This window comes from Conexibacter stalactiti (genome assembly GCF_033542075.1).
Taxonomy (GTDB): Bacteria; Actinomycetota; Thermoleophilia; order Solirubrobacterales; family Solirubrobacteraceae; genus Conexibacter; species Conexibacter stalactiti.
This window is the reverse complement of sequence record NZ_JAWSTH010000047.1, coordinates 1-45,391: the sequence shown is the minus strand read 5'-3', so window position 1 is coordinate 45,391 and position 45,391 is coordinate 1. Positions and strand designations below refer to the sequence as shown.

45 protein-coding genes are annotated in these 45,391 nt (G+C 73.8%); 27 read left to right on the top strand and 18 right to left on the bottom strand.

The window, feature by feature from the left end; translation table 11 throughout:
* Positions 1–88: 88 nt before the first annotated feature.
* The 4 genes from R7226_RS17430 to R7226_RS17415 all read right to left on the bottom strand — a co-directional run bounded on the left by R7226_RS17430 (position 89) and on the right by R7226_RS17415 (position 4,393).
* Entirely contained in the window at positions 89–1,051 is a 963-nt protein-coding gene (locus R7226_RS17430; RefSeq protein WP_318598509.1) for an ABC transporter permease, read from the bottom strand.
* 3 nt (positions 1,052–1,054) lie between these two features.
* Positions 1,055–2,635 (bottom strand): ABC transporter substrate-binding protein, encoded by a 1,581-nt coding sequence (locus tag R7226_RS17425; protein ID WP_318598508.1) that lies wholly within the window; start codon positions 2,633–2,635, stop codon positions 1,055–1,057.
* A gap of 131 nt (positions 2,636–2,766) precedes the next feature.
* On the bottom strand, positions 2,767–3,453 hold the full coding sequence (locus tag R7226_RS17420; RefSeq protein WP_318598507.1) for an MSMEG_1061 family FMN-dependent PPOX-type flavoprotein: 687 nt from the start codon (positions 3,451–3,453) through the stop codon (positions 2,767–2,769).
* The gene (locus tag R7226_RS17415) at positions 3,446–4,393 is read right to left on the bottom strand and encodes a PDR/VanB family oxidoreductase (protein WP_318598506.1); all 948 of its coding nucleotides are present in this window, start codon (positions 4,391–4,393) and stop codon (positions 3,446–3,448) included. Before R7226_RS17415 ends, R7226_RS17420 begins: the two co-directional genes overlap by 8 nt.
* A gap of 208 nt (positions 4,394–4,601) precedes the next feature.
* Here R7226_RS17415 and R7226_RS17410 point away from each other — a divergent pair, with 208 nt between their 5' ends.
* Both R7226_RS17410 and R7226_RS17405 read left to right on the top strand, forming a co-directional pair.
* A complete protein-coding gene (locus R7226_RS17410) occupies positions 4,602–5,237 on the top strand; it encodes a TetR/AcrR family transcriptional regulator (RefSeq protein WP_318598505.1) in 636 nt (211 codons plus the stop codon).
* 9 nt (positions 5,238–5,246) lie between these two features.
* Positions 5,247–6,314, top strand: coding sequence for a C45 family peptidase (locus R7226_RS17405; RefSeq protein WP_318598504.1), 1,068 nt, complete (start codon positions 5,247–5,249; stop codon positions 6,312–6,314).
* A 3-nt stretch (positions 6,315–6,317) separates the two neighbouring features.
* Here R7226_RS17405 and R7226_RS17400 read toward each other — a convergent pair whose 3' ends face one another.
* A complete protein-coding gene (locus R7226_RS17400; RefSeq protein ID WP_318598502.1) occupies positions 6,318–6,710 on the bottom strand; it encodes a Rid family detoxifying hydrolase in 393 nt (130 codons plus the stop codon).
* Between the two features lie 85 nt (positions 6,711–6,795).
* On the opposite strand from R7226_RS17400, the gene R7226_RS17395 reads away from it, so the two are divergent.
* The 12 genes from R7226_RS17395 to R7226_RS17340 are packed head-to-tail and all read left to right on the top strand — an operon-like array spanning position 6,796 to position 19,460.
* The gene (locus R7226_RS17395; RefSeq protein WP_318598501.1) at positions 6,796–7,017 is read left to right on the top strand and encodes a hypothetical protein; all 222 of its coding nucleotides are present in this window, start codon (positions 6,796–6,798) and stop codon (positions 7,015–7,017) included.
* On the top strand, positions 7,011–8,468 hold the full coding sequence (locus R7226_RS17390) for an amidase (protein ID WP_318598500.1): 1,458 nt from the start codon (positions 7,011–7,013) through the stop codon (positions 8,466–8,468). The genes R7226_RS17395 and R7226_RS17390 overlap by 7 nt, the downstream gene beginning before the upstream one ends.
* Positions 8,469–8,496: 28 nt before the next feature.
* The gene (locus tag R7226_RS17385; protein WP_318598499.1) at positions 8,497–9,516 is read left to right on the top strand and encodes a phosphotriesterase family protein; all 1,020 of its coding nucleotides are present in this window, start codon (positions 8,497–8,499) and stop codon (positions 9,514–9,516) included.
* Complete coding sequence (locus R7226_RS17380) at positions 9,513–10,700, top strand: M24 family metallopeptidase (RefSeq protein WP_318598498.1); 1,188 nt, start codon at positions 9,513–9,515, stop codon at positions 10,698–10,700. Before R7226_RS17385 ends, R7226_RS17380 begins: the two co-directional genes overlap by 4 nt.
* The gene (locus R7226_RS17375; RefSeq protein ID WP_318598497.1) at positions 10,700–12,265 is read left to right on the top strand and encodes a GMC family oxidoreductase; all 1,566 of its coding nucleotides are present in this window, start codon (positions 10,700–10,702) and stop codon (positions 12,263–12,265) included. Before R7226_RS17380 ends, R7226_RS17375 begins: the two co-directional genes overlap by 1 nt.
* Complete coding sequence (locus tag R7226_RS17370; RefSeq protein ID WP_318598510.1) at positions 12,262–13,524, top strand: MFS transporter; 1,263 nt, start codon at positions 12,262–12,264, stop codon at positions 13,522–13,524. The genes R7226_RS17375 and R7226_RS17370 overlap by 4 nt, the downstream gene beginning before the upstream one ends.
* Before the next feature lie 18 nt (positions 13,525–13,542).
* A complete protein-coding gene (locus R7226_RS17365; RefSeq protein WP_318598496.1) occupies positions 13,543–14,979 on the top strand; it encodes an amidase in 1,437 nt (478 codons plus the stop codon).
* Complete coding sequence (locus R7226_RS17360) at positions 14,976–15,380, top strand: sulfite exporter TauE/SafE family protein (RefSeq protein ID WP_318598495.1); 405 nt, start codon at positions 14,976–14,978, stop codon at positions 15,378–15,380. The genes R7226_RS17365 and R7226_RS17360 overlap by 4 nt, the downstream gene beginning before the upstream one ends.
* Positions 15,377–15,781: a TSUP family transporter gene (locus R7226_RS17355; protein ID WP_318598494.1), complete on the top strand. Its 405-nt coding sequence runs from the start codon at positions 15,377–15,379 to the stop codon at positions 15,779–15,781. The genes R7226_RS17360 and R7226_RS17355 overlap by 4 nt, the downstream gene beginning before the upstream one ends.
* Positions 15,774–17,084 carry an MFS transporter gene (locus R7226_RS17350; RefSeq protein ID WP_318598493.1) on the top strand — a complete coding sequence of 437 codons (1,311 nt, stop codon included), beginning with the start codon at positions 15,774–15,776 and terminating at the stop codon, positions 17,082–17,084. The genes R7226_RS17355 and R7226_RS17350 overlap by 8 nt, the downstream gene beginning before the upstream one ends.
* Complete coding sequence (locus R7226_RS17345) at positions 17,081–18,688, top strand: amidohydrolase (protein WP_318598492.1); 1,608 nt, start codon at positions 17,081–17,083, stop codon at positions 18,686–18,688. Before R7226_RS17350 ends, R7226_RS17345 begins: the two co-directional genes overlap by 4 nt.
* Before the next feature lie 13 nt (positions 18,689–18,701).
* The gene (locus R7226_RS17340) at positions 18,702–19,460 is read left to right on the top strand and encodes an amidohydrolase family protein (RefSeq protein ID WP_318598491.1); all 759 of its coding nucleotides are present in this window, start codon (positions 18,702–18,704) and stop codon (positions 19,458–19,460) included.
* 10 nt (positions 19,461–19,470) lie between these two features.
* Here R7226_RS17340 and R7226_RS17335 read toward each other — a convergent pair whose 3' ends face one another.
* On the bottom strand, positions 19,471–19,887 hold the full coding sequence (locus R7226_RS17335) for a cytidine/deoxycytidylate deaminase family protein (RefSeq protein ID WP_318598490.1): 417 nt from the start codon (positions 19,885–19,887) through the stop codon (positions 19,471–19,473).
* A 244-nt stretch (positions 19,888–20,131) separates the two neighbouring features.
* On the opposite strand from R7226_RS17335, the gene R7226_RS17330 reads away from it, so the two are divergent.
* From R7226_RS17330 to R7226_RS17290, 9 genes are read left to right on the top strand one after another with little or no spacing between them, the layout of a single operon-like run.
* Complete coding sequence (locus R7226_RS17330; protein WP_318598489.1) at positions 20,132–21,280, top strand: extracellular solute-binding protein; 1,149 nt, start codon at positions 20,132–20,134, stop codon at positions 21,278–21,280.
* A gap of 15 nt (positions 21,281–21,295) precedes the next feature.
* Entirely contained in the window at positions 21,296–22,183 is an 888-nt protein-coding gene (locus R7226_RS17325) for an ABC transporter permease (RefSeq protein WP_318598488.1), read from the top strand.
* Positions 22,183–23,013 (top strand): ABC transporter permease, encoded by an 831-nt coding sequence (locus R7226_RS17320; protein WP_318598487.1) that lies wholly within the window; start codon positions 22,183–22,185, stop codon positions 23,011–23,013. Before R7226_RS17325 ends, R7226_RS17320 begins: the two co-directional genes overlap by 1 nt.
* Positions 23,010–24,095, top strand: a complete 1,086-nt coding sequence (locus tag R7226_RS17315) for an ABC transporter ATP-binding protein (RefSeq protein ID WP_318598486.1) — start codon at positions 23,010–23,012, stop codon at positions 24,093–24,095. The genes R7226_RS17320 and R7226_RS17315 overlap by 4 nt, the downstream gene beginning before the upstream one ends.
* Positions 24,092–25,096: a phosphotriesterase family protein gene (locus R7226_RS17310; protein WP_318598485.1), complete on the top strand. Its 1,005-nt coding sequence runs from the start codon at positions 24,092–24,094 to the stop codon at positions 25,094–25,096. The genes R7226_RS17315 and R7226_RS17310 overlap by 4 nt, the downstream gene beginning before the upstream one ends.
* The gene (locus R7226_RS17305) at positions 25,093–26,412 is read left to right on the top strand and encodes a cyclase family protein (RefSeq protein WP_318598484.1); all 1,320 of its coding nucleotides are present in this window, start codon (positions 25,093–25,095) and stop codon (positions 26,410–26,412) included. The genes R7226_RS17310 and R7226_RS17305 overlap by 4 nt, the downstream gene beginning before the upstream one ends.
* A complete protein-coding gene (locus tag R7226_RS17300) occupies positions 26,409–27,197 on the top strand; it encodes an N-acyl homoserine lactonase family protein (protein ID WP_318598482.1) in 789 nt (262 codons plus the stop codon). Before R7226_RS17305 ends, R7226_RS17300 begins: the two co-directional genes overlap by 4 nt.
* Positions 27,194–28,396, top strand: coding sequence for a M24 family metallopeptidase (locus R7226_RS17295; RefSeq protein WP_318598481.1), 1,203 nt, complete (start codon positions 27,194–27,196; stop codon positions 28,394–28,396). Before R7226_RS17300 ends, R7226_RS17295 begins: the two co-directional genes overlap by 4 nt.
* The gene (locus tag R7226_RS17290; protein WP_318598480.1) at positions 28,393–28,866 is read left to right on the top strand and encodes a cupin domain-containing protein; all 474 of its coding nucleotides are present in this window, start codon (positions 28,393–28,395) and stop codon (positions 28,864–28,866) included. The genes R7226_RS17295 and R7226_RS17290 overlap by 4 nt, the downstream gene beginning before the upstream one ends.
* A gap of 35 nt (positions 28,867–28,901) precedes the next feature.
* Here R7226_RS17290 and R7226_RS17285 read toward each other — a convergent pair whose 3' ends face one another.
* The 3 genes from R7226_RS17285 to R7226_RS17275 all read right to left on the bottom strand — a co-directional run bounded on the left by R7226_RS17285 (position 28,902) and on the right by R7226_RS17275 (position 29,812).
* Complete coding sequence (locus R7226_RS17285; protein WP_318598479.1) at positions 28,902–29,174, bottom strand: hypothetical protein; 273 nt, start codon at positions 29,172–29,174, stop codon at positions 28,902–28,904.
* A gap of 138 nt (positions 29,175–29,312) precedes the next feature.
* The gene (locus tag R7226_RS17280; RefSeq protein ID WP_318598478.1) at positions 29,313–29,522 is read right to left on the bottom strand and encodes a hypothetical protein; all 210 of its coding nucleotides are present in this window, start codon (positions 29,520–29,522) and stop codon (positions 29,313–29,315) included.
* On the bottom strand, positions 29,519–29,812 hold the full coding sequence (locus R7226_RS17275) for a BrnT family toxin (RefSeq protein WP_318598477.1): 294 nt from the start codon (positions 29,810–29,812) through the stop codon (positions 29,519–29,521). The genes R7226_RS17280 and R7226_RS17275 overlap by 4 nt, the downstream gene beginning before the upstream one ends.
* 109 nt (positions 29,813–29,921) lie before the next feature.
* Here R7226_RS17275 and R7226_RS17270 point away from each other — a divergent pair, with 109 nt between their 5' ends.
* From R7226_RS17270 to R7226_RS17260, 3 genes are all read left to right on the top strand, one after another.
* Positions 29,922–30,392, top strand: a complete 471-nt coding sequence (locus R7226_RS17270) for a hypothetical protein (protein ID WP_318598476.1) — start codon at positions 29,922–29,924, stop codon at positions 30,390–30,392.
* 98 nt (positions 30,393–30,490) lie between these two features.
* Positions 30,491–32,173, top strand: coding sequence for a serine protease (locus tag R7226_RS17265; RefSeq protein ID WP_318598475.1), 1,683 nt, complete (start codon positions 30,491–30,493; stop codon positions 32,171–32,173).
* Positions 32,174–32,202: 29 nt separating this feature from the next.
* Positions 32,203–32,415, top strand: coding sequence for a DUF4287 domain-containing protein (locus tag R7226_RS17260; RefSeq protein WP_318598474.1), 213 nt, complete (start codon positions 32,203–32,205; stop codon positions 32,413–32,415).
* A 40-nt stretch (positions 32,416–32,455) separates the two neighbouring features.
* Here R7226_RS17260 and R7226_RS17255 read toward each other — a convergent pair whose 3' ends face one another.
* From R7226_RS17255 to R7226_RS17235, 5 genes are read right to left on the bottom strand one after another with little or no spacing between them, the layout of a single operon-like run.
* On the bottom strand, positions 32,456–33,388 hold the full coding sequence (locus R7226_RS17255) for an amidohydrolase family protein (protein WP_318598473.1): 933 nt from the start codon (positions 33,386–33,388) through the stop codon (positions 32,456–32,458).
* Entirely contained in the window at positions 33,388–34,500 is a 1,113-nt protein-coding gene (locus tag R7226_RS17250; RefSeq protein ID WP_318598472.1) for an LLM class flavin-dependent oxidoreductase, read from the bottom strand. The genes R7226_RS17255 and R7226_RS17250 overlap by 1 nt, the downstream gene beginning before the upstream one ends.
* A 12-nt stretch (positions 34,501–34,512) precedes the next feature.
* Positions 34,513–36,111, bottom strand: coding sequence for a creatininase (locus tag R7226_RS17245; RefSeq protein WP_318598471.1), 1,599 nt, complete (start codon positions 36,109–36,111; stop codon positions 34,513–34,515).
* Positions 36,108–37,205 (bottom strand): serine hydrolase domain-containing protein, encoded by a 1,098-nt coding sequence (locus tag R7226_RS17240; protein ID WP_318598470.1) that lies wholly within the window; start codon positions 37,203–37,205, stop codon positions 36,108–36,110. The genes R7226_RS17245 and R7226_RS17240 overlap by 4 nt, the downstream gene beginning before the upstream one ends.
* 12 nt (positions 37,206–37,217) lie before the next feature.
* On the bottom strand, positions 37,218–37,865 hold the full coding sequence (locus R7226_RS17235) for a cysteine hydrolase family protein (protein WP_318598469.1): 648 nt from the start codon (positions 37,863–37,865) through the stop codon (positions 37,218–37,220).
* A gap of 153 nt (positions 37,866–38,018) precedes the next feature.
* On the opposite strand from R7226_RS17235, the gene R7226_RS17230 reads away from it, so the two are divergent.
* A complete protein-coding gene (locus tag R7226_RS17230) occupies positions 38,019–38,753 on the top strand; it encodes a GntR family transcriptional regulator (RefSeq protein ID WP_318598468.1) in 735 nt (244 codons plus the stop codon).
* A gap of 58 nt (positions 38,754–38,811) precedes the next feature.
* Here the strand turns inward: R7226_RS17230 and solA are convergent, their stop codons facing one another.
* The 4 genes from solA to R7226_RS17210 form a co-directional block, all read right to left on the bottom strand.
* On the bottom strand, positions 38,812–41,253 hold the full coding sequence (solA, locus tag R7226_RS17225; protein WP_318598467.1) for an N-methyl-L-tryptophan oxidase: 2,442 nt from the start codon (positions 41,251–41,253) through the stop codon (positions 38,812–38,814).
* Complete coding sequence (locus tag R7226_RS17220) at positions 41,250–42,710, bottom strand: aldehyde dehydrogenase family protein (RefSeq protein ID WP_318598466.1); 1,461 nt, start codon at positions 42,708–42,710, stop codon at positions 41,250–41,252. Before R7226_RS17220 ends, solA begins: the two co-directional genes overlap by 4 nt.
* On the bottom strand, positions 42,710–44,638 hold the full coding sequence (locus R7226_RS17215; RefSeq protein WP_318598465.1) for a primary-amine oxidase: 1,929 nt from the start codon (positions 44,636–44,638) through the stop codon (positions 42,710–42,712). The genes R7226_RS17220 and R7226_RS17215 overlap by 1 nt, the downstream gene beginning before the upstream one ends.
* Positions 44,635–45,391: gamma-glutamyltransferase (locus R7226_RS17210; RefSeq protein WP_318598464.1), on the bottom strand; the 757-nt coding region annotated here is incomplete at its 5' end. The genes R7226_RS17215 and R7226_RS17210, both read right to left, overlap by 4 nt.

Here is a 45,391-nt window from a genome sequence, read left to right as displayed (position 1 = left end):
ACACGGCGGCGGCGCGCGCTCGCGGCGGACGGCGGCGCGGCGGGGCCGGGCGCCGGCGCCGAGGCGGGGCCGGTCGGCGTCAGCGCGCTCATGACGCGCTCCGCGCGCCGATGCGCGGGTCGAGCACGCCGTAGAGCAGGTCGACGACCATCGAGATCAGCACGAACGCGGCGGCGGCGACCAGCACCGCGCCCTGCACGACCGGGTAGTCGCGGTGGCCGGTCGCGTCGATCACGTAGCGGCCGATCCCGTCGAGCGAGAACAGCACCTCGGCGATCACGGTGCCGCCGAGCAGGTAGGCGAGGTAGACGGCGAAGACGGTCAGCACCGGCACCGACGAGTTGCGCAGCACGTGGCGGCGCACGATCTCGCCGCGCGTGGCGCCACGCGCCCGCGCCGCCTGCACGTACGGCTCCGAGGCGATCTGCGCGACGGCGCCGCGCGTCGTCGTCATCACGAAGCCCATTCCCAGCACCGAGATCGTCAGCGCCGCCGGCAGCGCCGCCTGCAGGTTGGCGACCGGGTCGTCGAACAGCGGCTCCCAGCCGCCGACGGTGAACGGCACCTCGTACGTCGAGATCACCCACACCAGCAGCGCGCCGACGAGGATGTCGGGCAGGCTCAGCAGGACCGAGTTGCCGACGCGGATCAGCCCCGTCTTGCGGCGGCTTCTGGAGATCCCGCCGATCAGGCCGAGCGGGACGCCGACCAGCAGCGCCAGCAGGCCGCCGAGGAACGCCAGCTCGACCGTCACCAGCGCGCGCGAGCCCAGCTCGGAGAGGACCGGCTCGCCGCTGGTCAGCGACGTGCCGAGGTCGCCGGTGACGGCGTTGCCGGCCCACGTCATGAACTGGGCCGGCAGCGGGTCGTCGAGGCCGTACTGGTCGATCAGGGCAGCGCGCGCCTCGGCTCTGGCGTTGGCCGGCAGCATCACGTCGGCGTAGCTGCCGGGCACCATCCGCATCGCCCAGAAGACGGCGACGGCGATGATCGCCAGCGTGACGAGCGCGACCGTCAGACGGCCCACCCCGAAGCGCGCGAACTGCCCCATTGGTCAGGCCGCCTTCAGCAGCGCGTACTCGGGCGAGTGGCGCAGCGGGTGGATGTTGCCGTCCCTGTCGTCGACCGCGACCTTGATCAGGTCGGTACGCCACGCGATCGTCGCGTTCTTGGTCACGAGCGGGATCGTCGAGGCCTGCACGTCGATCGCCTCCGAAGCGGCGCGCAGCGCCTCCTCGGCCTCGCCCTCGGGCGCCTGCTGCGCCCGCTCGATGAGCGACTGCGTTCTCGCGTCTCTGACCTGGAAGGCGAACGGGCTGATGTCGACGTTCCAGAGGTTGAGCGCCTGCGCCGGGCCGACGTAGGCGGCGTACCAGCTGACGGTCGCGTCGAACTTCGGCGGTCTCTGCGTGTAGACGCGGTCGACCCAGACGCCCTCTTCGAGCGAGCCCAGCTCGACCTTGACGCCGATCGCGGAGAGGTTCTGCTGCAGCACCTGGGCGATCCGCCCGAACGCCTCGCCGGGGTAGACGATCTCGAAGCTGAGGTCGCTCTCGCCGGCCTCGGCCAGCAGCGCTCTCGCCTTCTCGGGGTCGTGCGCGAGCGTCGGCGCCGGCGCGACGTCGCCGAAGGCGGCCGAGACGGCGCCGGTCGGCAGGCCGGTTCCGGCGAGCGCGATCTCGCGGATCTGCTCGCGGTCGATCGCGTAGGAGATCGCCTGCCGCACGCGCTGGTCGGTGAACGGCGAGCTTCTGCCGGTCGCGTTCAGCACGAGCGCGTAGAAGTCGGTGCGGTCCTGCACCTTGACCTCGGTGTCCGGCACGTCGGCGAGCAGCCGCTCGGCGTCGGGCACGTCGAAGTAGGTGAGGTCGATCGAGCCGTCGCGCAGCGCCGCGATGCGGGCGTTGTCGTCGGGCATGATTCTGATCACCAGCTCGTCGGCGATCGGCTCCTGCCACGCGTGCGGGTTGCGCACGAGCACCCAGCCGCTGCCCGACTTGTGGCTCTTGACCATGAACGGGCCGGTGCCGAGCAGCTGCTTGGAGAGGTCGATTCTGCCGGCGGCGACCTCGCTCATCGGCAGGATCACCGCGTAGGCGGAGGCCATCGCCGAGAGGAAGGTCGAGCTGGGGCTCGGCAGCGTGAACCTGATCGTTCTCGCGTCGACCTTCGCGACTCTCGTCTCGGTGCTGATGAAGCTCGCCAGCGCCGAGGCCATTCTCGGGTCGAGGTAGCGCTCGAAGGTGGCGACGACGTCGTCGGCGGTGAGCGGGCGGCCGTTGGAGAATCTGACCCCGTCGCGCAGCGTGAAGAGGAACTCCGTCTCGCTCGTGCTCTCCCATCTCTGCGCCAGCCCCGGGATCAGCTCCAGCTCGCCGTCGACCGCGATCAGCGGGTCGTAGACGATCTGGAACAGCTCCATCGAGCTGCCGACGCCGCCGGTCGTCGGATCGAGCAGCGTCGCCTCCGCCGGCTTGCCCCACGTGATCGTGCCGCCTCTCTGGATCGCGGCGTCCGCGACGGTCGAGGCGGTCGTGCCCGACTCCTCGCGCTTGCCGCAGGCGGCGAGCACGCCGGAACCGCTGATGGCGGCGCTGCCGACCAGCATGCCCCGCAGCACGCTGCGGCGCGACACCCGAGCGGGCGTATCGAACAGATCCTGCAACACGGTGACTCTCTCTCTTGCGATGGGGACGGGGACTGCAATCGGTCGCGCACGGGGTCGGTGCGCGCGGCGCTCGTGACGGTCGAGCCGGGTGCGGCGGTTCACAGCTCCTTGACGTACGCCTCTTCGATCCACTCCTCGATCTCGGTCGAGGTGCCGTGCGGCGCGCCCTTCTCGATCTCGTTGAGCGAGAAGACGCTGATCCCGCGCGACATGTCGTGCGCGAGCGTCTGCCATCTGGGGTCCCACAGGCCGGAGCGGATCAGCGCTTTGCCGCAGTGCAGGTAGACCTCGGTCACGTCGACCACGAGCGCGAGCTTGGCGCGGCGCCCGTCGGCGGTGAAGCGCTCCAGCAGCTGCGCGTCGTCGGTGACGTAGCCGGTGCCGTTGACGCGCAGCGTCTCGCGCAGCCCCGGCACGAAGAAGAGCGTGCCGACGGCCGGGTTCTCCAGCAGGTTCTCGAACGACTGCACCAGTCTGTTGCCGGTGCGGTCGGGCAGCGCGATCGTGCGCTCGTCGAGCACCTTCACGAAGCCGGGGCCGTCGCCGCGCGGGCTGCAGTCGGCGCGGCCGTGCGCGTCGCAGGTCGCGAGCGTCATGAAGGGGGCGTGCGCGATGAAGCGGCGCGCCGTCTCGCCGATCGTCGGCACGACCTTCGCCTCGGTGCTCTCGTGCGGGAAGCCGAGCACGTCGCGGATGCCGCCGAGGTCGAGTCTGCGGAAGGAGGGCCGCGCCGGCCGCTGGGGACGGGCGGCCGGCGCGACGTGGACGACGGTCGGCTCAGACATCGAGCACCAGCCGGTCGCCGCGGGCGCGCGAGACGCACGGCATCATCGTGTCGCCGGCGTCGCGCTGCGCTGCCGAGAGGATGTCGTCGCGGTGGTCGGGCTCGCCCTCCAGCACGGTCGTCTGGCAGGCGCCGCAGATGCCGGAGCGGCAGCTGGAGCCGATCCCGACGCCGGCGCGCAGCAGCCCGTCGAGCACGCTCTCGTCCTCCTGCACCAGCAGCTCCACGCCGCTGCGCCGCGCGAGGACGGTGACCGGCAGGTCGGGGCCGTGCTCGTGGACGGTCGGCGCGAAGCGCTCGAAGCGGACGTCCTGCTGCGGCCAGCCGTTACGGGCGGCCGCCTCGGCGACGGCGGCGAGCATCGCCTCCGGGCCGCAGCAGTAGAGCAAGGCGCCGTCGGCGCGTTCGCGCAGCAGCTCGTCGAGCGGCAGCGGGCCGGTCGTCTCGCCGGGCCACAGCGTGAGCGCGTCGCCATGGGCGGCGCGCAGCTCGTCGCGATAGGCCATCGAGCGCAGGCTGCGCCCGCCGTAGTGGAGCGCGTAGTCGCGGCCGCGCTCGCTCGCGGCACGCGCCATCGACAGCAGCGGCGTGATGCCGATGCCGCCGCCGAGGAAGAGGTATGCCGGCGCGTCGTCGAGCGCGAAGTGGTTGCGCGGGGCGCCGACGGCGACGCGCTGGCCCGGGCGCAGGAAGACGTGGACGTACTCCGAGCCGCCGCGGCTGTTGCGCTGCTGCAGCACGGCGACCTTGTAGGAGGAGAAGTCCGGCGGCGACTCGATCAGCGAGTACTGCCGCGTGATCCCGACCGGCAGGACGAGGTCGACGTGCGCGCCGGGCTCCCACGCCGGCAGCGGCGCGCCGTCCGGGCGCTCCAGGCGCACCGAGACGACGCCGTCGGCCTCGTAGGTGAGTTGGGTGGTGACGACTTCGAAGTCGCTCAATTGACAGTCACTCTCATGGGTTGCCCTCGACAGAGCGCACGGTGCGGGAGCGACCCTCCCGGCACCGCGTTTTTCGTACGAATCAGCAAAACAGTTGCCCCCGAAGATGTCAAGGCAATCGTGAAAATCGGCGCCACAACAGGGATCTTGGTGGAAATGGCGGAGTTCCACTTGCGATTTTCGTACGGCTGTCTAAGATTTGCCGCCCATGGCGCGCTCACGAATTCAGACGCTTCGGCGGCAGCAGATCATCGAGGCCGCGCGCAGGTCGATCGTCGAGCACGGTCTCGAGGAGGTCGGTGTGCGCGACATAGCGGAGGCGGCCGGCATGTCGCCCGGCTCGATCACGTACTACTACCCGGCGCTCGACGACCTGCTGCAGCAGGTGCAGGACGAGGCGACCTCGCGCTTCTCGACCGTGCGCTGGAGAACGATCGAGGCGCTCGACGATCCACGCGCGCAGCTGGTCGCGCTGTGCGAGGGCGGGATCGCGACCGGCCCCGACGACGAGCTGTACGCGCTGCTGTACGAGTTCACCGGCCTCGCTCGCCGCGAGCCGACGTACAGGATGCTGTGGAAGACGCAGTACGACCGCCAGGTCCCGCTCTACCAGTCGGTGCTGGCGACCGGCGCCGGCGTCGGCCTCTTCAGACTGGTCGCGCCGGCCGCGACGATCGCCCACCACCTCGTCGCGCTCGAGGACTCGCTCGCCTTCCACGTGCTCACCGGCGTCAGCTTCGACCGTGACGCGGCGATCGGGATGATGCTCTCCTACGCCAACGTCGCGACCGGCTGCGAGCTGAGACGTTCGACCGCCGCCGGCGCGCTGCCGGCGGCGCCCTGAGGTGCCGCGATGACGATCCCCCGCTTCGAGCTGACCGCGTCCGACCCGCTGGTGCGCGGTCGCGAGCTGGGCTCTGCCGCCCGCACGCAGGTGCAGGCGACGTGGGAGGGCTACGAACGGCTCTTCGCCGCTGCCGGCGCCGACGTCGCGCTGCGGCGCTCGGTCGCTGAGCGCGGGTTGGAGCAGACGCACGCGTGGGCGCCGGAGCTGGCCGGCGAGATCGCCGGGATCGCGCTCGGCGCGGGGCTCGAGACGTGGCAGGTGGCGGCGCTCAACGCGCGCACCGAGCTGCTGGCCGCTGCCCGCGCGCGGACCGCGGGCGAGTGCTCGACCTTCGTCGTCGTCCCGCGTGAGGGCGGGCCGCCGCGCACGATCCAGACGTGGGACTGGTACGACCACCTGCGCCACGGCATCGTCGCGCTGCGGCTGGAGCCGCGCCCCGGCCACGTCGTCGAGCTGTTCAGCGAGTTCGGCGTCGTCGGCAAGATAGGCGTCAACAGCGCCGGGCTCGGGCTGCACTTCAACATCCTCGGTCACGATCGCGACGGTGGTGAGACGGGGGTGCCGGTTCACGTGATCGCGCGGCGGATCCTCGACCTCGCGACGACGGTGGAGGAGGCGACGACGATCGCGCGCTCGGCGCGTGTCTCGGCCTCGACGGTCCTGACCGTCGTCGCCTGGGACGGCGAGCGGGCGGGCGCGCGCGGGCTGGAGCTGAGCCCTGCCGGCGTCGCCGAGCTGGAGCCCGACGGCGACGGCGTGCTGCTGCACACCAACCACTTCCTCGACGCGCGGCTGGCGGCCGGCGAGCGGATGGGGCGGGTCGACTCGACGACCTACCCGCGGCTGGCGGAGCTGCGCGGACGTTCGGCGCGCCTGGTCGCCGCCGCCGACGAGGGCGAGCGCGCCGCGGCGCTGCTCGACCACGACGGCGGCCCCGGTCTCTGCTGTCACCCCGCCGCCGACGCGCCCTTCGACGAGCGCTGGGAGACGCTCGCGACGATCTCGCTCGACCTCGCGGGCGGGCGGCTGCGGCTGCACGAGGGCGGGCCGTGCGCAGTCGCGGCCTGGGCGTAGGGCTCAGTCGACAGGCACTATGGCGTCGATCTCGACGCGGGCGCCCTTCGGCAGCGCCGCGACGCCGATCGTGACGCGCGCCGGTGGGGCGGCGGGGAAGAACTCGGCGTAGGCGGCGTTGATCTCGGCGAACTGGTCGAGCGTCGTCGTGTAGACGGTCAGCTTGACCGCCTCCGCGAGTGTCGTGCCCTGCGCGCGGCAGATCGCGTCGAGGTTGCGCAGGCAGCGGGCCGTCTCGGCGGCGGGGGAGGCGTCGTCCAGCTCGCCGCTCTCCGGCACCAGCGGCAGCGCGCCGGAGCAGAACAGCAGGCCGCCGTGGCGGACCGCCTGCGAGTAGGGGCCGATCGCGGCGGGCGCGTCGGGGGTCGAGACGATCTCGCGCGCGGTCGCGCTCATGGGCTGGCTCCTGGGGGTCGGGAAGGTGGCTTGGCGGTGGTGCAAAGTGTATCCATGTACTTGACAGTTGGATACACTGCCCGCGATGTCGTTGCTTGAAGTCGCCGTCCTGGCCCACATCGGAGGGCTGCCCGTCGAGGAGACGGTCGCCTATGCGCTGCCGGTGCTTCTGCTCGGTGCGCCGGCGCTGCTGGCGGGAGCCGCGCGCGTGAAGGAGCGGATGCTGCGGCGCGAGAGCGGGCGGGGCGAAGCGGCGCGCGGCGGCCTCGGCGCGCGGGGCGCGGCGGGCGGAGGCGAGGCATGCTGAGCGCCCGTGAACAGGCGCGGGCGGTCCGCGCCGGCGAGATCTCGGCCGTCGAGCTGATGGACGACCACTACGACCGGATCGACGCGGCCGAGCCGCAGCTCGGTGCGATCGTCAACGCGCTGCCGCGCGAGCGGGCGCTGGAGCTGGCGCGGGAGGCTGATCGCACGACGGCGGCGGCGCGCGCGGCGGGCGGCGGCGCGGCGGGACGCGCGGCGGGCGCCGCCGGCGAGCCGCTCGGCCTCCTCCACGGCCTCCCGATCGCGGTCAAGGACGTGATGGACGTCGCCGGCTTCCCGACGACCGCCGGCTCGCTCGTCCACGCCGATCGCATCGCCACGCGCGACAGCCTGCTCGCCGAGCGCCTGCGGGCGGCCGGGGCGCTGATCATCGGCAAGACGAACACGCCCGAGCACGGCCTCGGCACGCTCACCTTCAACAAGCTCTTCCCGCCGACGCGCAACCCGTACGACCTCACCCGCCACGCCGGCGGCTCCAGCGGCGGCGCCGCCGCCGCCGTCGCCGCCGGGCTGCTGCCGCTTGCCGACGGCTCCGACTCGGGCGGCTCGCTGCGCTACCCGGCCGCCTTCTGCAACGTCGTCGGCCTGCGCCCGTCGCCCGGCCGGATCCCCTCCAGCCGCCCCGACGACGGCTGGAGCCCGCACGGCGTGCTCGGCCCGATCGCGCGCGACGTCGGCGACGCCGGGCTGCTGCTGGCCGCGCTCGCCGGCCGCGACGACCGCACCCCGATCGCGCTCGACGACGATCCGCTCGCGTTCGCCGCGCTCGCGCCGAGTGATCTGCGCGGCGTCAAGGTCGCCTGGAGCCGCACGGTCGACGGCCTCCCGATCGACCCCGAGGTGACCGCCGCCCTGGAGCAGTCGCGCGCGCTGCTGGTCGAGGCCGGCGCGCTCGTCGAAGAGGTCGAGCCCGATCTCAGCGGCGCCGACGAGGCTTGGGAGACGATCGAGATGCTCGGCTTCCTCGCCTTCTGCGGCGCCGACGTCGACGCCCACCGCGAGCTGATGCGCGACGACATCGTCCGCAACGTCGAGCAGGGCCGCGCGCTGAGCGCGCAGCAGATCGTCGACGCCCAGGCCGCCCGCACCGCCGTTTACCGCCGCACGACGAGACTGCTGGAGCGCTACGACCTGCTCGCGACGCCGACGGCGCCGGTCGTCGCCCCTCCGATCGAGGTCGAGTGGGTCAGCGAGATCGCCGGCGAGCGCTTCGACCGCTACTTCCTCTGGCAGCGCTGCGCCTCACGGATCGTCGCGACCGCCCACCCGGCGCTGTCGCTGCCCGGCGGCTTCACGCCCGCGGGGCTGCCGGTCGGGCTGCAGCTCGTCGGCCGCCATCGCGGCGAGCTCGACCTGCTGCGCCACGCCGCGGCGCTCGAGGCGGCGAGCGGCTTCGCGCAGCGGCGGCCGCCAATGCTCGCCGCAGGGCGTTGAGCGTGGCGGGCGTGCTGGCGGCGAGCAGATGATCGAGACCGTCCTCGGCCCGATCGAGCCGGCCGCGCTGGGGCCGACCTCGATGCACGAGCACCTGCTGTTCGACGCGCGCGCGCTCAGATCCCCGGCGCGCGAGCCGCTGCCGGCGCAGCGGCGCGTGACGATCGAGACGCTCGGCTTCCTGCGCTACAACCAGCTCGCGCTCGACGACAACCTCCACCTCGACGAGCCGGCGCTCGCCGCCGCCGAGCTGGACGACGCGCGCGCCGCCGGGCTCTCCGCCGTCGTCGACCTGACCGTGTGGGGCTTCGGCGGACCGGCCGCCGCGCTGCCGCAGGTCGCGCGCGAGGCCGGCGTGCACGTGATCGCCGGCGTCGGCGCCTACCTCGGCCGCACCCAGCCCGACTGGCTCAGAACGCTCGACGCCGACCAGCTCGCGGCGCTGTTCGTGCGCGCGCTGACCGAGCGGCTGCCCGGCTGCGAGCACCGCGCCGGGATCGTCGGCCTCGTCGGCGCCGGGATCCCGCCGGCGCCGGAGGAGGAGCGCGCCGTCCGCGCCGCCGGCGCGGCCGCGGCGCAGACCGGCAGCGCCGTCGTCGCGCGCGTCGACCCGCGCGGCAGAGCGGCGCCGCGGCTGCTGGAGCTGCTCGCGCACGAGGGCCTGCCGGCCGACCGCGTCGTGCTCTCCAACGTCGACGGCTACGCGACCGACCACGCCTACGTCGCCGAGCTGGCCGCGACCGGCGCGACGCTGAAGTGGTGCTTCGGCTACGAGGCGCCGCCGCGCGTCGGGCTGACGGCGGCGACCGACGCGCAGCGGATCGACGCGATCGCCGCGCTGCTGGAGCGCGGTCACGGGCGCCAGGTGCTGGCGTGCGGCGCCTGGACGAAGACGGCGTTGCGCCGCCGCGGCGGCCCCGGCCTCGACCACGTGCTGCGGCGCGTCGTGCCGGCGCTGCGCGAGCGCGGCGTCAGCGATGACCAGCTCGACCGCATGTTGACCGGCGAGCCACGCCGGCTGCTCGACCGCCCGGGAGGCGCCAGATGACCGTCGCGAACGTGCCCGACTCGCTCCGCTTCGCGCCGCGGGAGTACCGCGACCGGCAGGCGCGCGTGCGCGCGGAGCTGGCCAGGCGCGGCCTCGACGCGCTCTACGTCACCTCGCCCGCCAACCTGCTGTACCTGACCGGCTACGAGGCGTCGTGGTACCCGCCGCGGCTGCCGGTCGGCGTCGCGATCCATCGCGAGGATCCGGAGCTGCTGTTCCTCGACTGGAGTCGCCACGTCGACTACGTGCGACTCAACGCCCTGTACGACGACCTGGCGCTCTTCGAATACGGCGGCGCGCCGGCGGTCGTCAGCGAGGCGTTCGGCAAGCGCGGCTGGCTCGGCGGCACCGTCGCGCTGGAACGCAGCGCGCCCAACCCGGTCGCCGCGATCCTCGACGACGTCGCCGCCGAGCTGCGCACGGCAGGTGCCGAGCTGGCCGACGGCAGTTGGCTCGTCGACACCGTGCGGCTGTGGAAGTCCCCGGCCGAGCTGGAGCGCGTGCGGCGCGCGGGGGAGATCGCCGACGACGCCTTCGAGGCGCTGCGACCGCGGCTGCGCGCTGGGATGACGGAGCTGGAGGTGTCGGCGCTGATCACCTCCCTGCTGGCCGAGCGCGGCAGCGAGATCGCCGCGCAGCCGGCGCTCGTCTCCTCCGGGCCGGGCGCCTGGTGCGACACCCACGCCTTCCCGTCGAGCCGCCAGCTCTCCGACCCCGACGTCGTCTGCGTCGACGCCTGCGCGGTGGTCGACCGCTACCACGTCAACCTCTGCCGCACCTACGCGATCGGCAGTCCGAACGCGCTCGCCGGCGAGCTGCTCGGACTGGCCGCCGGCTCGCTCGCCGAGCTGTGCGACGCGGCCCGCGCGGGGGAGGGGCCGGAGGCGGCGATGGCGCTGTCGGAGGCGTACGTGCGCGACCGCATCGCGGGCGAGCGGATCTGGTGGCTGGGCGGCTACGCGCTCGGGCTCGCGCTGCCGCCGAGCTGGGTCGGTCACGCCTATCTCGCCAACGACGGACCGGAGCGGATCGTCTTGCGCGACGGCTGGGTCTCCAACTTCGAGACGATCCTCTACGACCGCGACGAGGGCTTCGAGGCGGCCGCGATCGACACGGTCGTGATGGACGGGGGCGTGCTCACGCCGCTGTCGCGGCTGCCGCGCGGACTGCTGCAGGCCGGCTGATGGGCGCCACGGGACTGCCGCACGAAGCCGAGGTCGTGATCGTCGGCGGCGGCACCGCCGGCGCGGTCGTCGCGGCGCGGCTGGCGCAGGCCGGCGTCGAGGTGCTGGTGCTGGAGGCCGGCCCCGATCCCGGCCCGTTCGGCGACCCGCGCTGGCCGGCCGACCTCGTCGACGCGAGACGGCTCGGCCACTCGTGCGACTGGGGCTTCGACTCCGGCGACACGCTCCCGCAGCCGATGCGGTTCGAGCGCTCGCGCGTGCTCGGCGGCTGCTCGACGCACAACGGCGCGGTGCAGACGTGGGGCCACGCGCGCGACTACGACGGCTGGGCCGCCGCCGGCAACCCCGGCTGGAGCGCGGCCGAGCTGCTGCCGCTGTTCGAGCGCGCGTCGCAGCAGCTGCGCGTGCGGACGTACGCCGTCGAGGAGCTGACCCCGTGGCAGCGCGCCTGGCACGACGCCGGGCCGGCCGTCGGGCTGCCGCAACTGCGCGACGTCAACGACCTCGCCGAGGGGGTCGGGATCGCGCCGGAGTCGGTCAACGTCGTCGGCGACGGCGTCCGCTTCAACAACGCCTTCGCCTACCTCGACCCGGTCCGCGCGCTGCCGAACCTGACGATCGCAGGCGACGCGCTCGTCGACCGCGTGCTGATCGGACCCGACGGCGCGGCGCGCGGGGTCGCGGTCGTGCGCGGCGGCGCGGTGCACGAGGTGGCGGCGCCGCTGGTGGTGCTGTGCGGCGGCGCCTTCTGCACGCCAACGGTGCTGCTGCGCTCCGGCGTCGGCCCGGCGGCGCAGCTGCGCGCGCTCGGGATCGAGGTCGCGCTCGACCTGCCCGGCGTCGGCGAGAACCTGCACGACCAGCCGTTCGCGATGCTGCGCTGGGAGGGATCGCCGCAGCTGGTCGCCGCGATGGACGCGGCCGTCGCGCGTGGCTGGGCGCCGGACGAGCAGGTGCTGGCGAAGGCCGCCTCGCGCTTCGAGCCCGACGCCTTCGACCTGCACCTGTTCGCGTACAGCCCGACGCACATCCACGGCGGCTGGAGCTGGCATGCCGGCGCGAGCGCCCTGCGGCCGCGCTCGCGCGGGCACGTGCGGCTGACCGGGCGCGATCCCGAGGCCAAGCCGCTGATCGACCACCGCTTCCTCAGCGACCCGGCCGGCGACGACGTAGCGATGCTGATCGACGGGATCGCGCAGGTGCGCGAGCTGGCGGCGACCGGGCCGCTGGCGGCGCTGCTCGGGCGCGAGCTGACGCCGGGCGCGGACGCCGCGCAGCCGGCGGCGCTGGAGGCATGGCTGCGCGCCCATCCCGACAGCTACTGGCATCCCGTCGGGACGGCGAAGATGGGACCGGCGAGCGACTCCGCCGCGGTCTGCGACGCGCGCGGCGAGGTGCACGGGCTGCCCGGCTGCCGCGTCGCCGACGCGGCGCTGATGCCGTCGGTGCCGCGCGCGGCGACCGCGATGCCGGTGACGGTGATCGGCGAGCGGATCGCGGCGAGCATCCTCGACGAGCGCGCCGGGCGCGGCGACGCGGGCGGCGCGCGCGGGGCCCACCCCTGACTGGATCGGCCGTCGCCGCGCCCTCCAGCGCGCGGCTCGGCCGCGCCTTCTGGGCGCTGTTCGGCGTCAACGTCCTGTGCGTGCTCGCGTCGGGCGTGACGACGGCGATGCTGCCGCTGTACGTGCAGGGACCGCTCGGCGGCGGGCCGGCCGAGGTCGGTCTCGTCGTCGGCGTCGCGTCGCTGCTGGCGATGGCGCTGCGGCCGCCGCTCGGCGAGCTGGCCGACCGGATCGGGCCGCGGCCGGTCGCGATCGCCGGCGCGCTGCTCGCGATCGCGGGCGAGCTGCTGCTGCTCGTCGCGGGGGTGCTGCTGCTCGGCGGGCTGGGGCGGACGCTGACCGGCTTCGGCGGCGCGACGCTCAACACGATGATCACGATCTGGGTGATCGAGTCGGCGGTGCCGGGCGCGCGCGGGCGGGCGCTCAGCATCTTCGGCGTCAGCGTCTGGCTCGGGCTCGGCCTCGGGCCGCCGCTCGGCGAGCGGCTGCTGCACGAGTTCGGCTTCGTCGCCGTCTGGGCCACGACCGCCGCGCTCTCGAGCGCCGCGCTCTGCCTGCTGCTGACGCTGCGCAGCGCGCCGCCGCCGGCGCGCGGACGGATCCCGCGCGAAGTCGAGGAGGCCGGCGTCGCGATCGCGTGCGGGCCGCGCGCCCGCCGCGGTGTCGCGGCCAGCTTCGCCGTCTGGTTCACCCCGCTGCGCGCGGTCGCGCGGGCCGGCGTCGGAGGGACGATCTCGTGGGCCGGGCAGGGGGTCGTGCTGACCTTCCTGATCCTCCACCTGCAGGACCGTCACATCGGCGACGGCGGCGGGCTGCTCGGCCCCGGCACCGTCTTCACGATCTTCGCCGCGAGCGTGATCTCCGCGCGGCTGCTGCTGCGGACGCTGCCCGACCGCGTCGGCGGCGCGCGCGCCGCCGCCGTCTCGCTGGTCGCGGTCAGCGCCGGGCTGGCGCTGCTGGCGCTGGCGCAGTCGTTCGCGCTGGCCGCCGTCGGCGCGCTCGTGCTCGGCGGCGGCTACGCCGTCCTCTACCCGTCGCTGATGCTGATCGCGATCGCGAGCGTGCCGCCGGAGCGGCGCGGCTCGGCGACCGGCGCGGTGCTCGCCTACATGGACCTCGGGATGGCCGTCGGCGCGACGCTCGGCGGCGTGCTGGCGGCGTGGCAGGGGGAGGCGGCCGCCTTCTGGGTCGCCGCCGCCGCGCAGCTCTGCGGGGTCGCGGCGGTGTGGGGCGCGCATGACAAAGTGGATCCATCTTGAACGCGATAGGATCCCGCCGTGGCTGGTGACGAACTGCACTGGAGGACGGCCCGCGAGCTGGCCGGCGCGCTCGCGCGCCGCGAGCTGTCGAGCGTCGAGCTGACGCGTCACACGCTCGCGCGGATCGCGGCCGTCGACGGCGCCGTCAACGCGATCCCGACGGTCGTCCCCGAGCAGGCGCTCGCCGCCGCCCAGGCCGCCGACGCGCGCGCCGCCGCGGCCGCCAGAGCCGGCGAGCCGCTGCCGCCCCTCCACGGCCTGCCGATCGCGATCAAGGACCTGATGGACACGGCGGGGATCCGTACGACGTACGGCTCGCCGATCCACGCCGACCACGTCCCGACGAGAGACAGCCTGCTCGCCGAGCGGCTGCGCGCCGCGGGCGCGATCATCGTCGGCAAGACCAACACGCCCGAGTTCGGCGCCGGCTCGCAGACCTTCAACCCCGTCTTCGGCCCGACCCGCAACCCGCACGACCTGACGCGCACCGTCGGCGGCTCCAGCGGCGGCGCGGCGGCCGCGCTCGCGGCCGGGCTGCTGCCGCTTGCCGACGGCTCCGACCTCGGCGGCAGCGTCCGCAACCCCGCCTCCTTCTGCAACGTCGTCGGGCTGCGGCCCTCGCCCGGCCGGATCCCCAGCGGCCGGCCCGGCAACGCCTGGGACCCGATGTCGCTGCTCGGCCCGATGGCGCGCGACGTGCGCGACGCCGGTCTGCTACTGGCGGCGCTCGCCGGCCGCGACGACCGCGCGCCGATCGCGCTCGACGACGACCCCGCGCCGTTCGCCGCGATCGAGGCGGCCGACTTGCGCGGCGTGCGGATCGGCTGGAGCCGCACGGTCGACGGGCTGCCGGTCGACCCGGCCGTCACGGCGGTGCTGGAGACCGCGCGCGCCGTGCTCGTCGCGCTCGGCGCCGAGGTCGTCGACCACGAGCCCGACCTCGCCGGCGCCGACGAGGCGTTCGAGACCTTCCGCGCCTTCGAACTGTTCGCGGCGCACGTTGGCGACTACGAGGCGGCGCCGCACCTGATCAAGCCGGTGCTGGCGCAGAACATCCGCGACGGCGCGGCGCTCAGCGCCGCCCAGCTCGCGCGCGGCGCCGAGCTGCGGACGGAGGTCTACCGCCGCACCCAGCACCTGCTGGAGACGCGCTTCGACCTGCTCGCGCTGCCGACGGTGCAGGTGCCGCCGTTCCCGGTCGAGCAGGAGTGGGTCACCGAGATCGAGGGGATCGCGATGGAGCAGTACTTCACCTGGATGCGCTCGTGCACGCGGATCTCCGCGACGACGTTGCCGGCGCTGTCGGTCCCGGCCGGCTTCACGCCGCAGGGGCTGCCGGTCGGCCTCCAGCTCGTCGGCCGCCACCGCGACGAGCTGACGCTGCTGCGCCGCGCCGCCGCCTTCGAGGACGCGACGCAGCACTGGCGCAGACGGCCGGCGCAGGTGCCGGCATGAGCACCCCGGCCGCGGCCGGCACGCTGCGCGCTCCCGGCGCCCGCGCGATCACCGGCAGAGCGGTGCTCGTCGGCGTGATCGGCGGCCTGCTGTCGGGCCTGCTCGGCGTCGGCGGCGGCGTGATCATGATCCCGCTGCTGGTGCTGTGGTTCGGTCTCGACCAGCGCAGCGCCCACGCCGTCTCGCTCGCCGCGATCATCCCGATCTCGATCGGCGGGATCGTCACCTACGGCGCCGCCGGCGAGGTCGACGTCGTGCAGGCGATCATGCTCGCGCTCGGCTCGATCGTCGGCGCCCGCTACGGCGCGAAGATGCTCGCCGACATCGAGCCGGCGAGACTGCAGTTCGTCTTCGGGATCTTCCTCGTCGGCGCCGCGATCGTGATGGCGGTGACGACATGAGCGTCGGGCTCGCGCTCGGGCTGATCGCCTTCGGGCTCGCCGTCGGCGCGGCCGCCGGGCTGCTCGGCGTCGGCGGCGGGATCCTGATGGTGCCGTTCCTGACGCTGGCGATCGGCGTCGAACAGCACGCCGCGCAGGCGACCTCGCTGCTCGTCGTGCTGCCGACCGCCGTCGTCGCGACGATCACGTTGCAGCGGCGCGGCGTCGGCGACCTGTGGGGTGCGCTCCAGCTCGGCGCGCTGGGGGCGGTCGGCGCCGTCGGCGGCGGCCTGCTGGCGCTCGCGCTGCCGGCGACGACGCTGCGGATCTGCTTCGCCGTCTTCCTCGGCGGCATCGGCGTGCGGCTGGCCCGCTCCGGATGGGCGGCGATGCACGCCGCCGCGCCGGGGTCGCATGGCTGAGGGGCTCGCCCCGGCCGCACGAGCACCAGCGCCCGGCGGCCCCGGCGCACCCGGCCCCGCGCCGCCGCGCAGACGCGCGCTCGACGGCGTCTTCTGGCTGCTGTTCGGCTCCTCCGCGCTCTCCTTCCTCTCGATCGGCGCGACGACGCCGGTGCTGCCGCTGTTCGTCCACGACGAGCTGGGCGGCAACGCCTTGGAGGTCGGGATCGTCACCGGCATCACCGCGCTGGTGGCGATCGTGCTGCGGCCGTCCGCCGGCGCCTTCGGGGACCGCCGTGGCCGCCGCGTCGCCGCGCTGCTCGGCTCGCTCGTGATGGGCGCCGGCGCCGCCTTGCTGCTGGCGCCGGAGCTGCTGCCGCTGGTGATCGTCGCGCGGCTGGCGGTCGGGCTCGGCGAGGCGCTGCTGTCGATCGCCTCGATGGCGTGGGTGATCGACCGCGCGCCGCCGGAGCACCGCGGCCGCGCGCTCGGCGCCTTCGGCATGTCGATCTGGCTCGGGCTCGGCCTCGGCCCGCTGATCGGCGAGTCGCTGCGCGTCGACCACGGCTACAGCGCCGTCTGGATCTTCTGCGCCCTGGCCGGCCTGGGAGCCGGCGCCCTGCTGATCTTCGCGCCGGCCCCGCGCAGAGCCGATGCGCCGCCCTCGGACGCTCTCGGCGAGGACGGCTGGCGTCGCTTCCTGCCGCAGATCCCGCGCGCCGCGCTGCGGCCCGGCGCCGTGATCGCCCTGGCGCTCTACGGCGAGGGGATCATGGGCGCCTTCGGCGTCATCCACCTCGTCGACCGGGGCGTCCCCGAGGGGGCCCATCTCGGCGGCGCGGCGTCGATCTTCACCATCTTCGCCGCCGTCACGTTCGCCGCGCGGCTCGGCGCCGTATGGCTGGTCGACCGCGTCGGGCCCTACCTCTGCGCCCTGCTGGCGACCGCCTTCGTCGGCGCCGGCTGGGTGCTGTTCGCCGTGGCCGACGGCTTCCCGGCGGCGGCCGGCGGGGCGGCCCTGGTCGGCTGCGGCTACGCATTGCTCTATCCCGCGCTCGGACTGCTGGTCACGACGCGCGTCGCGGCCGCCGACCGCGGCGTCGGGCTCGGCACGTTCATGGCGTTCATGGACATGGGCTTCGGTGCCGGCGCGGTGATCGGCGGCGTGCTCGTCGGGCTCAGCTCGACAGGACTGACCTTCTGGTCGGCGGCGGCCGCGGCGCTGATCGGCGCCGTGCTGCTGCTGACCCCCGGCGCGCGCCCGCTGCGCGCCGTCAGATCGGACTCGCAACTCGAACCACTGGGAGCTGAACCACACCCATGAGCGGACCGCAGCTGCTGACCGGCGAGATCGTGACGATGGACCCGCGCCGGCCGCGCGTCGAGGCGCTGGCGCTCGACGGCGGCCGCGTCGTCGGCTGGGGGAGTCGCGCCGAGGCGGCCGCGGCGCTGCCGGCCGGCACACCGGCGCAGGCGTTGCCGGGGACGGTCGTGCCGGGGCTGATCGACTCGCACGTGCACATGCTGTGGGGCGGGCGCGACCGCGACCGCGTCGAGCTGGCCGGCTCCGCCTCGGTCGCAGAGCTGCTGGAGCGGATCCGCCGCTTCGCCGCCGAGCGGCCCGACGACCCGTGGATCGTCGGCAGCGCCGGCGTCGACGCCGAACGGCTGGCGGAGAGACGGTTCCCGACGCGCGCCGAGCTGGACGAGGCGGCCGGCGGGCGGCCGCTGTTCCTCGACCGCCGCGCCCACGACGCGCTCGTCAACAGCGCCGCATTGGCCGCCGCCGGGATCGGTCGCGACACGCCCGACCCGCCCGGCGGCGTGATCGAGCGCGACGGCGACGGCGAGGCGACCGGCCTGCTGGTCGAGCGGCCGGCCGCCGAGCTGGTCGAACGGATGCTGCCGGAGGCGACCGTCGCCGACCGCATGCGCTGGCTGCGCGCGATCCAGCCGACCTTCCACGCCGTCGGGATCACGTCGATCTGCGATCCGGCGCTGCTGCCGGAGGAGATGCTCGCCTACGAGGCGTCGCTGGCAGCCGGCGAGCTGAAGGTGCGCACGACGATGATGCCGCTCGGCGACGGCGAGGTCGATCCCGCCGAGCGGATCGCCGCCTTCCAAGCCGCCGGCGTCGACCTCGACCGCGAGCAGCCGCTGCTGCGCGTCGGGCCGCTGAAGCTGTTCGGCGACGGCGGCGGGTCGCTGGCGACCGCGCTGCTGCACGAGCCGTGGCCCGGCACCGACGGCTACCACGGCAACCTCACGACCTCGCGCGAAGGGCTGCACGCCTACGCGCAGTGGTGCGCGGCGAACGGCCGCGGCCTCGGCGTCCACTGCGTCGGCGACGCCGCGATCGACATGGTGCTCGACGCCTTCGCCGCCGCCGACGCCGCGCACGGCCCGATCGCGCCGCTCGGCTTCACGCTGATCCACGCCTACCTGTGGCCGTCGGCGGCCGCGATCAGACGCACGCGCGAGCTGGGGGTGCTGGTCGCGACGCAGGCGCCGCTGCAGTGGTCGTTCGGGCGCGGGCTGATCGAGCGCTTCGGCGCCGAGGCGATCGGCCGCGCGCACCCGTTCCGCAGCTGGCTGGAGGCCGGCGTGACGGTCGGCGGCGGCTCCGACGGACCGGGGGAGAAGCTGGCGCCGTTGTTCTCGCTGTGGCAGCTGCAGGCGCGCACGGTCGACGGCTTCGACGAGCCGGTCGGCCTCGACGAGGCCGCCAGCGCCGAGCAGGCGCTGGCGCTCTACACGACCGGCGCCGCCGCGATCACCGGCATGCCGCGCACCGGCCGCCTCGCGCCCGGCTGCGAGGCCGATCTCGCCGTGCTCGACGTCGACCCGCTGCGCGCGCCGCCTGCGGCGTGCCGCGACGGGCGCGTGCTGAAGACGATCGTGGGCGGCGAGGTCGTCCACGAGGACTGAAGGGAACCGTCAGATGATCATCGACGCCTACAACACCGCGCAGAACGTGCGCGGCCGCTCCGACTACCTGACCGGCGCCAAGCCGGGCGAGCCGCCGCCCCCGCACAGACCGTTCGACCCCTCGCGGCTGATCGAGCGGATGGACGCCGCCGACGTCGACATGGCGATGGTCTGCTCGCTCGCGCAGCGGATCGAGAACGACTTCATCGCCAGCCTCGTCGCCGACCACCCGGACCGCCTCTTCGGCTTCGGCCAGGTGCTGCCGCAGGACGACGACGCCTTGGAGACGATCGACAGGATCGCCGAGGCCGGCCTCTCAGGGCTGAAGCTGCACCCGTCGATGCACGGCTACCACGTCGCCGACCACGGCCTGCTCGACCCCGTCTTCGCGCGCTGCCGCGAGCACGGGCTGGCGGTCCTGATCAACGCGCTCGACGACTCCTTCTGCGCTCCGTTCGCGATCGAGGAGATCGCGAAGGGCTTCCCCGAGGTGCCGACGATCATCGCCCACATGGGCGCCGTCTGGAACGTGCCGGAGGCGATCATCGTCGCCGAGCGCCACGACCACATCCTGCTCGAGACCTCGGCGACGCTGCTCGCCGACGTGCGGCGCGCCTACGCGCGCGTGGGACCGCGGAAGATCGTGATGGGGACCGAATGGCCCGGCCACGACTTCGACCTCGAGCGGATGAAGATCGGCAAGGCGATCGAGGACCCGGCCGACCGCGCGCTGATCGAGGGCGGCAACATGGCGCGGATCCTGAGGCTGTAGACGCGCCCGCTTACCAGCGCCGGATCGTCTTGGCGGGCAGCAGCTCGCGGACGGTCGCGCGCCCGACGACGCCGTCGTCGTAGACGAGCACGGTGGCGTCCGGGCAGTAGTCGGCCAGCAGCTCGCGGCAGATGCCACAGGGGCTGATCACGCGCAGCACGCCGGCCGGCTTGAAGTGGACCGCGACGACGGTCTCGACGTCGAGGTCGCCGGCCGCCGCGGCGGCGCCGAGCGCCATCCCCTCGGCGCAGATGCCGCTGCGGCGCGCTGAGCCGTCGACGTGCAGGCCGACGTGCACGGCGCCCGCGCGCGTGCGCAGCGCGGCCGCGACCTCGTGGCGACCCGGCTCGTGACGGGCGCCGAGCAGTTCCTCCGCGCGCGTGAGCAGCTCCTGCTCGGCGGCGGTCAGGTCAGGGGGAAGCTCCATCGAGCGAGGATACAAAATCCCCGTAAGAGGATCCATTTGTGCATGATGTCCATATACGGCGGGGCTGAGAATCGTGTCGAAGCCTTGACGCTCGCCGTGGCTCCCGTTACGGTTCTCCCAACTTGGATCCACGGACACACCAAATGGATCCCAGACGTCACATCGAACGTCGCGAGAGTCACGCGGTCGCCCTCGCCCCCCCAGCGGACCTGGCGGACTCGCTTTGCCAACAGGAGGCAGGTACATGGACGATCAGACGCAGCGGTGGAACGGCGAGCTCTCTCGTCGCACGTTGCTCAAGCGCGGAAGCGCGACCCTTGGAGTGCTTGCGCTCCCGGGCGTGCTCGCCGCCTGCGGAAGCAGTGACGACGGTGGATCGACCACGGCCGCGACGTCGGCGGCCAGAGCATCGACCGAGCCCCCTGAGCTGACCAGACTGATCGAGGCGATCAGATCGGACGAGGTCATCATCGGCTCGTTCGGCGGCACGACCGAGGAGGCTCGCAAGGCCGCCTTCTGGGACTCCTTCACCGAGCGCACCGGCGTCAAGATCCGGACCGTCGACATCCCGGGCTCGCTCGGCGACGACATGCTGCTCGGCAAGGCGCCGACGAGATGGGACGCGGTCCACTCCAGCGGCTACATGGTGATCCTCGCTGACGGCGGCAGAAAGCCGCTGCCGACGCTCGAGATGACCGAGGACCTGGTGCCGCCCGAGGTCGCGAAGTCCTCGTTCCAGTCGTTCTTCATGGGCTACGTGCCCGGTTACATCACCGGCACGTGGGACGAGGAGATGGCCGGCTGGGCCGACTTCTTCGACACGAGAAAGTTCCCCGGGAAGCGCGCCTGGCCGAACAGATACTACTTCGAGGGCACCCGCGAAGCGGCCCTGCTGGCCGACGGCGTCACGCCCGAGGACCTCTACCCGCTCGACGTCGAGCGCGCCAACGCGAAGATCAAGTCGATCTGGGACGACATGGTCTTCTACGAGGCCTATCCGCAGATCCAGCAGTTTCTCTCCTCCGGCACCGTCGCGGTCGCATTCGCGCCGAACGGCATCTTCGCTGGCGCCAGAAAGCAGGGCCTCGACGTCACGATCGACTGGACGCTCCCGCTCCTCTCGCTCAACAACATGGCCGTCATGCCCGATGCACCTAACCTCGATGCGGTGCAGGCGCTCGCCGGCTGGTGCGCGCAGCCGGAGCGCGCGGCCGAGTTCGCGCGCCTCACCAACTACGGCCCGCCCGTCAGAGCGGCCTTCGACGAGATGACGCCGGAGGAGGTCAGAAACCTCCCGAACGCCCCCGGCCGCGACACCGTCATGCCGACCGACAAGTACCTGTCGGAGGTCTTCGAGATGCTCGCCGCCGACAACCAGAAGCTGTTCTCGTAGGTAGCCGCTCGCACCATGTCTGTCCGTTCACACCCCGTGCAGCCGCTGCCGGCGCCCGCGCGCCGTGCGTCCTCGCGGCTGCGCGGGGCGTTCGGCGGCAGCGGCGTCGTGTGGCTGCTCGCGCCGCCGCTCGTCTTCCTCTTCCTGCTGCTGTTCGTCCCGGTGATCTACCTGATCTTCGAGGCGTCGAAGGAGTCCGGCTTCTCGCGCGCCTTCGAGGACACCGTCTTCACCGACTCGATCCCGCGCACCTTCGTGCTCGCCGCGATCGTGACCGCCTTCGCGATGCTGCTGGGCACGATCTACGCGCTCGCGATGGCCGTCGCGCCGCGCTGGATCGCGGTCGTGATGCTGGTCGCGCTGATCACGCTCTTCTGGACCTCGCTGCTGGTCCGCACCTACGGCTGGATGATCCTCTACTTCCCGAGAGGCCCGCTGTTCGACGCGCTCAACGCCGTCGGCCTGCGCGACAGACCGCTCGACATCTACCAGACCAACTTCGCCTCCTATCCGGCGATGGTCCACGTGATGCTGCCGTTCGTCGTGCTGCCGGTCTACGCCTCGCTGCTGCAGCTCGACCCGCTCCAGGTGCGCGCCGCGCGCGTGCTCGGCGCCAAGCCTTTCCTGATCCTGCGCAGCGTCGTGCTGCCGCAGCTGCGCGCCGGCATGCTCGCCGCCGGGGTGCTCGTCTTCATCATGTCGCTTGGCTTCTACGTCACGCCCGAGATGCTCGGAAGCCCCACCGGCTCGATGGTCGCCGGCGTGATCGGCGGCAAGTTCAACCTGCCCGGCCAGACCTCGGTCGCGGCCGCGATGTCGGTGCTGCTGGTGCTGGTGATCGTGATCTTCTACGCGATCGCCGACCGCGTCTTCGGCGTCAGCAAGCACTGGGGGAGAAGCTGATGCGCAGTGAGCTGCGGGCCGGACTCGGGTTCGGCCGCCTTCCCTTCCTCGCGATCGGCGCGCTGCTGGTCATATTCCTGCTGTTGCCGCTGCTGGTGATCGTGCCGACCTCGTGGACCTCCGGAATGCTGCTCGAGTTCCCGCCGAGAGGGTTCTCGCTGCAGTGGTACGACAGAATGCTCGCCGACCCGACGTGGACCGATCCGCTGAAGGTGTCGCTGAAGATCAGCTTCTTCGCGGCGCTGCTGGCGACGACGGTCGGCACCGCGGCGGCGCTCGGCATGCGGCGCCTGACGCTCGGTCGTGGCGGCGCGCTCGTGCGCAGCCTCTTCATCCTGCCCATGGCGATCCCGTACGTCTCCTACGCGCTCGGGATGTACAACGTCTTCCTCGACCTGCCCGCCGGGCTGAGCGAGACGATCGTGCCGCTGATCCTCGCGCAGTCGCTGATCACCTTCCCGCTCGTCTACATCGTCGTCTCGGGCGCGCTCTCGGGCGTCGATCCGCGGCTGGCGAGCGCCGCCTCGACGCTCGGCGCGCGCTGGCCGACGGTCGTCTGGCGGATCGAGCTGCCGCTCGTGCGCCCCGCGATCCTCGCCGGCGGCCTGTTCGCCTTCGCGACCTGCTTCGACGAGGCGGTGCTGGCGATCTTCCTGGCGCCGATCGACCAGGTCACGATCGCGCAGCAGCTGTACCGCTCCGCCAACGAGGCGATCGCCCCGACCCTGTCGGCCGTCTCCACCTCGATCACGCTGCTCGCGATCGTGGTGCTCGGCCTCGCAACACTGATCGGCCGACGTGCCGGAACCCGAAACGGAGGAACGGCATGAGCGTCCGGCTGACTTTGGAGGACGTGCGCGTCGAGCTCGGCGGCAACGAGATCCTGCACGGCATCTCGCTCGACGTCGCGCCCGGCGAGTTCGTCACGCTGCTGGGCCCGTCGGGCTCGGGCAAGACGACGACGCTGAACGTGATCGCCGGCCTGATCAGAACGAGCGGCGGCCACGTCCGCTTCGACGGCGAGCCGGTCGAGAAGCGGCCGCCGCACGACCGCGACATCGGCCTCGTCTTCCAGTCGTACGCGCTCTTCCCGCACATGACCGTCGGCGACAACGTCGGCTTCCCGCTGCGCACGCGCGGCATCTCGAAGGGCAGACGGCGCGAGATCGCCGAGCGGATGCTCGACCTCGTCCACCTGCCCGGGATGATCGACCGCGGCGTGCGCTCGCTCTCGGGCGGTCAGCAGCAGCGTGTCGCGCTCGCCCGCGCGCTCGCGCCGGAGCCGAGCGTGCTGCTGCTCGACGAGCCGATGGCCGCGCTCGACAAGCAGCTGCGCGAGACGATGCAGATCGAGATCAAGCGGATCCAGGCGTCGGTCGGCGTCACGACGGTCGCGGTCACGCACGACCAGACCGAGGCGCTGACGATGTCGGACCGCGTCGCGATCATGCGCGACGGCCACGTCGAGCAGCTCGACGCGCCGGAGGTGCTCTACCGCAGACCGGCGACGCTGTTCGCCGCCCGCTTCCTCGGCGAGGCGAACCTGCTGCCGGTCGACGCGGGGCGCCTGCTCGGCTTCGACGCGGAGGTCGGCGCGCGCGCCGGCACCGCGATCGTGCGGCCGGAGGAGCTGACGCTCGGCGAGCGCGCGCACGAGCAGGCGCCGCGCATCAGAGCATCGGTGCGGACGACCTCGTTCCAGGGCACGCGCTACCGCGTCGAGTGCGTCCATCCGCAGCTCGGCGAGCTGGTCGCGTCGATCCCGCCGGACGTCGCGCCGGCCGCGGTCGCGCCCGGCAGCGAGATCGAGATCGCCTGCGCGATCCCGGCCGCGATCCACGTGCTCGCCGACGTCGTGCCGCCGGCCGAGGGGGCCGGCGCGCCGTCGGCGTCAAAGCTCGCCGCGGCGTGATCGAGACAGTCCTCGGCCCGATCGAGGCGGCGTCGCTCGGCGTCGCCTCGATGCACGACCACCTGCTGATCGACGCGCGGATCCTGCACGCGCCGGCGCGTGAGCCGTTGCCGGAGCCGCCGCTGGTGACGCTGGAGAACCTCGGCTTCGTGCGCTGGAACCTGCTCGCGCTGGAGGACAACCTCGTGCTCGACGACGCCGAGCTGGCGGCGAGCGAGCTGGCGCGCGCGTACGCCGAGGGTCAGCGGGCGGTCGTCGACGTGACCTGCTGGGGGCTCGGCGCCGACCCGGCGCGGCTGCCGGCGATCGCGCGCGCGAGCGGCATGCACGTGATCGCGGGGGTCGGGGTCTACCTCGACCGGCCGCATCCCGAGCGCGTCTCGGAGCTGTCGGAGAGCGAGCTGGCGGAGGAGTTCGAGCGGGCGCTGACGGTCTCCTACGACGGCTGCGACTTCCGCGCCGGGCTGCTCGGCCTCGTCGGCACGAGCGAGCCGGTGACGGCCGGCGAGCTGACCGCCCTGCGCGCCGCCGGGCGCGCCGCCGCCGCGACCGGCGCCGCCGTCACCGTGCGGCTCGACCCGGCCGCGCGCCGCGGGCCGTGGGTGCTCGACGAGCTGGCAGCGGTCGGCTGCCCGCCGGGGCAGGTGATCTTCGGCAACGTCGACGAGTTCCTCGAGCTGGACTACCTGCAGGGGCTCGCCGCCGAGGGCGCGAACCTGGAGCTCTGCTTCGGCAACGAGGCCTATTACCGCGACGGCTACGGCGACCCGACCGACGGCGAGCGCCTCGCCGGCACGCTGGCGCTGCTGGAGGCGGGGCTGGCGGGGCAGATCGTGCTCGGCTGCTCGGTCTGGACCAAGAGCCAGCTGCGCGCCTACGGCGGGATGGGCTACGAGCACCTGCTGCGGCGGATCGTGCCGACGCTGCGCAAGCGCGGCGTCCCCGACTCCCAGCTCGACGAGATGCTGATTCACAACCCCGCCCGGCTGCTCGACCGATGATCGACGCGAGCCTGACGATCCACCCCGAGATGCTCCACGGCGGCCGCCGGCCGACCGTCGAGCACCCGTTCTCGCTCGCCGCCGGCGACGACTACAACGTCACGCGCTGGACGATCAGCGCGCACGCCGGCACGCACGTCGAGGCGCCGCTGCACACCGTCGCCGACGGTCTTGCCATCAATGCGCTGCCGTTGGAGCTGTTCGTCGGGCCGGCGCGCGTGCTCGATCTGACCTTCGTGGACGGCGAGGAGGTGAGCGCCGCGGATCTCGTGCGCGCCGGCCTCGGCGACGACGCGCGCGTGCTGCTGCGCACGCGCAACTCGGCGACCGTCCTGCGCGAGCGCGAGAAGGCCGAGGCGTGGGTCGGCGTCGCGCCCGATGCCGCGGCGCTGCTGGTGGAGCGCGGCGTGCGGCTGCTCGGCGTCGACTACCTGACGGTCGAGGCGCCGGCGCGCGAGGCGACCTTCGACGCCCACCGGATCCTCAACGGCGCCGGCGTCGCGCTGATCGAGTCGGTCGACCTGAGCGCGGTCGAGGCCGGGCTCGTGGAGCTGATCTGCCCGCCGCTGCGGCTGGCCGCGGAGGCGGCGCCGGCGCGCGTCGTGATCGTGCCGGGGCGTGCCGCGGGCGGCGCGGGCGCTGCCGCGGGCGCGCTGATCGACATCTCGATCCCGCTCGGCGAGGCGACGCTGACGTGGGGGATGGCGCCGCAGCGGATCGACGTCGAGACGCTCGCGGGCGGCGACCACTGCAACGTCACGCGCTGGTACCTGGGGTCGCACAGCGGCACCCACGTCGACGCGCCGATCCACTACAGCGACGGCGCGCGCACGATCGACGACGTGCCATTGGAGACGCTCGCCGGCCGCTGCCAGGTGCTCGACGTGACGGCGGCGAGCGCGGACATCACCGCCGCCGACCTGCTCGCCGCCGGGCTCGGCGACGCGCCGCGGGTGCTGCTGAAGACGCGCAACTCGGATGAGCGGCTGCTGCACGGCGACGCGCGCCCGGAGCAGTGGATCGGGCTCAGCGGCGACGGCGCGAAGCTGCTCGTCGAGCGCGGCGTGAGGCTGGTCGGGATCGACTTCCTCAACCTGGAGGGGAAGGAGCAGAGCGCCGGCGGCTGGGCCGCCCACCACGTCCTCTGCGATGCCGACGTGGCGATCCTCGAGGCGATCGACCTCGCGGCGGTGGAGGCCGGCGACTACGAGCTGTGGGCGCTGCCGCTGCCGCTGCGCGGCGCCGAGGCGGCGCCGGCGCGCGCCTTCCTGCGGCCGCTCGTGGCGGGCGATGCTGGCGCGGCGGTCTCGCCGTGACCGCCGCCGTCTGCGACCGGCTCTTCTGCCTCACCGTCGGCTGGGAGCTGGTGCCGGAGGGAGTCTCGCTCGAGGGCGGCTCGCGCGAGATCCTGCGCGAGCCGGTGATCGCGATCGTCGCGCGCTCGCCGATCGGCTGGGTGCTGCTGGAGACGGGGATCGACGCGCGCCGCTTCCGCGGCGTCACCGAGCATCCGATCTACCCCGTCGGCCTGCCCGAGTTCCCGACCGGCGGCGACCCGCTGCTCGACGCGCTCGCCGAAGTCGGCCTCGCGCCCGGCGACCTCGCGCTGGCGGCCGTCTCGCACCTGCACGTCGACCATGCCGGCGGGCTGCGCCACCTCGCCGCGGCGGGCGTCGAGGTCGTGGTGCAGCGGCGCGAGCTGGAGTTCGCGCTGGAGCGCGCCGGCGCGCCCGAGTTCTACGCGCGCGACGACTACGAGCGACCGGAGCTGCGCTGGCGTGTGCTCGACGACGGCGACGGCGAGATCGCGCCGGGGATCGACGCGATCTGGACGCCCGGCCACGCACCAGGACACATGTCCTACCGCGTGCGGATGGCCGAGTCGGGCACATGGCTGTTCGCGATCGACGCGATCGACCTGCAGCGCGGGATCGACGAGGACCGCTGCGTCGGCTGGTCGGCCGATCCCGCCGACGGCCCGCTGCGGCGGCGCTCGCACGACCGCCTGCTTGCGCTCGCCGCCGCCGAGGGCGCGCGGCTGGTGCCCGGCCACTGTCCCGTCACGTGGCCGACGCTTTCGCACACGGAAGGATTTCGATGACTGTCACGACCCTGCCGGCGCCGCCGCCGGCGATCTCCCACGACGAGTTCGCCGCGCGCCGCGGGCGGGCGGTCGAGCTGGCGCGCGACGCCGGCCTCGACGGGCTGCTCGTGTGGGGCAGCCGCAACTGGCCGTGGGCGGTCAGATACCTCGCCGACCACCAGTCGGGCTTCATGCAGCAGGGCGCGAACGCGACGACGTTCGGCGACAAGGGCTTCTCGGTGCTGGTGCTGCCGGTCGAGGGCGAGCCGATCCTCGTGCTCGACCAGCGCGTCAGACCGGGCGAGGTCGCGATCGCCGACGCGCGCACCGGCACGACGATCACGCCGGCCGTCGCCGAGGCGCTGCGCGAGACCGGCCTCGCGGGCGGCCGCATCGGCGTCGTGGGCGAGGGCGCGCTGCTGGCGCGCCAGCAGCGCGAGGTCGAGCAGGCGCTCGGCGCGCCGCTGTCGCTGACGCCGGCCGACCGCCTGATCGAGCCGCTCGCGCGCGTCAAGTCGCCGGCCGAGCAGGAGCTGCTGCGCTACGCCTCGCTCGTCGGGGCGACCTGGATGGAGACGATGATGGCGGCGGCCGCGCCGGGGCTGACGGAGGGCGATCTCGTCAGCATCGGGCTGCCGGTGCTGATCGGTGCCGGCGGCTGGCCGATGGACGTGGTCGCCGGCTCCGGCAACCCCGCGCGCCCGCAGGCCGAGCGCGGGATCCCGTCGTTCAACGCCCGTCGTCCGTTCGCGGTCGGCGACCTGCTGCGCGTCGACGGCTTCGGCCCTGTCGCCGGCGGCTACCAGTGCGACCTCGCGCGCTCGACCTGCGTCGGCGCCGAGCCGACGGCGGCGCAGCGCGAGGTGCTGGAGCAGGCGGTCGAGCTGATCGACACGCTGATCGCGGCGTTGCGGCCGGGCACGACGCTCGGCGCCGTCCACGACATCGGCGTCGAGTTCCTGACCGAGCGCGGCCACCCGCCGCACGGCTACTTCGAGGGCTTCTGGCCGGCCTTCGGCCACCAGATCGGCCTGTCGACCGAGGGTCCGTTCGTCTCCGAGGGCGAGACCGCGGTCGTCGAGCCGGGGATGACGATGGCGCTGGAGATCGTCGTCGGGACGCCGGAGACCGGCGGCATCAGCCACGAGGAGTGCGTGATCGTGCACGCCGACCGCGTCGAGGTGATCACGGCCGGCTGCAGACAGCGGTGGTGGTGAGCGGCGGCGCCGCCGACGCGGGCGGCTCGGCCGATGTCGACCCCGCCGTCTGGTGGCTCGACGGCGTGCGGTCGCGGATCGCGCTCCACGGCGACGTGACCGGCGGCCGCGTCGCCGTGCTGGAGGAGGTCGCCCCGCGCGGGACTTGCTCGCCGCTGCACTCGCATCCCGAGGACGAGACCTGGCAGCTGCTGGAGGGGAGCGCGACGTTCTGGATCGGCGCGGAGGCCGCGCCGCGCCGCTGCGGCCCCGGCGACGCCGTCTTCGCCGCCGGCGGCACCCCGCACGCGCTGCGCGTCGAGTCAGAGCGCGCCCGCATGGTCGTGATCTCAACGCCGGCCGGGTTGGAGCGCTGGGTCGAGCAGCTCGGCACCCGCGCCCCCGACGACCCGCCCCCGCCGCGCGAGCGGATCAGCGCCGTGGCGCGTGCGCTCGGCGTCGTCGTGCACGGGCGGCCGCCGGAGGGGTGAGCGGCCGGATGCGAGGGGCAGCGTGCGCGGGATCGCTACGGGACCACGAGGTTGTGCACCTCGAACATCGTGGGCTCGCCCGGAGAGATGCCCATCGCGGCCAGCACCGGCATCAGCCGCTCGCCGAACGCGTCGAACTGCTCACGCGTGCTCCAGATCTCGCTGACGAGCAGGCTGCCGTCCTCGCCGAAGCAGACGTGCATCTCGAGCCCCTCGGGCGGAAAGCCTCTATCGCTCAGTCGGCGGATGGTCTCGTCGTACTGCTCGGCAGTGAGCGACTGGGGGTTGAAGCGGACAACGAAGCTCATGACGGCCCCTTTCTGGGATGCGACCGACGATAGCCAAAAGCAGGTGCATCGAACGGTCGCAGCGCTTCCGTCATCCGACTTCCATACCGGAGCGGAGGTCGTTGGCACACGGCCCGAGCCGGGCAGACCGGCGGGCCGTCAGGGGCGGCGGGCAGGCGGATCGACGCGACGAGCGCGCGCTCTGAGCGCGCGACGGCGAGCGACCTCGCGCTCGACGTCGGTGACGACCGTCACCGTGGCGCTCGGGTCACCGGGGTAGTGGTCGACCTCGTCCGCGGCGAGCGATTCCAGGATGGAGTCGAAGTCGCCGGGCTGCGGGTCGGGGTCTGTCCAAGGATCGCGCGTCATGACCTCCGCCAATTCAGTCTACGCTCACGAATCGTCGATCTCCACCCCGTCACGATCATCCAGGCGTCGTCGTTGAGCGTGCGTTCGATCACCAGCGTCAGTGCGCGACCACCATCTGTACGCCCGACAAGCAGCCGCCGCTCGGTCACGTTGCTGCCGGTCGGATTGCGGACGACCACATACGCGTTGCGTGGGAGCTGCCGCGCTTCTGCGAGCGAGATCCCGCGCGCACCGAGCTTCGCGATCGCCACCGGGTTCGCGAGCAGTTCGACGATCGACGGCGGTCCCATGAGTGGGCTGGACGCTACGTCGGCCGCCTGTGACGACTCCAGACGTGTTCGCAACGGATCTGCGGAGGAACTGTGGGAGAAGCGTCGCTGCGAGGGGCAGACTGGCCGCATGGAGAACGACCGACGTGACGCGCGGCTCGCGCGGCTGGAGCCGTTCGTGGGGGAGTGGCGGATCGAGGCGCCGGCCTTCGCGGCGGAGGTCGATCCCGACCTCGCCGGCGCCGCGCGCGTGACCTTCGCGTGGACGCTCGGCGGCGCCTTCCTGCTGCAGCGCTCGGCGATCCCGGTGCCGGGCGCGCCGGACGGGCTGTCGGTGATCGCGCCCGACCACGACGGCGACGGCTACACGCAGCACTACTTCGACTCGCGCGGCGTCGTGCGGATCTACGCGATGACGTTCGACGGCCGCGACTGGACGCTCGAACGGCACAGACCGGACTTCACGCCGCTGCCGTTCCACCAGCGCTGGATCGGCTCCTTCAGCCGCGACGCGAGCACGATCGAGGGACGCTGGGAGACCTCGCCCGACGGCGAGTCGTGGGAGCTCGACTTCGAGCTGACCTACGTGCGGCTGACCTGAAGCTCGGGGAACGTCCAGGGGTTCCCCCGGTTGGCGGCGCGGCCCGGCGGCGGAAGGATCCGCCGTCCACCACGTCACCGAACCGTCCAGGAGCCGTCATGTCGATCGAGAACCCGAGGGAGGCCCCGCGCGGCGTCATCGCCCGCGCGATCGGCAGCGCCCGCGCCGCGCGGGTCGCGCGCCGGCTGCTGTCGGTGATCGCGCTCGTGGGCGCGCTCGCCGCCGCCCTCGCCCTCGCCGCGCCGAACGCCGGCGCGGCCGCGACGCCGGGCGGCGGCGCGCGGATCGTCAACCCCAGAGGCGCAGCCAGAATCCCGTGGCAGGCGGCGCTGGTGCGGCTGAACGAGAACGGGCAGATCACGCTGCCGTTCGGCGTCTTCTGCGGCGCGACCGTGCGCGACGCGACGCACGTGATCACCGCCGCGCACTGCGTCGACGACTCCGACGCCGGGGAGCTGGCGGTCGTCGCGGGCTTCGTCTCGCGCGAGACCCCGGAGGCCGGGGCGGAGGCGGCCGGCGTGACGGCGATCACGTCGCATCCCGGCTTCGACGCCGCCTACCGCAACGACCTCGCGATCCTGACGCTCGACCACGCGCTGACGCTCGACGGTCCGACGATCACGGGCCTGCCGGTCGTGCCGGCCGGCACCGACGTGATCGGCGACGGCGCCTTCATCTCCGGCTGGGGCGACATGGATCCCTTCACCGAAGGCGGCCAGCAGCCCGACCTGCTCCAGCTCGCCGAGATCGGCGTCCACCCCGACGCGCAGTGCGGCGGCTACGGCGACGGCTTCGTGCCGGCGCTGATGATCTGCGCCGGCGGCAGCGACGCCGGCGGACCGATCGACACCTGCCAGGGCGACTCGGGCGGGCCGCTGGCGCGGATGTCGGGGCCGCTGAGCGCCGATCTGCTGATCGGCGTCGTCTCCTTCGGCCGCGGCTGCGCCGACCCCGACTTCCCCGGCATCTACACGAAGCTCTCGAGCGCCGACCTCAACGCGCGCGCGACCGACCCGAACCCGCCGGCGCGGCTGGAGCCTGTGGCGCCGCCGGCGATCGCCGGCACGCCGGCCGTTCGCGAGACGCTCACCTGCGACGGCGCGCGGTGGACGCTGCCGGCGCAGCAGCAGAGCGTCACCTGGCTGAGCGCGTTCGTCGACGGCGCCGGGGAGATCTCCGACGTCCGCGTCGAGGGGACGGCGCCGACGCTCGCGCTCGCCGACGCGCTCAGAGGCCGGATCGTCACGTGCATCGTGCGCGGCGTCAACGCCGGCGGCGCGCGCGAGCTGCAGGCGAGAGCGATCGGGCCGGTGCAGGGGCCGCAGACGCCCCCGCCCGGCGGCGGCGGTGGTGGTGGTGGCGGCGGTGGCGGCGGTGTGAACCCGCCCGGCGGCGGTGGCAGCAGGCTGCCGAGCGTCGGCACGCCGCCGAGAAGCGGCACGCCGAACCCGCCGGCTGACATCGTCCCGCCGACCGCCGACGTGACCCGCCGCGCCTGCGCCAGACGGCGCTGCACGCTGACGATCAGCGCGAGCGACCTCGCCGGCCCGGTGAAGCGCGCGACCGTCAGCTACCAGCGGCTCAGCGGCTGCCCGAAGGGCGCCCGCGGCAAGCGCTGCCGCGGGGCCAGACGGGCCGCCGCGAGACGAACCGCCGACGGCGTCTTCCGCCTCGTCACCCCGCGCCTGGCCCCGGCCCGCTGGCGCTTCACCGTCACCGCCGCCGACGCCGCCGGCAACACGAGCGCGCCGAAGAGCGTGGTGCTGACGGTCAAGCGATGAGTTCCGCGGCGCCGGGCAGTCTTCGCGACATGACCACGAGAACAGTGAAGGGCCCGGCGTCGTACTTCCCCTCGATCGAGCAGAGATACGGCCGCCCGATCGAGGAGTGGAAGGCGCTGATCCGCGCCTCCGACCTCCGCAGACACATGGAGCTGGTGAACTGGCTGAAGGCAGAGCACGGGCTCGGCCACGGCCACGCCAACGCGCTCGTCGCGCACACGCTGGCGGAGGAGAGAGGCTAGGCGGCGACGGGGACGCGGGCTGCGGCGGCGCCGCGCGCCGCTACCCCGCGACGCCGAACAGCTCGGCCGCCGTCAGGCCGAGGATCGCGTCGCGCTCGCTGCGTGACAACGCCGGCATCGCCTCGACCGCGTCGATCACCCACGCCGGCTCGTACCAGGGGAAGTCGGAGCCGGCCATCACGCGCTCGGGCCCGATCTCGCGCACCAGCGCCGACAGCGCGGCGAGGTCGGCGGGGGCGTTGGTGCCGCCGACCCACGAGACGATCTCGGAGAGGTCGAAGCGCAGCTGCGGGTAGCGGGCGGCGAGCGCGGCGATCCGCTCGAAGTCGCCGCCGCCGAGGTGGGCGAGCACGAGCGGCAGGCGCGGGTGGCGCTCGATCAGGGGCGCGAATGCCTCCGGCGTCGCCCAGCCCGTGTTCAGCCTGTCGGGGCCGCAGTGCGCGATCACCGGCAGCCTCTCGTCGCTGCACAGCTCCCACAGCGCGTCGAGCCCCGGGTCGTACGGCATGAACCGCTGCGCGACCGTGTGCAGCTTGATCCCGCGCGCGCGGCCGGCGCCGGAGCCGGTCCCGCGCGCCGCCAGCGCGCGCACGTGGTCGGCCGTCTCGGCCGCCGTCATCACGCCGGGGTGGACGGTCAGGAACGGCAGCAGCACCGGATGCTCGGCGGCGAGGTCGCAGAGCCACGCGTTGAGGTCGGCGAGGTCGGCCGCGCGGTCCGCATGCGGGGGCTCGGCCGGCCACAGCAGCCCCTCGGCCGGCTGCGGCATCGCGTGCATCAGGAAGACGTTCAGGACCGCCGCGTACGCGACGCCGGCCTCGGCGATCGCGGCGAGCGCGTCGGCCGCGTCGCCACCGCGTTCGCTGTAGGTGACGTCTGCCTTGGAGCCGTACTCGACGATCGGGTAGTCGGCCTTCGCGCGCACGCCGATCTCGCGCTCGCGGTAGATGTGCAGGTGGGAGTCGATCAGCATCAGGCGGCCTTCGTCGCGGGGGTGAAACCGATCCGCGCGTGCACGCGCGGCAGCACCTCGGTCGCCAGCAGCTCGAGCGAGCGCAGGTAGGGCGCCGGGTCGTCGGCGTAGTCGTAGACGCTCGCCAGCAGCGTGCCGAAGCCGCCGGTCTCCTCGTACAGCGAGACGATCCCGTCGGCGACGGTCTCGGGCGAGCCGATCAGCCATCTCTTCTCGGCCAGCAGCTCGGTCGTGATCGGCTGGCCGGAGGCGGCGAGCGCGGGGGCGAAGTGGACGAGGCGGCCGTTCGCCTCGGCGTAGGGCAGGATCCACTCGCGGTAGGTGTCACCCATCGCGCCGCCGACGCTCGCGTCCCACGCCGCCGCGTCGCTGTCGGCGACGAACAGCGGGTGCGAGAGGCGCCAGACGTCGCGGCTGGGCGCGAGGCCCGCCGAGCGGGCGCCATCTTCGTAGACGTCCCAGTGGGCGGCGGCGTAGTCGCGGCTGTGGACGACCGTCATCGGGATGAAGCCCTGCGCGCCGGCGCGCCGCAGCGACTCCGATCTGGGGCTCGCGCCGACGACGGCGATCTCTGGGCGCGTGCCGCTGAACGGTCTCGCGTGCGGGCCGTGGAAGACATCCGAGAAGGCCGGCGAGTCGACGCTCCAGTGCGCGCCTTCGTACCTGAACGGCTCGCCACGAGACCACGCCTCCCACAGCCCGAGCATGATCTCCTGCGACTCGCGCGCCATCGCGCCGTTGGCGGCCGCGCCGCCGGTCGCGAACAGCTGCTGGTCGGGCGCGAAGCTGCCGGCGCCGAACGCGACCATGTAGCGCCCCTGCGCGACCTGGTCGAGCCAGGCGATCCGCTGCGCGAGGTTGACGGGGTGGTGGTAGGGCAGCAGGTGGGCGGCCGGGCCGAGCTTGATCGTTCTCGTCTCGCGCAGCGCCATCGCGATCAGCAGGTCGGGCGTCGACAGCGGCTCCCAGCCGAGCGTGTAGTGCTCGCCGAACCACGCCTCCGCGAAGCCGAGCGCGTCGGCCCGTCGCAGCACCTCCAGATCCCATTCGAGCGCGTCCGGGACCGGGCGCGACGGCGGGTGGAAGGTCGTGAGGAAGAGGCCGAGCTGCATCTGCGCGCGCCGCTAGCGGAAGCCGGCCGGATCGGCTGCGAGCGCGGGCCAGGTGTCGGGACAGTGGCCGGGCACCAGGCGCGCGCCCTCGGCGCCCGACAGCGTCACCAGCCGCTCGTGCGAGAGCCGCCGCAGCGGCGCGTCGATCGGCGCGACCGAGCTGCCGATCGGGCGGCCCTCGTCGATCCCCTGCTGCAGGTCGATCGCGTCGACGGCGAAGATCCACGTGCCCGATTCGGCCATCCGCACGCGGTAGGACATGTGTCCTGGCGCGTGGCCGGGGGTCGAGATCGCCTCGACGCCGGGGAGGATCTCGCCGTCGCCGTCGAGCAGCCGCCAGTCGAGGCCGTTCAGCTCCGTCTCGTAGAAGGCGCGGCCGGCCTCCTCGCCCGGCGCCGCGGCACGCCGCGCGAACGCCAGCTCGCGCCGCTGGATCCAGACCGGGATCCCGCGCTCGCGGAAGTGGTGCAGGCCGCCGGTGTGGTCGAGGTGGAGGTGCGAGAGCGCGACCCCGGCCAGCTCGTCGAGCCCGACGCCGACGCGCTCCAGCTGCGCCAGCAGCGGGTCGCCGCTGTCGCCGTCGTAGGGCTGCTCGGGCAGCCCGGCGCGCCAGATCGGATGCGGCGTGTCGAGCGGCAGGCCGGCGAACGGCGCCAGCTCGACGCCCGATTCGAGCAGCAGCCAGCCGGCCGGCGTGTGGGCGAGGATCCCGATGATCGGCAGTCTCACGATCGTTCTGGAGCCGCCCTCCAGCGAGACCCACTCCGGCGCCGACTCCCAGCCGAGCAGCAGGCAGTGAAGGCGGTCGCAGGTGGCCTGCGAGGCGGGCGCGACGAGCGGCACGCCGAGGCCTTCGACCAGCCCCGCGGCGAGGTTGTCGACCAGCATGCCCGCCAATCTCTCGCCCTTCGCGACTGACGCCTTCGTCGCCGGCGCCAGCACGCCGCTGAGCGCGATGTGGCTCGGCGGCGCCGGCAGCAGCTCGTAGAAGGGGCGCTCGGCCGACTGGTCGTCAGCGATCAGCTCGTGGCGCACGAGATCGGGCCGCAGCGCCTGCATCAGGCTCGTCTCGACGATCGCGGCGTGCTCGGCCGCCCAGCCGGGGAAGCCCTCGGCGTCGGCGAAGAGGTAGTCCAGCTCGCCCTCGCCGAACGACGCCCAGACGCGGTCGATCACCATCACCGTCACGTCGTCCATCCCGCCCAGCTCGCGTGCCAGCTCGACGCCCTCGTAGAGCAGGTTGACGTTCTCGGCATGCCAGTTGATCAGCGCGATCCGCGTGAAGCCGGTGCGCGCCAGCTCGGCGACGACGTCGCGGATCACCTGGATCAGGGTCCCGGCGCGCAGGGAGGTCGTGCCGGGGAAGCCCTGGCCGCCGCCGGAGAGCGGGTGGCTGCGGTTGCCGAACGGCTGCGGCGGCGGGATCACGCAGTGGACGCGCTGCGCGATCCGCTTCGACAGCTCGACCGGCAGCAGATGGTCGACCGAGACCGGCAGGTGCGGGCCGTGCTGCTCGGTCGAGCCGACCGACCACAGCGCGACCGCGCCGGCGCGCGCGGCGGCGTCGATCTCCGGCCAAGTCATCTCGGCCATCAGCGGGGCGCCGGTCATGTCGGATCAGACTCCTGGGGGATTGCGGGGACCGCCTCGGTCAGCGCCGCGAGGATCGGCAGCGGCTCGCGCGCCCAGCGGATAACGGCGACGAGGTCGCGCTCCGGATCGCACCAGACGAGCTGCTCGCCGGTGCCGTGGGCGGCGAAGCCGCGCAGCCCGGCGCCGGGGTACTCGTCCAGCTCGTTGAGCCACCACATCAGGCCGTAGGCGGGGCGCAGCGCGCTCGGCTCGCGCTGCAGCCGGCACCACTCGGCGGGCAGCACGCGCGTGCCCTCCCAGTCGCCGTCGCGCAGGTGCAGCAGGCCGTAGCGGGCGAGGTCGCGCGCCGAGCACCACCAGCCGCCGCCCCAGTGGCTGCCGCCGGTCACGACCGGCACCTCGCGCCCGCCGGGGAGCGTGTCGCGCATCTGCCGCAGGCCGCGCCAGCTCCAGTCGGAGCCGACGCCGATCGGGTCGAAGACGCGCGTGCGGAAGACCTGCTCGACCGACTCGCCGAGCAGGTGCGTCAGCGCCAGCGAGCAGAGGTTGGTGCGGATGTCGTTGTACGAGAAGCGCGCGCCGGGGCCGAGCACGGGCGCGTCCGGGCGCTGTCTGCCCTGCGGGTCGGCCCACCACGGCACGCCGAACAGCTCGCCGCGCCAGTCGCTGGACTGCGTCAGCAGGTGACGCCACGTGATCGCGCGCGCGGCGTAGGGGTCGTTGCCGGTGCCGGAGCGGACGAGCGGCTCGAGCTGCGGGACGGCGTCGAGGAAGGGCGCGTCGAGGTCGGTCAGGAGACCGTCGGCCCAGGCGATCCCGGCGACGGTCGAGAGCGCCGACTTCGCCAGCGAGAAGCACATCTCGACGCGGTCGGCGTCGCCCCAGGAGGCGATCTCGCGACCGCCCACGAGCACGACCCCGCTCGGCGCGCCGCGCTCGATCACGTCGCCCATGATCTGCGGCCACGGCTCGTCGGCGAGCGTCGTCGTCAGCCACGCGCGCATGTCGCGCGGCAGCGCCGGCTCGCCGCTGATCGCGAGTGCGAACGCCCGCTCCAGCGCGACGGCGTCGATCTCGACGTCGGCCCGCTCGATCGCGGTGATGTCAGGCACGGTCGGCGCGGCTCATCGCGCGGCCTCGGCGGCCGCCGGGTGGACGAATGCGCCTCTGCCCTCGCCGACGCCGGCGGCGAACGCCTCGCTGAGCGCGGCGGCGGTCGTCAGCGCGTCGCGCTGGAGGTAGTGGATCGCTCTGAGCGCGGCGTCGTGGGCGTCGGTCGAGGAGCCGCCGACAGCGTCGACGGCGACGCGCAGGTGGTAGTCGTGCTGATGCGCGTCGACGGCGGTGTAGTGGATGCAGACGTCGGTCAGACCGCCGACGAGCGCGACTGTTCTGGCGCCGTAGGAGCGCAGCACGAGGTCCAGCTCGGTCGCGAAGAAGGCCGAGTAGCGGCGCTTGCGGATCAGGAACTCGTTCGGGCCGGGGACGAGGCCGGGGACCAGCTCGGTCGTCGGCTCGCCCTCGACGCAGTGCGGCCCCTCGTCGCCGTCGAGCTCGCGGCCGATGTCGACGAGCGAGGGCTTGTGCACCTCTTGGATGAAGATCACCGGCACGTCGTGAGCGCGCGCGTCGTTGACGAGGTCGACGATGCGCTGGCGGCGCACGTCCTTGCCGTCGGTGTGCGCGATGCCGGGACTGTCGACGCCAGGACCGCCCTGGACGTCGACGACGACGAGCGCGAGCGGGGTGGCGATGGGGGCGTCGGCGGACATGGTGTCGATCGTACGGGGGATCCCGAACATCGTCAAGTGGATCCAATCTGTCACGATCTGCCGACACGGCGGCGGCGTCCGCGTCCTGATGGTCGGGTACATTTCTGGACGGGATCCGCCGATCAGCGGATCGGATCCAGCCTTGACCAGGGGGTGACGCGAACGATGGCGACGACGACCAACGAACCCAGCCAGCAGCCAGCGCAAGCGCTGGTCGACGACCTCGCGGAGCGGATCCGCCAGCGGATCATGACCGGTGAGATCCCGATCGGGGCGCAGTTGCGCCAGGCGGCGCTGGCGACCGAGTTCGGCGTCAGCCGCACGCCCGTGCGCGAGGCGCTGCGCCAACTGCAGATGGGCGGCCTGATCACGGTCGTGCCCAACCGCGGCGCCGTCGTGCGGGTTCCGTCGCCGTGGGAGGTGCGCGCCGCGCACGAGGTCCGCGCGGAGCTGGAGGGGCTGGCCGCCGAGCGCGCCGCCACGCGCCTCTCCGATCAGCAGCTCGCCGCCCTGCGCAGAGCGAACGAGACGATGCGCAGAGCGTCGCAGAGAGCGCGCCCGCGCGTGCAGGCCGGCGTGACCGCTCCGACGACCTCCGCCAACGACGAGATCCACACGATCATCCACGAGGCCGCGCGCAACCCGTGGCTCGGCCGGATGATCAACCAGATCAACGAGTCGTTCCCGCGCAACGTGCTGGCGCTCGTGCTGGCGGAGGATCCGAACGCGCGCAGAGAGACCGTGCGCGAGCACGACGAGATCATCGACGCGCTGGAGCGCGGCGACGCCGCCGCCGCGCGCGACGCGATGCACCGCCACGTGATCGACGCCGGCGAGCAGCTCGCGCGCTGGTACGAAGAACGCTCCACCACCGTCTTCCAGGCGTAGCCGTCCTGAGCGGTGCAGGTCTGCTGCTGCGAGGCAGCAGCAGACCTGCACCGCGCGCTCAGTGCGGGGCGGGGGCGGTGAGGCGGGCGGGGCTGATGAAGTCGAGGTCGGGGCGCTCGACTCCGGCCGTCATGTCGGCCAGGGCGTCGCCCAGGGCCGGGGCGAACTTGAAGCCGTGGCCCGAGCAGGCCGAGGCGACCAGCACCTGCGGCAGCTCCGGCAGCGCGCCGACGGCGAAGCGGCGGTCGGGGGTGACCGCGTAGAGGCAGGTCAGCGTCGACTGGACCGGGCCCGCGGCGGCCGGCAGGTACTTCGCCGCCACACCGGTCAGCTCGGCGATCTCGGCCTCCGTCAGCGGCTGCTTCGGCGCGTCGGGGTCGACGTCGCGGCCGTCGTCGAGGCCGACCTTGACGCCCCGCCCGCGCAGCGGAGCGACGCCGTAGACGAGCCCGATCGGCAGGTCGAAGGAGAAGCAGCCGAGCTTCGGCGGCGCCACCAGCGACGCGTCGCGCGGCTCCATGTAGACGTTGACGATCCGCACGACGCGCTGCTCCAGCGCCAGCTGCGGCACCAGCGCCGGCACCCACGCCCCGGCGGTCACGATCAGCCGCTCCGCGCGCAGCCGGCCGCGCATCGAGTCGACCCGCACGCCGTCGCCGTCGGCCGCCCACGCGACCATCGGATCGGCCTCGCGCAGGCGCGCGCCAGAACGGCGCGCGAGCAGTTGCAGCGCGGCGATCGAGCGATCGGCGTGCAGCAGGCCGGCAGCGGGGTCGTACAGGCCCTCCAGCTCGTCGCCCAGCTCGATCGCGGGGAAGATCGCGTTGATGCCGGCCGCGTCGAGCACCGTGCAGCCGGGGCCGCGCAGCGATTCCTCCGCGCCGGCCGGCCGCGCGAACATGCCGCCGGTGCGCTCCATCAGCCGCTCGCCGGTCGCCTCCTCCAGCCGCGCCCAGGCGTCGTAGGCGCGCTCGACGAGCGGGTCCCAGACGGGGTTCGGGTAGGCGCGCCGGATCATCCGGCTCTCGCCGTGCGAGGAGCCGCGGTCGTGGCCGAGGCGGAACCGCTCCAGCGCGACGACCTTCATGCCGCGCTCGGCGAGCGCGCGGGCGGCGGCGCTGCCGTGCGCGCCGAGCCCGACGACTATCGCGTCGACCGACTCGACCGGCGGGCCGGGCGCGCGCGCCAGCGGCGTGCCGGCGGTCGGCGGGACCGGGTCGGGCGTGCCGGCGAGCGGCACCGACCCGTTGGCGCCGCCGGCCTCCAGCGGCAGGCCGCCGAGCTGCGCGGCGGAGGCGCCCGGCGCGACGCCTGAGCCGGCCAGCGCGGCGACGCCGTCGCGCAGCGCGAGCAGGTCGCCGTCGTCGGTGTAGACGTGCAGGCCGGCGCGCACGACGGCCGGCAGCTCGCGCTCCGCAAGGTCCCAGCGGCCGTGCTCGGCCGGCACGCTGACGAGCTGGACGCCGCGTTCGGCCAGCCGTGCGGCGACCTCCCTCGCGGGCAGGCCGTCGACGGTGAAGGTGACGATCGCGGAGGTGCCGGCCGGCGGGTCGGCGAGGCGGACGCCGGGCAGCGCCGACAGCTCGCCGCGCAGGCGGGCCGAGAGCGCGGTCAGGTGCTCCTCGATCGCGTCGATCCCCAGCGCGTCCAGCTCCGCCAGCGCGACGCCGAGGCCGAGCCGCACGGCATGGGAGGTCTCCCACGTCTCGAAGCGGCGCGCCGCGTCGGCGAGCGTGAAGTCGTGATCCTCGGTCCAGACGGCGCCGCGCACGTCGGGCGCCGTCGGCGCCAGCCGCTCCAGCAGCGCACGGCGGACGTAGAGGATCCCGGTGCCGCGCGGGCCGCGCAGGTACTTGCGGCCGGTCGCCACGAGCACGTCGCAGCCGAGCTGCTCGACGTCGACCCTCAGCTGCCCGGCCGACTGGACGGCGTCGACGAAGTACGGCACGCCGTGGGCGCGCGCGAGCGCGCCGGCCGCCGCGACCGGCTCGACCAGCCCGGAGGAGGTCGGCACGTGCGTGACGATCAGCAGCGCGGCGGGGCCGTCGGAGAGCGTCGCCGCGAGCGCGTCGAGGTCGAGCGCGCCGGTCGCCGGATCGACCGGCAGCAGCTCCAGCACGACGCCGCGCTCGCGCTCCAGCGTCAGCAGTTGCAGCGCGCAGGAGACGTAGCCCGAGCGCGAGACGATCACGCGGTCACCGGGGCCGAGCCGCAGCGCGTCGATCGCCCGTTGCCAGGCGACCGTCGCGCTCTCGGCGAACGCGATCTCGTCCGCACGGGCGCCGAGCATGCCGGCGGCGAGCGGGTAGAGCGCGTCCAGCCGCGGCCGGACGGCGTGGGCGGCCTCGTAGCCGCCGATCCGCGACTCCAGCTGCAGCTGCTCGGTGACGGCCGCGAGGGTGCGGGCGGTCGGCAGCGCGGCGCCGGCCGCGTTGAGGTGGTGGGCGTTGCCCACGCCGGGCGTGCGCGCCCGTTCGATGTCGACGTCGATGCGGGTCACAGGGCGATCGTCACGCTCTTGAGCTCGGTGAAGGATTCGACCGCGGCGTCGCCGAGGTCCCGGCCGAGGCCGGACTGCTTGACGCCGCCGAAGGGGATCGCGGCGTCGAAGGCGTTGTAGGTGTTGATCCAGATCATGCCGGCCTCCAGCTCGGCGGCCATCCGGTGGGCACGGGAGAGGTCGCGCGTCCAGACCCCGGCCGCGAGGCCGTACGCCGAGTCGTTGGCGAGCGCGAGCGCCTCGGCCTCGTCGGCGAACTCCATCACGCCGACGACCGGGCCGAAGATCTCCTCGCGCGCGATCCGCATCCCCGGCGTCATCCCGCCGAAGAGGACCGGCGGCACGTAGTAGCCGGGGCCGTCGGGCTGGTCGCCGGTCGCGATCACGTGCGCGCCCTCGGCTCTGCCGATCTCGACGTAGCCGGCGACGCGCTCGCGCTGCTCGGCGGAGACGAGCGGGCCGACGTTGACCATGCCGGCGAAGCCGGGGCCGACCTTCAGTCTCTGCACGGCGTCGGCGAGTCGCTCGCGCGCCTCGTCGGCGATCGAGGACTGCACCATCAGGCGGCTGCCGGCGGTGCACATCTGGCCGGAGTGGCCGAAGACGCCGCGGATCGCGTTCGGGATCGCGGCGTCGAGGTCGGCGTCGGCGAAGATGATCTGCGGCGACTTGCCGCCCAGCTCCAGCGTCACGTGCTTGACGGCCGGCGCGGCGGCGGCCATCACCGCGCGGCCGACCTCGGTCGAGCCGGTGAAGGTGATCTTCGCGACGTCGGGGTGCTCGACCAGCGCGGCGCCGGTGCGGCCGTCGCCGGTCAGCACCGAGACGACCCCCTCGGGGATCCCGGCCTCGGCGCAGAGAGCGGCAAGTCGGAGTGCGCTCAAAGGCGTCTGCTCGGCCGGCTTGATCACGACCGGGCAGCCGGCCGCGAGCGCCGGCGCCAGCTTCCAGCAGGCGATCATGAAGGGGAAGTTCCACGGCAGCACGGCCGCGACGACGCCGGCCGGCTCGCGCACGACGTAGGCGTGGCGGCCCGGCTGCGGCGCCGCGACGGTGCCGGTCAGGCGCGTCGGGGCGCCGGCGAAGTGGCGCAGCGCGGCGAGGCCGAGCGCGACGTCGCCGCGCGCCCGCTCGATCGGCTTGCCGTTGTCGAGCGTCTCCAGCACCGCCAGCTCCTCGGCGGCGCCGTCGACCAGCTCGGCGAGCCGTTGCAGGATGTCGCGGCGGTCGGTCGCCGGCAGCCTGCGCCAGCGGCCGTCGCGGTGGGCGGCTGTCGCGGCCGCGACGGCCGCGTCGACCTCGGTCTGCGTCGCCTGCGGCACGTGCGTCAGCACCTGCTCGGTCGCGGGGTCGATCACGGCGATCGTCTCGCCGCCGCTGCCGGCGACGGCGGCGCCGGCGATCGACATCGGCGTCAGGTCGGGGAAGACCGGCAGCTCGGGCAGCACGGCTGACATCAGTGGCAGCCCTTCGCGCAGTGGCCGGCGGCGGGGGCCGGGCGGGCGAGGTCGAGCGCGGGGTTGCGGTCGAAGAAGCCGTCGGGCTCGAAGCGCAGGTGGCCGCGCGCGACCGGCATCACCGGCCAGTCCTCCGGGCGCGGGAAGTGGTGCGTGCCGACGGTCGCCCAGACGACCAGCTCGGCCGGGTCGAGCGAGCGGTCGGCCTGCTGCCAGACGTGGATGCCGTCGGCGCCGGGCTCGGCCTGGTTGGGGTACTCGCCGCCGACGTAGCGCTCGTTCGGCGTGCGCTTGGTCGCCCACACGTGCTGCTCGGTGAAGGGCGCGCGGCGGCCGGAGACCGAGTGCGGCCGCGCGAACGGCGTCGCGGTCGAGTCGACGTGCAGGCGGTAGGCGGTCGGCTCGCCGTAGCGGTTGGTCTCGCTGTCGCTCTCGACGCGCCAGAAGGCCGCGCGCGAGGGGTCGTTGCGTCTGGCGGCCTGCGACTCGCTCGCGAGCACCGTGCGGACGGCGCGGACGGCGTTGCCGTACGGGTCCTTCGCCGGGTCCGGCTCGGCCTCGGCGTGGATCTCGGAGATGCGGTTGAGCGGGCCGTCGACGGCCGTGTCCATGCGCACGGAGAAGTAGTGCTGGTGCGTGGCGGCCTGCACGTTGGGGGCGACCATGCGGCCGTGCAGGGGAGTCTCGCCGTCGGCGATGCCGGCGGCGGAGAGGATGCCGGTGAGCTTGATCTCCAGCTCGATCGCGCCGTCCTGGTAGAGCGACCAGAAGAAGCCGTAGTCGTAGTTGGCGACCGTCACGAAGGTCGAGATCACCAGACGCCGCGAGCGCCGCACCTCGACCTCGCCGGTGCGCGTGTTCGTGTGCTTCCAGGCGATCCCGTGGTCCTCCTCGTGCATGCAGATCGCGTGCGGCAGCTCGCGCACCGAGCCGTCGCCGTCGACGACCGCGGTGTCGAAGTAGTGGATCAGCCCGAGGCAGTCGCAGCCCAGCTCCAGCGAGTTGGTCATCACGCCGGCGCTGTACTCGCCCCAGTCGAAGAAGTTCTTGCGGTACTGCGTCGCGGTCGGGTCGAGGTACGGCACGTACATCTCGTTGACGGCGGCGCGCTGCAGCACCGGGCGCGTTCTGCCGCCGTGCTCGAAGGTGATGTCGTGCAGGACGAGGCCCTCGCGGTGGTCGAAGCCGACGCGCAGGCTCCAGCCCTGCCAGTCGACTCTCCAGCCGTCGACGTCGAACGACGGGCCCTCGGCCTGCTCGACCTCCAGCGGCTGCAGGCCGGGGCGCGGCGCGCCCCACTCGCCCTCGGCGAAGGTGCCGCGCTCGCTCGCCATTCTGATCACGCCGTGGTCCTCGATCTCGAGGATCTCGAGCGTGTCGAGGTCGACGATCGGGATCAGGCCCTCGACCGGGCGGGCGTAGCCGTTGTCGGCGAGGTCCTCGCGATGCCAGGTGGCGCCCCAGGCGACGCGGCGCCCTCTGTAGCGCTCCGGCACGAAGCCGCCCATCGACTCGGCGTCGACCATCGTCAGCGAGGGGTCGGTGATGCCGCGCTTGGCGAGGCCGGCGATGAAGTCGGGGTGCTCGCGGCAGGCGGCGCTCAGCAGGCGCGACTCGTGCGGCGTGATCGCCGGCTGCTCGTCGCCGATGTCGCTCCAGCGGTCGGCGGTCGCCGTCTCGCCGTCGAGCGCGACCGAGATGTTCCACGAGCGTCTCGCGCCGGCGTCGCGCACGATCGCCTCGGCGCGCCGCTCGCCGTTGCGGGCGGCATGCTCGTCGAGCGTCACGCAGGGGAAGCGCAGCGGCTCGCCGACGCGTTCGTCGGCGCGCACGGCGGCGACGACGGCGGCCATCTCGGCCGGCGTCAGCGGATCGAGCGCGTGCGCGGAGGCGGTCGGGCGACCGGAGCCGGGGGCGAGGGTGCTCATGACGGAGTGGCCTCGGTTTCGTCGTCTGTGGTCAATGTCAGCGCGGCGCCGTCGGCGCGCGGGTCGGCGGCGGCTGCCTGCGCGCCGTCGGGGGAGAGGCGGGCGGCCTGCACGTGGCCGGCCAGGCCGGTGAAGGTGTCGAGCCGTTCGAAGGCGACGCCGGCGTCGGCCGCCTCGCCGTCGGGCGCGACCGCGCCGGGCTCGGCGAGCACGGTCTCGCGCGCGCGGTCCATGTCGCGCGCGCCGACGACCCAGCGGCCGCGTGCGATCGCGCTTTGGAGATCGCTGGCGGGGTCTGTCACGTCGGCGGCGAGCTGCGCCAGCACCTGCGGCTGCGCGCGGCCGCCCTGGCAGCCGAGCGCGACGACGGTCCCGTCCGCGGTCTCGACCAGCGCGGGGCAGAGCGTGTGCGGCGGGCGCGCGCCGGGCGCGAGCGCGCCGGGGTGGCCCGGGACGAGGCTGAAGGCGCTGCCGCGGTTGTGCAGCACGATCCCGGTCTGGGGCTCCAGCAGGCCGGCGCCGAAGGTCTGGTAGACGGACTGGATCAGCGTCACCGCGCGGCCATCCGCGTCGACCGCGGTGACCGCGACGGTGTCGCCGTGCGGGCGGGCGCCGTTGAAGGCGGCGGCCGGCGGGGCGGTCGCGGCGCGCAGGCCGGCGACGTCGATCTCGGTCACGCGCGGGTCGCCGAGCAGCCGGTCGCGGGCGGCCGAGGCGGCGCGGGCGCGGTCGAGGGAGAGGCGCGCGGCCGCG

Bases quoted from the DNA above. Each gene is read 5' to 3' on its own strand.
- R7226_RS17430 (WP_318598509.1), bottom strand. From the start codon at position 1,051: ATGGGGCAGTTCGCGCGCTTCGGGGTGGGCCGTCTGACGGTCGCGCTC.
- R7226_RS17420 (WP_318598507.1), bottom strand. From the start codon at position 3,453: ATGTCTGAGCCGACCGTCGTCCACGTCGCGCCGGCCGCCCGTCCCCAG.
- R7226_RS17410 (WP_318598505.1), top strand. From the start codon at position 4,602: ATGGCGCGCTCACGAATTCAGACGCTTCGGCGGCAGCAGATCATCGAG.
- R7226_RS17405 (WP_318598504.1), top strand. From the start codon at position 5,247: ATGACGATCCCCCGCTTCGAGCTGACCGCGTCCGACCCGCTGGTGCGC.
- R7226_RS17400 (WP_318598502.1), bottom strand. From the start codon at position 6,710: ATGAGCGCGACCGCGCGCGAGATCGTCTCGACCCCCGACGCGCCCGCC.
- R7226_RS17395 (WP_318598501.1), top strand. From the start codon at position 6,796: ATGTCGTTGCTTGAAGTCGCCGTCCTGGCCCACATCGGAGGGCTGCCC.
- R7226_RS17390 (WP_318598500.1), top strand. From the start codon at position 7,011: ATGCTGAGCGCCCGTGAACAGGCGCGGGCGGTCCGCGCCGGCGAGATC.
- R7226_RS17385 (WP_318598499.1), top strand. From the start codon at position 8,497: ATGATCGAGACCGTCCTCGGCCCGATCGAGCCGGCCGCGCTGGGGCCG.
- R7226_RS17380 (WP_318598498.1), top strand. From the start codon at position 9,513: ATGACCGTCGCGAACGTGCCCGACTCGCTCCGCTTCGCGCCGCGGGAG.
- R7226_RS17375 (WP_318598497.1), top strand. From the start codon at position 10,700: ATGGGCGCCACGGGACTGCCGCACGAAGCCGAGGTCGTGATCGTCGGC.
- R7226_RS17360 (WP_318598495.1), top strand. From the start codon at position 14,976: ATGAGCACCCCGGCCGCGGCCGGCACGCTGCGCGCTCCCGGCGCCCGC.
- R7226_RS17355 (WP_318598494.1), top strand. From the start codon at position 15,377: ATGAGCGTCGGGCTCGCGCTCGGGCTGATCGCCTTCGGGCTCGCCGTC.
- R7226_RS17350 (WP_318598493.1), top strand. From the start codon at position 15,774: ATGGCTGAGGGGCTCGCCCCGGCCGCACGAGCACCAGCGCCCGGCGGC.
- R7226_RS17345 (WP_318598492.1), top strand. From the start codon at position 17,081: ATGAGCGGACCGCAGCTGCTGACCGGCGAGATCGTGACGATGGACCCG.
- R7226_RS17340 (WP_318598491.1), top strand. From the start codon at position 18,702: ATGATCATCGACGCCTACAACACCGCGCAGAACGTGCGCGGCCGCTCC.
- R7226_RS17335 (WP_318598490.1), bottom strand. From the start codon at position 19,887: ATGGAGCTTCCCCCTGACCTGACCGCCGCCGAGCAGGAGCTGCTCACG.
- R7226_RS17330 (WP_318598489.1), top strand. From the start codon at position 20,132: ATGGACGATCAGACGCAGCGGTGGAACGGCGAGCTCTCTCGTCGCACG.
- R7226_RS17325 (WP_318598488.1), top strand. From the start codon at position 21,296: ATGTCTGTCCGTTCACACCCCGTGCAGCCGCTGCCGGCGCCCGCGCGC.
- R7226_RS17320 (WP_318598487.1), top strand. From the start codon at position 22,183: ATGCGCAGTGAGCTGCGGGCCGGACTCGGGTTCGGCCGCCTTCCCTTC.
- R7226_RS17315 (WP_318598486.1), top strand. From the start codon at position 23,010: ATGAGCGTCCGGCTGACTTTGGAGGACGTGCGCGTCGAGCTCGGCGGC.
- R7226_RS17305 (WP_318598484.1), top strand. From the start codon at position 25,093: ATGATCGACGCGAGCCTGACGATCCACCCCGAGATGCTCCACGGCGGC.
- R7226_RS17295 (WP_318598481.1), top strand. From the start codon at position 27,194: ATGACTGTCACGACCCTGCCGGCGCCGCCGCCGGCGATCTCCCACGAC.
- R7226_RS17285 (WP_318598479.1), bottom strand. From the start codon at position 29,174: ATGAGCTTCGTTGTCCGCTTCAACCCCCAGTCGCTCACTGCCGAGCAG.
- R7226_RS17280 (WP_318598478.1), bottom strand. From the start codon at position 29,522: ATGACGCGCGATCCTTGGACAGACCCCGACCCGCAGCCCGGCGACTTC.
- R7226_RS17275 (WP_318598477.1), bottom strand. From the start codon at position 29,812: ATGGGACCGCCGTCGATCGTCGAACTGCTCGCGAACCCGGTGGCGATC.
- R7226_RS17270 (WP_318598476.1), top strand. From the start codon at position 29,922: ATGGAGAACGACCGACGTGACGCGCGGCTCGCGCGGCTGGAGCCGTTC.
- R7226_RS17265 (WP_318598475.1), top strand. From the start codon at position 30,491: ATGTCGATCGAGAACCCGAGGGAGGCCCCGCGCGGCGTCATCGCCCGC.
- R7226_RS17260 (WP_318598474.1), top strand. From the start codon at position 32,203: ATGACCACGAGAACAGTGAAGGGCCCGGCGTCGTACTTCCCCTCGATC.
- R7226_RS17255 (WP_318598473.1), bottom strand. From the start codon at position 33,388: ATGCTGATCGACTCCCACCTGCACATCTACCGCGAGCGCGAGATCGGC.
- R7226_RS17250 (WP_318598472.1), bottom strand. From the start codon at position 34,500: ATGCAGCTCGGCCTCTTCCTCACGACCTTCCACCCGCCGTCGCGCCCG.
- R7226_RS17245 (WP_318598471.1), bottom strand. From the start codon at position 36,111: ATGACCGGCGCCCCGCTGATGGCCGAGATGACTTGGCCGGAGATCGAC.
- R7226_RS17235 (WP_318598469.1), bottom strand. From the start codon at position 37,865: ATGTCCGCCGACGCCCCCATCGCCACCCCGCTCGCGCTCGTCGTCGTC.
- R7226_RS17220 (WP_318598466.1), bottom strand. From the start codon at position 42,710: ATGTCAGCCGTGCTGCCCGAGCTGCCGGTCTTCCCCGACCTGACGCCG.
- R7226_RS17215 (WP_318598465.1), bottom strand. From the start codon at position 44,638: ATGAGCACCCTCGCCCCCGGCTCCGGTCGCCCGACCGCCTCCGCGCAC.